The organism is Thauera carbonicopians (genome assembly GCF_025699485.1).
Lineage (GTDB): Bacteria > Pseudomonadota > Gammaproteobacteria > Burkholderiales > Rhodocyclaceae > Thauera.
The window spans coordinates 225,487-282,822 of sequence record NZ_JANUXN010000001.1; the positions used below are offsets into that span (position 1 = coordinate 225,487).

At 63.8% G+C, this 57,336-nt stretch carries 51 protein-coding genes (2 of these 51 cut by a window edge); 28 read left to right on the top strand and 23 right to left on the bottom strand.

Annotation, left to right across the window (positions count from 1 at the left end):
- The 3 genes in view from NX068_RS01080 to NX068_RS01090 are tightly spaced (at most 20 nt apart) and all read right to left on the bottom strand, a layout consistent with a single transcriptional unit that may run on beyond the window.
- Window positions 1–373, bottom strand: the 5' end (the start) of a protein-coding gene (locus NX068_RS01080; RefSeq protein WP_263459438.1) for an enoyl-CoA hydratase. Its footprint begins 416 nt before the window's first position; the window shows 373 of its 789 coding nt (coding positions 1–373); its start codon is at window positions 371–373; the stop codon falls past the left edge of the window.
- Window positions 370–1,530, bottom strand: coding sequence for an acyl-CoA dehydrogenase family protein (locus NX068_RS01085; protein WP_263459439.1), 1,161 nt, complete (start codon window positions 1,528–1,530; stop codon window positions 370–372). Before NX068_RS01085 ends, NX068_RS01080 begins: the two co-directional genes overlap by 4 nt.
- A gap of 20 nt (window positions 1,531–1,550) precedes the next feature.
- Entirely contained in the window at window positions 1,551–3,065 is a 1,515-nt protein-coding gene (locus tag NX068_RS01090) for a CoA-acylating methylmalonate-semialdehyde dehydrogenase (RefSeq protein WP_263459440.1), read from the bottom strand.
- 177 nt (window positions 3,066–3,242) lie between these two features.
- Here NX068_RS01090 and NX068_RS01095 point away from each other — a divergent pair, with 177 nt between their 5' ends.
- From NX068_RS01095 to NX068_RS01115, 5 genes are all read left to right on the top strand, one after another.
- A complete protein-coding gene (locus NX068_RS01095) occupies window positions 3,243–4,712 on the top strand; it encodes a short-chain fatty acyl-CoA regulator family protein (RefSeq protein WP_263459441.1) in 1,470 nt (489 codons plus the stop codon).
- A gap of 160 nt (window positions 4,713–4,872) precedes the next feature.
- A complete protein-coding gene (locus NX068_RS01100) occupies window positions 4,873–6,903 on the top strand; it encodes a ribonucleoside triphosphate reductase (RefSeq protein ID WP_263459442.1) in 2,031 nt (676 codons plus the stop codon).
- Window positions 6,904–6,932: 29 nt separating this feature from the next.
- Window positions 6,933–7,130 carry an anaerobic ribonucleoside-triphosphate reductase gene (gene nrdD / locus NX068_RS01105; protein ID WP_263459443.1) on the top strand — a complete coding sequence of 66 codons (198 nt, stop codon included), beginning with the start codon at window positions 6,933–6,935 and terminating at the stop codon, window positions 7,128–7,130.
- A 13-nt stretch (window positions 7,131–7,143) separates the two neighbouring features.
- A complete protein-coding gene (locus NX068_RS01110; RefSeq protein ID WP_263459444.1) occupies window positions 7,144–7,782 on the top strand; it encodes an anaerobic ribonucleoside-triphosphate reductase activating protein in 639 nt (212 codons plus the stop codon).
- Window positions 7,751–8,110, top strand: a complete 360-nt coding sequence (locus NX068_RS01115) for a dehydroquinate synthase/iron-containing alcohol dehydrogenase family protein (RefSeq protein ID WP_263459445.1) — start codon at window positions 7,751–7,753, stop codon at window positions 8,108–8,110. The genes NX068_RS01110 and NX068_RS01115 overlap by 32 nt, the downstream gene beginning before the upstream one ends.
- A gap of 73 nt (window positions 8,111–8,183) precedes the next feature.
- On the opposite strand, the gene NX068_RS01120 is transcribed toward NX068_RS01115, so the two are convergent.
- The 5 genes from NX068_RS01120 to prpC all read right to left on the bottom strand — a co-directional run bounded on the left by NX068_RS01120 (window position 8,184) and on the right by prpC (window position 14,994).
- Complete coding sequence (locus tag NX068_RS01120) at window positions 8,184–8,768, bottom strand: GntR family transcriptional regulator (protein WP_263459446.1); 585 nt, start codon at window positions 8,766–8,768, stop codon at window positions 8,184–8,186.
- A gap of 84 nt (window positions 8,769–8,852) precedes the next feature.
- Window positions 8,853–9,713, bottom strand: a complete 861-nt coding sequence (locus tag NX068_RS01125) for an isocitrate lyase/PEP mutase family protein (protein WP_263459447.1) — start codon at window positions 9,711–9,713, stop codon at window positions 8,853–8,855.
- A 25-nt stretch (window positions 9,714–9,738) separates the two neighbouring features.
- Window positions 9,739–10,947: a 2-methylaconitate cis-trans isomerase PrpF gene (gene prpF / locus NX068_RS01130; RefSeq protein ID WP_263459448.1), complete on the bottom strand. Its 1,209-nt coding sequence runs from the start codon at window positions 10,945–10,947 to the stop codon at window positions 9,739–9,741.
- Window positions 10,948–11,036: 89 nt separating this feature from the next.
- Window positions 11,037–13,670: a Fe/S-dependent 2-methylisocitrate dehydratase AcnD gene (gene acnD, locus NX068_RS01135; RefSeq protein ID WP_263459449.1), complete on the bottom strand. Its 2,634-nt coding sequence runs from the start codon at window positions 13,668–13,670 to the stop codon at window positions 11,037–11,039.
- A 166-nt stretch (window positions 13,671–13,836) separates the two neighbouring features.
- Window positions 13,837–14,994 (bottom strand): bifunctional 2-methylcitrate synthase/citrate synthase, encoded by a 1,158-nt coding sequence (gene prpC / locus NX068_RS01140; RefSeq protein WP_263459450.1) that lies wholly within the window; start codon window positions 14,992–14,994, stop codon window positions 13,837–13,839.
- Between the two features lie 327 nt (window positions 14,995–15,321).
- On the opposite strand from prpC, the gene NX068_RS01145 reads away from it, so the two are divergent.
- From NX068_RS01145 to NX068_RS01160, 4 genes are all read left to right on the top strand, one after another.
- Window positions 15,322–16,803: a short-chain fatty acyl-CoA regulator family protein gene (locus tag NX068_RS01145; RefSeq protein ID WP_263459451.1), complete on the top strand. Its 1,482-nt coding sequence runs from the start codon at window positions 15,322–15,324 to the stop codon at window positions 16,801–16,803.
- 168 nt (window positions 16,804–16,971) lie between these two features.
- Window positions 16,972–17,454, top strand: a complete 483-nt coding sequence (locus NX068_RS01150; protein ID WP_263459724.1) for a peroxiredoxin — start codon at window positions 16,972–16,974, stop codon at window positions 17,452–17,454.
- A complete protein-coding gene (locus tag NX068_RS01155; protein ID WP_263459452.1) occupies window positions 17,444–17,929 on the top strand; it encodes an FKBP-type peptidyl-prolyl cis-trans isomerase in 486 nt (161 codons plus the stop codon). Before NX068_RS01150 ends, NX068_RS01155 begins: the two co-directional genes overlap by 11 nt.
- Before the next feature lie 95 nt (window positions 17,930–18,024).
- On the top strand, window positions 18,025–20,085 hold the full coding sequence (locus NX068_RS01160; protein WP_263459453.1) for an ABC transporter ATP-binding protein: 2,061 nt from the start codon (window positions 18,025–18,027) through the stop codon (window positions 20,083–20,085).
- Window positions 20,086–20,216: 131 nt separating this feature from the next.
- Here the strand turns inward: NX068_RS01160 and NX068_RS01165 are convergent, their stop codons facing one another.
- Entirely contained in the window at window positions 20,217–21,686 is a 1,470-nt protein-coding gene (locus NX068_RS01165; protein ID WP_263459454.1) for a transglycosylase SLT domain-containing protein, read from the bottom strand.
- Between the two features lie 73 nt (window positions 21,687–21,759).
- On the bottom strand, window positions 21,760–22,533 hold the full coding sequence (gene gloB / locus NX068_RS01170; RefSeq protein WP_263459455.1) for a hydroxyacylglutathione hydrolase: 774 nt from the start codon (window positions 22,531–22,533) through the stop codon (window positions 21,760–21,762).
- A 27-nt stretch (window positions 22,534–22,560) separates the two neighbouring features.
- Between gloB and NX068_RS01175 the strand changes: the two genes are divergently transcribed.
- Genes NX068_RS01175 through dnaQ form a run of 3 tightly spaced genes read left to right on the top strand, consistent with a single transcriptional unit; the run spans window position 22,561 to window position 24,488 of the window.
- The gene (locus NX068_RS01175) at window positions 22,561–23,289 is read left to right on the top strand and encodes a class I SAM-dependent methyltransferase (RefSeq protein WP_263459456.1); all 729 of its coding nucleotides are present in this window, start codon (window positions 22,561–22,563) and stop codon (window positions 23,287–23,289) included.
- The gene (gene rnhA / locus NX068_RS01180) at window positions 23,290–23,748 is read left to right on the top strand and encodes a ribonuclease HI (RefSeq protein ID WP_263459457.1); all 459 of its coding nucleotides are present in this window, start codon (window positions 23,290–23,292) and stop codon (window positions 23,746–23,748) included. It abuts the gene before it with no gap.
- Between the two features lie 20 nt (window positions 23,749–23,768).
- Window positions 23,769–24,488, top strand: a complete 720-nt coding sequence (gene dnaQ / locus NX068_RS01185) for a DNA polymerase III subunit epsilon (RefSeq protein WP_263459458.1) — start codon at window positions 23,769–23,771, stop codon at window positions 24,486–24,488.
- A gap of 15 nt (window positions 24,489–24,503) precedes the next feature.
- Here dnaQ and NX068_RS01190 read toward each other — a convergent pair whose 3' ends face one another.
- The gene (locus NX068_RS01190) at window positions 24,504–25,274 is read right to left on the bottom strand and encodes a spermine/spermidine synthase domain-containing protein (protein ID WP_263459459.1); all 771 of its coding nucleotides are present in this window, start codon (window positions 25,272–25,274) and stop codon (window positions 24,504–24,506) included.
- A 7-nt stretch (window positions 25,275–25,281) separates the two neighbouring features.
- Window positions 25,282–27,861 (bottom strand): DNA mismatch repair protein MutS, encoded by a 2,580-nt coding sequence (gene mutS, locus NX068_RS01195; RefSeq protein ID WP_263459460.1) that lies wholly within the window; start codon window positions 27,859–27,861, stop codon window positions 25,282–25,284.
- Window positions 27,862–28,185: 324 nt separating this feature from the next.
- On the opposite strand from mutS, the gene NX068_RS01200 reads away from it, so the two are divergent.
- From NX068_RS01200 to NX068_RS01210, 3 genes are read left to right on the top strand one after another with little or no spacing between them, the layout of a single operon-like run.
- Window positions 28,186–30,102 carry a hypothetical protein gene (locus NX068_RS01200; RefSeq protein ID WP_263459461.1) on the top strand — a complete coding sequence of 639 codons (1,917 nt, stop codon included), beginning with the start codon at window positions 28,186–28,188 and terminating at the stop codon, window positions 30,100–30,102.
- Window positions 30,099–30,833 carry a helix-turn-helix transcriptional regulator gene (locus NX068_RS01205; protein WP_263459462.1) on the top strand — a complete coding sequence of 245 codons (735 nt, stop codon included), beginning with the start codon at window positions 30,099–30,101 and terminating at the stop codon, window positions 30,831–30,833. The genes NX068_RS01200 and NX068_RS01205 overlap by 4 nt, the downstream gene beginning before the upstream one ends.
- 14 nt (window positions 30,834–30,847) lie before the next feature.
- On the top strand, window positions 30,848–35,581 hold the full coding sequence (locus NX068_RS01210) for a DEAD/DEAH box helicase (RefSeq protein WP_263459463.1): 4,734 nt from the start codon (window positions 30,848–30,850) through the stop codon (window positions 35,579–35,581).
- A gap of 51 nt (window positions 35,582–35,632) precedes the next feature.
- Here NX068_RS01210 and NX068_RS01215 read toward each other — a convergent pair whose 3' ends face one another.
- The 3 genes from NX068_RS01215 to NX068_RS01225 form a co-directional block, all read right to left on the bottom strand.
- Complete coding sequence (locus NX068_RS01215) at window positions 35,633–37,372, bottom strand: hypothetical protein (protein WP_263459464.1); 1,740 nt, start codon at window positions 37,370–37,372, stop codon at window positions 35,633–35,635.
- A 70-nt stretch (window positions 37,373–37,442) separates the two neighbouring features.
- Window positions 37,443–38,816 (bottom strand): Y-family DNA polymerase, encoded by a 1,374-nt coding sequence (locus NX068_RS01220; protein ID WP_263459465.1) that lies wholly within the window; start codon window positions 38,814–38,816, stop codon window positions 37,443–37,445.
- On the bottom strand, window positions 38,813–39,268 hold the full coding sequence (locus NX068_RS01225; RefSeq protein WP_263459466.1) for a LexA family protein: 456 nt from the start codon (window positions 39,266–39,268) through the stop codon (window positions 38,813–38,815). Before NX068_RS01225 ends, NX068_RS01220 begins: the two co-directional genes overlap by 4 nt.
- Window positions 39,269–39,423: 155 nt before the next feature.
- On the opposite strand from NX068_RS01225, the gene NX068_RS01230 reads away from it, so the two are divergent.
- From NX068_RS01230 to NX068_RS01255, 6 genes are read left to right on the top strand one after another with little or no spacing between them, the layout of a single operon-like run.
- Entirely contained in the window at window positions 39,424–39,612 is a 189-nt protein-coding gene (locus NX068_RS01230) for a hypothetical protein (RefSeq protein WP_263459467.1), read from the top strand.
- Window positions 39,613–39,653: 41 nt separating this feature from the next.
- Window positions 39,654–39,983 carry a hypothetical protein gene (locus tag NX068_RS01235; RefSeq protein WP_263459468.1) on the top strand — a complete coding sequence of 110 codons (330 nt, stop codon included), beginning with the start codon at window positions 39,654–39,656 and terminating at the stop codon, window positions 39,981–39,983.
- A 5-nt stretch (window positions 39,984–39,988) separates the two neighbouring features.
- Entirely contained in the window at window positions 39,989–40,969 is a 981-nt protein-coding gene (locus tag NX068_RS01240) for an SOS response-associated peptidase family protein (protein ID WP_263459469.1), read from the top strand.
- Window positions 40,970–41,004: 35 nt separating this feature from the next.
- Complete coding sequence (locus NX068_RS01245; RefSeq protein ID WP_263459470.1) at window positions 41,005–43,227, top strand: AAA family ATPase; 2,223 nt, start codon at window positions 41,005–41,007, stop codon at window positions 43,225–43,227.
- Entirely contained in the window at window positions 43,220–43,444 is a 225-nt protein-coding gene (locus NX068_RS01250) for a hypothetical protein (protein WP_263459471.1), read from the top strand. Before NX068_RS01245 ends, NX068_RS01250 begins: the two co-directional genes overlap by 8 nt.
- A gap of 18 nt (window positions 43,445–43,462) precedes the next feature.
- Entirely contained in the window at window positions 43,463–44,275 is an 813-nt protein-coding gene (locus tag NX068_RS01255) for a DUF5677 domain-containing protein (protein ID WP_263459472.1), read from the top strand.
- Here the strand turns inward: NX068_RS01255 and NX068_RS01260 are convergent, their stop codons facing one another.
- The 3 genes from NX068_RS01260 to NX068_RS01270 form a co-directional block, all read right to left on the bottom strand.
- Window positions 44,276–44,926 (bottom strand): ankyrin repeat domain-containing protein, encoded by a 651-nt coding sequence (locus NX068_RS01260; RefSeq protein WP_263459473.1) that lies wholly within the window; start codon window positions 44,924–44,926, stop codon window positions 44,276–44,278. It abuts the gene before it with no gap.
- Complete coding sequence (locus NX068_RS01265) at window positions 44,926–45,870, bottom strand: ankyrin repeat domain-containing protein (protein ID WP_263459474.1); 945 nt, start codon at window positions 45,868–45,870, stop codon at window positions 44,926–44,928. Before NX068_RS01265 ends, NX068_RS01260 begins: the two co-directional genes overlap by 1 nt.
- Window positions 45,871–45,953: 83 nt before the next feature.
- Window positions 45,954–48,101: an ankyrin repeat domain-containing protein gene (locus tag NX068_RS01270; protein ID WP_263459475.1), complete on the bottom strand. Its 2,148-nt coding sequence runs from the start codon at window positions 48,099–48,101 to the stop codon at window positions 45,954–45,956.
- Window positions 48,102–48,482: 381 nt separating this feature from the next.
- Here NX068_RS01270 and NX068_RS01275 point away from each other — a divergent pair, with 381 nt between their 5' ends.
- The gene (locus NX068_RS01275; protein WP_263459476.1) at window positions 48,483–48,683 is read left to right on the top strand and encodes a hypothetical protein; all 201 of its coding nucleotides are present in this window, start codon (window positions 48,483–48,485) and stop codon (window positions 48,681–48,683) included.
- Window positions 48,684–48,713: 30 nt separating this feature from the next.
- Here the strand turns inward: NX068_RS01275 and NX068_RS01280 are convergent, their stop codons facing one another.
- The 5 genes from NX068_RS01280 to NX068_RS01300 all read right to left on the bottom strand — a co-directional run bounded on the left by NX068_RS01280 (window position 48,714) and on the right by NX068_RS01300 (window position 53,102).
- Window positions 48,714–49,076 carry a hypothetical protein gene (locus NX068_RS01280; RefSeq protein ID WP_263459477.1) on the bottom strand — a complete coding sequence of 121 codons (363 nt, stop codon included), beginning with the start codon at window positions 49,074–49,076 and terminating at the stop codon, window positions 48,714–48,716.
- Complete coding sequence (locus NX068_RS01285) at window positions 49,073–51,298, bottom strand: fimbria/pilus outer membrane usher protein (protein ID WP_263459478.1); 2,226 nt, start codon at window positions 51,296–51,298, stop codon at window positions 49,073–49,075. Before NX068_RS01285 ends, NX068_RS01280 begins: the two co-directional genes overlap by 4 nt.
- A gap of 3 nt (window positions 51,299–51,301) precedes the next feature.
- Complete coding sequence (locus NX068_RS01290) at window positions 51,302–51,946, bottom strand: fimbrial biogenesis chaperone (RefSeq protein ID WP_263459479.1); 645 nt, start codon at window positions 51,944–51,946, stop codon at window positions 51,302–51,304.
- A 148-nt stretch (window positions 51,947–52,094) separates the two neighbouring features.
- A complete protein-coding gene (locus NX068_RS01295) occupies window positions 52,095–52,583 on the bottom strand; it encodes a Csu type fimbrial protein (RefSeq protein ID WP_263459480.1) in 489 nt (162 codons plus the stop codon).
- A 33-nt stretch (window positions 52,584–52,616) separates the two neighbouring features.
- The gene (locus tag NX068_RS01300; protein WP_263459481.1) at window positions 52,617–53,102 is read right to left on the bottom strand and encodes a Csu type fimbrial protein; all 486 of its coding nucleotides are present in this window, start codon (window positions 53,100–53,102) and stop codon (window positions 52,617–52,619) included.
- A 192-nt stretch (window positions 53,103–53,294) separates the two neighbouring features.
- Between NX068_RS01300 and NX068_RS01305 the strand changes: the two genes are divergently transcribed.
- From NX068_RS01305 to NX068_RS01330, 6 genes are all read left to right on the top strand, one after another.
- The gene (locus tag NX068_RS01305; RefSeq protein WP_263459482.1) at window positions 53,295–53,759 is read left to right on the top strand and encodes a hypothetical protein; all 465 of its coding nucleotides are present in this window, start codon (window positions 53,295–53,297) and stop codon (window positions 53,757–53,759) included.
- On the top strand, window positions 53,756–54,460 hold the full coding sequence (locus NX068_RS01310) for an ankyrin repeat domain-containing protein (RefSeq protein WP_263459483.1): 705 nt from the start codon (window positions 53,756–53,758) through the stop codon (window positions 54,458–54,460). The genes NX068_RS01305 and NX068_RS01310 overlap by 4 nt, the downstream gene beginning before the upstream one ends.
- Window positions 54,457–55,485 (top strand): ankyrin repeat domain-containing protein, encoded by a 1,029-nt coding sequence (locus NX068_RS01315; protein WP_263459484.1) that lies wholly within the window; start codon window positions 54,457–54,459, stop codon window positions 55,483–55,485. Before NX068_RS01310 ends, NX068_RS01315 begins: the two co-directional genes overlap by 4 nt.
- Entirely contained in the window at window positions 55,482–56,267 is a 786-nt protein-coding gene (locus NX068_RS21160; protein ID WP_263459485.1) for an ankyrin repeat domain-containing protein, read from the top strand. The genes NX068_RS01315 and NX068_RS21160 overlap by 4 nt, the downstream gene beginning before the upstream one ends.
- A gap of 74 nt (window positions 56,268–56,341) precedes the next feature.
- A complete protein-coding gene (locus NX068_RS01325; RefSeq protein ID WP_263459486.1) occupies window positions 56,342–56,617 on the top strand; it encodes a superinfection immunity protein in 276 nt (91 codons plus the stop codon).
- Window positions 56,617–57,336 carry the 5' portion of a DUF4942 domain-containing protein gene (locus tag NX068_RS01330; RefSeq protein WP_263459487.1) on the top strand. It continues 15 nt past the right edge of the window, so the window shows 720 of its 735 coding nt (coding positions 1–720); it begins with the start codon at window positions 56,617–56,619; its stop codon lies off the right edge, out of view. Before NX068_RS01325 ends, NX068_RS01330 begins: the two co-directional genes overlap by 1 nt.

The window sequence follows — 57,336 nt, forward strand, 5'->3', positions numbered from 1 at the left end:
TGCGCAGGTCGCAGGCCAGCGCGCATTCCAGCCCGCCGCCCATGGCATAGCCGTTGATCGCGGCGATCGACACGCCGCGGAAGGCCGACAGCGTTTCGAAGGCGAGGCCGAAATAGTGCGCCATGCCAGCTGCCACCGCCTTGTCGCCGCTGGCGAAGAGCTTGAGATCCGCGCCGGCGGAGAAGAACTTCTCGCCCTGGCCGGTGACCACCAGACTGTATATCTCGCGATCGGCGTTCAGTAGGCCGACGACCTCGACCAGGGCCGCGAGGCTCTCCTGCGTCCAGGTGTTGGCCGGCGGGTTGTCCAGCGTCAGGATGGCGGTGTGGCCCTGTTTTTCCAGTACCAGGCCGGGATAGGTGTGGGTGCTCATCGTGTGGTCTCCGTTGTGTGTTCCGCGAGCATGCGGCGGGCGATGATGACGCGCATGATCTCGTTCGTTCCTTCCAGGATCTGGTGCACCCGTGAGTCGCGCAGGTAGCGTTCCAGCGGGTATTCGCGGATATAGCCGTAGCCGCCATGGATCTGCAGCGCCTCGTTGCACACCGAGAAACCCAAGTCGGTCGCCAGGCGCTTGGCCATCGCGCAGCACATCGTCGCGTCGGCGGCGCCGGCGTCGAGCTTGCTGGCGGCCAGCCGCACCATCTGGCGCGCAGCGACCAGTTCGGTGGCCATGTCGGCGATCTTGAACTGCAGCGCCTGGAAATCGGCCAGCGGGCGGCCGAACTGGCGGCGTTCATGCAGGTAGGCGAGTGCGGCGTCGAGCGCGCCCTGCGCGGCGCCGACCGAGCAGGTGGCGATGTTGATGCGGCCGCCGTCCAGGCCCTTCATGGCGATGGCGAAGCCTTCGCCTTCCTCGCCCAGCAAGTGGCTTGCCGGCACGCGCACGCCGTCGAAGGCGATGCTGCGCGTGGGCTGGCTGTTCCAGCCCATCTTGTGTTCCTTCTTGCCGTATTCGATGCCGGGGCTGTCGGCAGCGACGAGGAAGGCAGAGATGCCTTTCGGTCCGGCTTCGCCGGTGCGTGCCATCACCACCAGTGCGTCGGTGGCGCCGGCGCCGGAGATGAAGGCCTTGGCGCCGTCGAGCACGTAGTGCTCGCCTTCCTTCCGCGCGCGGGTGCTGAGCGCGCCGGCGTCGGAGCCGGCGCCGGGTTCGGTCAGGCAGTACGAACCCAACAGCTCGCCGCTGGCCAGGCGCGGTCCCCATTCGGCGGCCACTTCAGGCTTGGCGAAGCGCGTCACCATCCAGGCCGCCATGTTGTGGATGGTCAGGTAGGCGGTGGTCGAAGGGCAGGCCGCGGCCAGCTCCTCGAACACGATGCTGGCGTCCAGCCGGGGCAGGCCGAGGCCGCCGTATTTCTCCAGCGCGTACAGGCCGCAGAAACCCAGCTCGCCTGCGCGGCGAAGTGCCTCGACCGGAAAGATGCTTTCAGCGTCCCATTGCGCGGCGTGCGGCGCGAATTCACGCTGGGCGAATTCGCGCGCAGTGTCGCGGAAGGCACGCTGGTCTTCGGAGAGTTCGAAGTCCATGGGCGATGCTCCCGGCCGGCTTATTTGAGGCTGATGGTGGTGTTGACCGGGGCGACGACGCCGTCGTCGAACCAGCGCGCGGTGACGGTCTTGGTCTGGGTGTAGAACAGGATCACCTGCTGGCCGTAGGGGCCGAGGTCGCCCAGCTTGGAGGCGCGCGAGCCGGTGAAGGAGAACAGCGGCACCGGCACCGGGATGGGCACGTTGATGCCCACCTGGCCGACGTCGATGTCTTCCTGGAACTTGCGTGCGGCGGCGCCCGACTGGGTGAACACGCCGGTGCCGTTGCCGTTCGGGTTGGCGTTGATCAGAGAGATGGCTTCGTCCAGGGTATCGACTGCCATCGTGCACAGTACCGGGCCGAAGATCTCCTCGTCGTAGATGCGCATGCCGGGCTTGACGCCGGAGAACAGCGTGGGCGCGACGAAGTTGCCGTCGGCGTAGCCGGGCACGTCCGGGTTGCGGCCGTCCAGTTCCAGCGTGGCGCCTTCCTTCACGCCGGCTTCGATCAGCTCCAGGATACGGGCCTTGGCCGCGCGCGAGATCACCGGGCCGACGTCGGTGCCGGCTTCGTGGCCGGCATTGACCTTCAGCGCGCGGGCGCGCTCGGCCAGCTCCGGCAGCCAGTTCGCGGCTTCACCGACGAACACCACCACCGACGAGGCCATGCAGCGCTGGCCGGCGGCGCCGAAGCCGGCGCCGGCCAGCGCGTTGAGGGTCTGCTCCTTGTGCGCGTCGGGCAGCACGACGACGTGGTTCTTGGCCCCCATCATGCACTGCGCGCGCTTGCCGGCGAGGCTGGCGCGGTTGTAGACGTGGGTGCCGACACGGGTCGAACCGACGAAGGACACCGCCTTGATGTCCGGGTGGTCGCAGATGCCGTTGACCACATCGACCGCGCCATGCACGACGTTGAGCACGCCCGGCGGGATGCCGGCCTCGATCGCCAGCTCGACCAGGCGCATCGTGGACAGCGGATCCTGCTCCGAGGGCTTGAGCACGAAGGTGTTGCCGCAGGCGATCGCCATCGGGAACATCCACAGCGGGATCATCGCCGGGAAGTTGAACGGGGTGATGCCGGCGCAGACGCCGATCGGCTGCAGCAGGGTGTAGGTATCGACGCCGCTGGCGACGTTGTTGGCCAGTCCACCCAGTTGCAGCGTGCCGATGTTGGCGGCGTGCTCGACCACTTCCAGGCCGCGGAAGACGTCGCCCTCGGCGTCGGGCAGGGTCTTGCCCTGTTCGGCGGTCAGGATCGCCGCCACTTCCTTCATGTTTTCGCGGATCAGTTGCTGGTACTTCAGGAAGATGCGTGCGCGGGCGCCGATGGGGGTTTTCTTCCAGCTCGCGAAGGCCTTCTTCGCCGCGGCCACGGCGGCGTCCAGCTCTTCCGCGGTCGCCAGCGGCACGCGGGCCAGCACCTGCTGGGTGGCGGGGTTGACCACGTCACGCCATTCGGTGGTGCGCGATTCGACGAATTCGCCGTCGATCAGCAGTTTGACGGTGGGGATGGTGCTGCTTCGGCTCGTATTCATGGGTGTCTCCTTCCTGTTCTCGTAGCGGCTGCGCGAACATGCCTGCCGCGTTCGAATGCATCGTATTTACATGCCTTGAAATCATCAATAAGCTATTGATGTGAAAGAGAAATAATGTAAATAAATTCGCAATGGAAAGCGTGGAATTGCGAATCATGTGAACGAGGAGGCTAGGTCTTGAACCACAAGCTGTTCATCGGCGCCCGCCTGCGCCGCCTGCGTGAGCAGGCCGGCTTGAACCAGGCAGCGATGGCTGCCCGGCTGGGTATTTCGCTGAGCTATGTCTGCCAGCTGGAGAACAACCAGCGCCCGGTCAGTGCCACCGTGCTGCTGAAGCTGGTCGAGGCTTTCGGCTGCGAAGTGAGCGACTTTTCGGAAGAGCAGGACCGGCGCCTGCTTGGCGAGTTGAAGGATGTATTCCGCGATCGCCTGCTGGCCAGCGAGGGCGTGAGCCAGGCGCAACTGGTGCGCATGGTCGAGCAGGTGCCCGAGCTGGCCAGTGCCTTCGTCGGCCTGGCCCGGCGCCACCAGCGGCTACAGGACGAATATGCGCAGTTGGCCGACCGCTTGCACGGCGACCAGTTGCCGACGCTGCTCGCACCTTTGCCGCACGAAGAGGTGCGTGATTTCTTCAACCGGCGCGACAATCACATCGAGTCGCTGGACACCCTGGCCGAAGAGCAGGCGAGCAGGGGAGAGCTGGTGCCGGGCGAGCGTGCCGCGGCCCTGCGCAGGATGCTGCATGACGAGCATGGCATCGAGGTCGAAGGGCTCGGCAACACCGCTGCAGACGGCATGCTGCGGCGTTTCGATGCACGCCGCCGCCGCCTCGCGGTGGCGGCGCACCTGTCGGACGCCCAGCAGGCTTTCCAGATCGCCACCCAGCTGGCGCTGATCGCACACCGTGACGTCATCGAGGCGGAGATTGCCGCCGCCGGTTTTTCCGATGTGCAGACCAGCGCCCTGGCACGTCAGGGGCTGGCGCATTATTTTGCCGGCGCGCTGCTGCTGCCTTACGTTGATTTTCTTGCTGCGGCGCGCGGCACGCGCTACGACATCGAGGCACTGCAGCGGCGTTTCCACGTCGGCTTCGAAACGGTCTGCCATCGCCTGTCTACGCTTCAGCGAAGCGGTGCCCGCGGCGTGCCCTTCTACCTGGTGCGGGTGGACCAGGCCGGCAACATCTCCAAGCGCCAGAGCGCGACCGCTTTCCACTTCGCCCGTCACGGCGGTGCCTGCCCGCTGTGGCATGTGCACGATGCCTTCACTCAGCCGGGGCGCATCCTCACCCAGGTGGCAGAGATGCCCGACGGCACGCGCTTCTTCGGCATCGCCCGCAGCATCGGGCGCGGCGGCGGCGGCTGGCGGGTGCCGCGCAAGTCCTTCGCCATCGGCCTGGGCTGCGAACTGAGCCATGCCCGCGAACTGGTTTACGCCGACGGCGTCGAGCTTGCCGCAGCACACGAGGCAGTGCCGATCGGCCCGGGCTGCCGCGTCTGTCCGCGTGCCGACTGCGTGCAGCGCGCTTTCCCGCCGGCCGGCAAGCTGCTCGAAACCAGCGTCGACGCCGAGTTCCTGAGCTCCTACCGCTTCGAGGACGAGAGCAGAAAACACGGTGGCGACAGGATGGCAAGCGCGCGCGGATGAGTGTGCCGGTGCCGTATCCGGTCAGCCTGACGATCGTTTCTGCATAGGGTTAAACATTGGCAAAAGATCTGAATGAGCCCTCTTATTGATGCATGTCAAATCAACATATAGTTGTTTTAATAAAAAATTCAACTACATTTAGTGCATCAAGGAGACGGAAATGCAGAACCCGCCCGAACCCGCCAGCGCGATCGGCGCACGCAGGGTGATCAAGCGCGACGGCCGTCGCACCGCTTTCGATGCCGGCAAGATCCGTTCCGCGCTGTGCCGTGCGGGCCGGGCCAGTGGCGAATACGGCGACGACGAAGCGGCCCGTCTCACCGAACGGGTGCTGCGCGTGCTCGCCCACCGCTTCGGCAAGCAGGCGGTCGGCATCGAGCAAATCCAGGACGTGGTCGAGGAAACGCTGATCGCCGACGGCCTCGCCGCCACCGCGCGCGCCTACATCGTCTACCGCGAACGGCACGCGGCGCTGCGTGGTGAGCGCAAGGTGCAGGTCGATGTCGAAAGCTCGGTCAATGAATATCTCACCCGCGCCGACTGGCGAGTCAATGCCAACGCCAACCAGGGCTACTCGCTCGGCGGGCTGATCCTCAACGTTTCCGGCAAGGTCACCGCCAACTACTGGCTGTCGCACGTCTATTCGCCCGAGGCCGGCGCCGCGCACCGCGAGGGCGACATCCACATCCACGACCTCGACATGCTGTCCGGCTACTGCGCCGGCTGGTCGCTGCGCACACTGCTGCACGAAGGCCTGAACGGCGTGCCGGGCAAGGTCGAGGCGGGGCCGCCCAGGCACATGTCGAGCGCGGTGGGGCAGATCGTGAACTTCCTCGGCACCATGCAGAACGAATGGGCGGGGGCGCAGGCCTTCTCGTCCTTCGATACCTACATGGCGCCCTTCGTGCGCAAGGACGGCATGGACTACGAGGAAGTGCGCCAGCACATCCAGGAACTGATCTACAACCTCAACGTGCCCTCGCGCTGGGGCACGCAGACGCCCTTCACCAACCTCACCTTCGACTGGACCTGCCCGGACGACCTGAAGGAGCAGATTCCGATCATCGCCGGCGAGGAAATGCCTTTCGCCTACGGCGAGCTGCAGGCCGAGATGGACATGATCAACCGCGCCTACATCGAGGTCATGTCGGCCGGCGACGCCAAGGGCAGGGTGTTCACCTTCCCTATCCCGACCTACAACATCACCCCGGACTTCCCGTGGGAGTCGGACAACGCCGCGCTGCTGTTCGACATGACGGCCAAGTACGGATTGCCGTACTTCCAGAACTTCGTGAACTCGGAACTGCAGCCCAACATGGTGCGCTCGATGTGCTGCCGGCTGCAGCTCGACCTGCGCGAACTGCTCAAGCGCGGCAACGGCCTGTTCGGCAGCGCCGAGCAGACCGGCAGCCTGGGCGTGGTCACGGTGAATTGCGCGCGCCTGGGCTACCTGCATCGCGGCGACGAGGCCGGCCTGTTCGCCCGCCTGGACCGCCTGCTGGAAATCGGCCGCGACAGCCTGGAGGTCAAGCGCAAGCTGATCCAGCGCCTGATCGACCAGGGCCTGTTCCCCTACACCAAGCGCTACCTCGGCACGCTGCGCAACCACTTCTCCACGCTGGGCGTGAACGGCATCAACGAGATGATCCGCAACTTCAGCGCGGACACCGAGGACGTCACCACCGAATGGGGCCACGCCTTCGCCGTGCGCCTGCTCGACCATGTGCGTGCCCGCATGACCGCCTTCCAGGAAGAAACCGGGCATATGTACAACCTGGAAGCCACCCCGGCGGAAGGTACGACCTACCGCTTCGCCCGCGAGGACAAGAAACGCTGGCCGGACATCCTGCAGGCCGGCACCACCGAGCAGCCGTACTACACCAACTCCTCGCAACTGCCTGCCGGCTTCACCGACGACCCCTTCGAGGCCCTGGCCCGGCAGGAGGCGCTGCAGCGCAAATACACCGGCGGCACCGTGCTGCACCTCTACATGGGCGAGCGCCTGTCCAGCGGCGAAGCCTGCAAACGGCTGGTACGGCGCGCGCTGGAGAACTTCCGCCTGCCCTACATCACCGTGACGCCGACTTTCTCGATCTGCCCGGCGCACGGCTACCTGGCCGGCGAACACGTCTTCTGCCCGAAATGCGACGAAGAGCGCCTGGCCGCCAAGCGGGCGCGGCTCGCGGCCTGACATCCCATTTTTTCCACGAGGAGGACACCATGAACATGCACACCGCCACCGAAACCCGCCATCTCGCCGACACCATCACCCTCAGCGACGACGAGCGCCAACCTTGCGAAGTCTGGACCCGCGTCATGGGCTACCACCGCCCGGTCGCCAGCTTCAATACCGGCAAGAAAGGCGAGCACGCCGAACGCCGCTTCTTCGCCGAAAACCGCTGCAGCCTCGCCGGCTGAAGCGGGCATCCCCATGTCCAGTTTGCGCGTCGGCGGCTTCGTGCCGCTGACCACCATCGACTTTCCCGGCCGGCTGGCCGCCGTGGTGTTCTGCCAGGGTTGTCCGTGGCGTTGCAGCTACTGCCACAATCCGCAGTTGATCCCGGCGGATGCGGAAGCGGAGCGCCCCTGGCAGGCGGTGCTGGATTTCCTCGAACGCCGCCGCGGCCTGCTCGATGGCGTGGTGTTCTCCGGCGGCGAGCCGACCCTGCAGGCCGCACTGCCCCAGGCCCTGCGTGACGTGCGCGCGCTCGGTTTCGAGACCGCGCTGCACACCGCCGGCATGTACCCTGAACGCCTCGCCGCGGTGCTGCCGCTGCTCGACTGGGTGGGGCTGGACATCAAGGGCCCGGCCGAACACTACGACGCGATCACCGCCACGCCCGGCAGTGCAGGCGTGGTGCAGCGTTCGCTGGAGCTGCTGCTGGCCAGCGGCGTCGACCATGAATGCCGAACGACCTGGCATGCCGGCCTGTTCGGCAGGGACGAACTGGACCGCCTCGGCGCCGGACTCGTGCAGCGCGGAGTACGACGCTGGAAGGTGCAGCCCTGCCGCGTCGAAGGCCGGCAAGCAGTGACCGATGCATCGGCGTTCGAATGTGAGTCTGGATGAGTTCTGGGTACCGGAAAACCACCACGCATGGCACGGCGAGAAGGTTGCGATCGGCGTCCAGGCGATGATGTTCCTGGCCGACCAGAAGCTCGAACTGATCGATACCGTGTTCGACTTCAGTGGGGCTGTCGGCCTGCCGACGACGCTGGCGGACATCGGCCTGGGCGGCGTCAGCGACGAGCAGCGGTTGATCGCTGCGACTGCGGCGAGTGCACCGGGCGAGACGATCCACAACGAGCCGGCCGAGATTACGCCGCAGCGGGTGCTGGCGGCGCTGAAGGTGGCGGATGTCGAAGGGCGGCGGCGCAAGGCCTTGCGCGGTGCCTGACAAGGGGAGAGGGGCGCGGCCGGGCGCGGCTCGCCGTGTCCGGCCGGTTTTGCTCTGAGCCGCAGCCGGATGTTTAGGCCGCCAGCGGCACGGCCGCTACGGTGTGCGCTCCTTGCCGGCGCATGTCGGCATAGGTGCGCCATGCATGTCCGGCCTGTGCTTCGTCATGCCGCGAGAGGGCGGCATGCAGGGATGGTGCGATGCGGGTGAAGCATTCGGCGTCGCGATCGCCGAAAGCAGGTCCAAGCGCCAGCCTGAGCTTTTCGCGCAGGCGGGTGGCGGCGTCGGCGGCATAGCGGTTGCCGGCGCTTTCGAACAGGAGCGTATAGTCCATCGGGCCGTCGGCCGGGCCGCGGCGGGCGGCTTCGCGCACGGCCCAGGCTTCCAGCAGCTCGATTACGCCGAACAGCGCATGCACGTCGCTGTGGGAAAACTCGGCCACGCAGCAGCCCCGACGCGGCTCCATCGCCACCAGGCCCTCGTGGGCCAGCACTTTCAATGCTTCGCGTACCGGCGTGCGGCTGACGCCATAGCCGCGCGCCAGGGCGATTTCATCCAGCGCGGCACCGGGCGGCAGTTCGTGGGCGAAGATGCGTTCGCGCAGCGAGTCGCCGATGGCTTCGTAGAGCGCCCGGGGGCGCAGCAGATCGTCGTGCATGGGTGTGCTCCTCCGTATGCTGGCACGTTCCGTGCGACCGCATCAGATGCTGGCCCCATTCCCGGGGCGAAGAGGGGGCCTTGCTCAGGTGTAGCGCTTTTCCAGCGCGTCCCACTCGGCCTTGCCGACCAGGCGCTGGCGCTCGGCGAAAGGCGTGACCAGGCCGCTCGATTCCTTGACTTCCTTTTCGTCGCGCAGCACGGTCAGCGCCTTCTGCATGCCGGCCACCGCGCCCTGCAGCGCGGCGTTGGCGTACAGCACGAAGCCGTAGCCCAGCTCGCCGAGTTCGGTAGCGTTGAAGATCGGCGTCTTGCCGCCGATCACCATGTTCATCAGTTGCGGTCTGGCGAGGCGCTGCGGCAGCGCGCGCACTTCTTCTTCCCTGGTCACGGCTTCGACGAACAGGATGTCGGCGCCGGCTTCGGCGAACTTCTGCGCGCGCTCGACGGCGGCCTCGAAGCCATGCACGGCGGCAGCGTCGGTGCGGGCCATGATGAGGAAATCGGCATCGCGGCGGGCGTCGGCGGCGGCCTTGATCTTGCCGACGGCTTCCTCGGTGCCGATCACGTCCTTGCCGTTGAAGTGGCCGCAGCGCTTGGGCGCGACCTGGTCTTCGAGCTGGATGCAGTCGGCGCCGGCGCGTTCCAGCGTGCGCACGGTGTGATAGACGTTGACCGCGTTGCCGAAGCCGGTGTCGGCATCGACCAGCAGCGGCAGTTCGACCGCGTCGCGGATGCGGGCGGTGTGGTCGGCGATCTCGGCCAGGCCCATGAAGCCCTGGTCGGGCATGCCGAACCACATGTTGGTGACGCCGGCGCCGGTGATGTAGATGGCTTCGAAGCCGAGGTCGGCGATCACGCGGGCAGACAAGGCGTTGAATGCGCCCGGCACGATCACACCGCGCTTGGCTTCGGCGAGGGCTCTCAGTTTCTTTCGGGTGGACATGAAGTCTCCTTGATTGTCGGGGGAATCAGAATGCGTCGTCGGGTACGCGCACCCAGCCTTCCATCAGCACGCGCGCGCTGCGGCTCATGATGGCCTTGGTGACCGTCCATTGACCGTCGACCAGCCTGGCTTCGGCGCCGACGCGCAAGGTGCCGGACGGGTGGCCGAAACGGACCGCCGCGCGCTCGCCGCCGCCGGCGGCGAGATTGACCAGCGTGCCGGGGACGGCGGCAGCGGTGCCGATGGCGACCGCTGCGGTGCCCATCATGGCGTGGTGCAGCTTGCCCATCGACAGCGCCCGCACCAGCAGGTCGACCTCGCCGGCCGCGATGGTCTTGCCGCTGGAGGTGATGTAGTCCTTGGGCGGGCAGACGAAGGCGATCTTGGGTGTGTGCTGGCGGGTGGTCGCTTCTTCCGGGGTCTTGATCAAGCCCATGCGCAGCGCGCCGGCGACCCGGATCTGCTCGAAGCGGGCGAGGGCTTCGGGGCTGCCGTTGATGTCCTCGCGCAGCTCGGTGCCCTCGTAGCCGATGTCCTCTGCATTGACGAAAATGGTCGGGATGCCGGCGCTGATCATCGTTGCCTTGAGGGTGCCCGCTTTTGCCACACTCTCCGGGACTTCGAGGTCGTCGATCAGCTTGCCGGTGGGGAACATCGAACCGCCCCCGTCACCCTCGGCGCCGTCGTCCGACGGGTCGAGGAATTCGAGCACGATCTCGGCGGCCGGGAACGTCACGCCGTCCAGCTCGAAGTCGCCGGTTTCCTGCACCTGGCCGTTGGTGATCGGCACATGGGCGATGATGGTCTTGCCGATGTTGGCCTGCCAGATGCGCACCGTGCAGATGCCGTTGTCGGGAATGAGCGCCGGGTCGACAAACCCCGCGTGGATGGCGAAGGCGCCTGCAGCAGTGGACAGGTTGCCGCAGTTGCCGGACCAATCCACGAAGGGCTTGTCGATCGAGACCTGGCCGTACAGGTAATCCACGTCGTGCTCCGGCCGGCTGCTCTTGGACAGGATCACGCACTTGCTGGTGCTGGAGGTGGCGCCGCCCATGCCGTCGATGTGCGCGGCGTAGGGGTCGGGGCTGCCGATCACGCGCATGAACAGCTTGTCGCGGGCCTCGCCCGGCGTCCGGCAGCGTTCGGGCAGGTCCTGCAGGCGGAAGAACACGCCCTTGCTGGTGCCGCCGCGCATGTAGGTGGCGGGAATCTTGACTTGCGCTGCGTGGGCCATGGTCGGGACTCCTGTCTGGCCGCATGGTGTTGCGGCAGAGTGGTTATGGATGCGGGGGAAGCGTGCAGCTTTTCCCGCTTATTGCTTGCTCAGACCGTTCCTGCGAGGAAGTCCTTGGCGAAGCGCTGCAGCACGCCGCCGGCTTCGTAGACCGAAACTTCCTCGTCCGAATCCAGCCGGCACGTGACGGGCACACGCTGAGTTTCGCCGTTGCGGCGGTGGATCACCAGCGTCAGCTCGGCACGCGGCTGCAGTTCGCCTTCGACGTCATAGGTTTCGGTGCCGTCGAGTTGCAGCGTCAGGCGGTTGGCGCCCGGCTTGAACTCCAGCGGCAGCACGCCCATGCCGATCAGGTTGGTGCGATGGATGCGTTCGAAGCCTTCGGCCACCACCGTCTCCACGCCGGCGAGGCGCACGCCCTTGGCGGCCCAGTCGCGGCTGGAGCCCTGGCCGTAGTCGGCGCCGGCGATGATGATCAGCGGCTGGCGGCGGTTCAGGTAGGTCTCGATCGCTTCCCACATGCGCATGACCTGGCCTTCCGGTTCGACGCGAGCCAGCGAGCCTTTCTTGACCTGGCCATCGACCACGGCCATTTCATTGACCAGTTGCGGGTTGGCAAAAGTCGCGCGCATCGCGGTCAGGTGGTCGCCGCGGTGGGTGGCGTAGGAGTTGAAGTCCTCTTCCGGCAGGCCCATCTTCGCCAGGTATTCGCCTGCGGCCGAATCCGCCAGGATGGCGTTGGATGGCGATAGGTGGTCGGTGGTGATGTTGTCCGGCAGGATCGCCAGCGGGCGCATGCCTTTCAGCGTGCGCGGATTGGCGGCCAGCGCGCCGACGCCTTCGGTGTCCCAATAGGGCGGGCGGCGGACGTAGGTCGACATCGGGCGCCAGTCGTACTGCGGAGTTGCTTTCTCGCCGTCGTCGCGGCGGATGGCGAACATCGGCTCATACACGGCGCGGAACTGCTCGGGCTTGACCGCCTTGGTCACGATCTCGTCGATTTCCTCGTCGCTCGGCCAGATGTCCTTCAGCCGGATCGGATTGCCATCGACGACGGCAAGCACGTCCTGCTCGATGTCGAAGCGCACCGTGCCGGCGATCGCATAGGCCACCACCAGCGGCGGCGAGGCCAGGAAAGCCTGCTTGGCGTAGGGGTGGATGCGGCCGTCGAAGTTGCGGTTGCCCGACAGCACGGCGGTGGCGTAGAGGTCACGGTCGATGATCTCCTGCTGGATCTTGGGATCGAGCGCGCCGCTCATGCCGTTGCAGGTGGTGCAGGCGAAGGCGACGATGCCGAAGCCGAGCTTTTCCAGGTCGCCGAGCAGGCCGGCTTCCTTCAGGTACAGCTCCACGGCCTTGGAGCCGGGCGCCAGCGAGCTTTTCACCCAAGGCTTGCGCGTCAGGCCGAGCTTGTTGGCGTTGCGCGCCAGCAGCGCGGCGGCGATGACGTTGCGCGGGTTGCTGGTGTTGGTGCAGGAAGTGATCGCGGCGATGATCACCGCGCCGTCGGGCATCAGGCCCCTGGCTTCTTCTTCCTTGCCGGCGGCCAGCTTGGCGGCGTCGGCAATGCCGCGCTCCTGCAGCGCCGACACCGGCAGGCGGCGATGCGGGTTCGACGGACCGGCCATGTTGCGCACCACGGTGGACAGATCGAACGTCAGCACGCGCTCGTACTCGGCGGTTTGCAGCGCGCTGCTCCAGATGCCGGCCTGCTTGGCGTAGGTCTCCACCAGCCTGACCTGTTCCGGGCTGCGGTCGGTCAGCTTGAGGTAGGCGATGGTCTGCTGGTCGATGAAGAACAGCGCGGCGGTGGCGCCGTACTCCGGGCACATGTTGGAGATCGTCGAGCGGTCGCCGATCGACAGGCTGTCCGCGCCTTCGCCGAAGAATTCGACGTAGGCGCCCACCACTTTCTCCTTGCGCAGGAATTCGGTCAGCGCCAGCGCGATGTCGGTGGCGGTGATGCCGGGCTGGCGCCTGCCGGTCAGCTTGACGCCGACGATGTCGGGCAGGCGCATCCACGACGCGCGGCCAAGCATCACGTTCTCGGCTTCCAGGCCGCCGACGCCGACGGCGATCACGCCCAGCGCATCGATGTGCGGGGTGTGGCTGTCGGTGCCCACACAGGTGTCGGGGAAGGCCACGCTCGTGTCGCCATCCTTCTGCACGTAGACCACCGGCGACATCTTCTCCAGATTGATCTGGTGCATGATGCCGTTGCCCGCGGGGATCACATCCACATTGGCGAAGGCCTTCTTCGTCCACTCGATGAAGTGGAAGCGGTCCTCGTTGCGGCGATCCTCGATCTCGCGGTTCTTGCGGAAGGCGTCGGGGTCGTAGCCGCCGCATTCCACCGCCAGCGAGTGGTCGACGATCAACTGCACCGGCACCACCGGGTTCACCGCCGCCGGGTCGCCGCCTTCCTTGGCGATGGCGTCGCGCAGGCCGGCGAGGTCGACCAGCGCGGTTTGGCCAAGGATGTCGTGGCAGACCACGCGCACCGGGAACCAGGGGAAGTCGATCTCGCGCTTGCGCTCGATCAACTGCGAAAGACAGGTGTCGATGATGGCCGGATCGGCCTTGCGCACGATGTTCTCGGCATGGATGCGGGCGGTGTACGGCAACTTGTCCCAGGCACCGGGCTGGATGGCATCGACCGCTGCGCGGGCGTCGAAATAGTCCAGCGAAGTGCCGGGCAGGGGTTTGCGATGGGCTGTATTCATGAGTGCGGGGCGGCCGGAGCCGGCTCGAAAGAAGTTGCGAGCGTCGATGCGGACGAAAAGGGCGCGGCGGGCAGTCCGCCGCACGCGCCGGGGCGCCGTATGTGGCGGCCGTGTTGCCTTGACAGGAGGGAGACCACGGCCGCCACGGCGCTCGGTGGTGCACTCCTCAGTGGCGTGACTCGAGGGGCACGAAGGGCTGGTCGTCGGGGCCGACGTAGTTGGCGCTCGGACGGATGATCTTGTTGTCGATGCGCTGCTCGATGATGTGCGCCGCCCAGCCGCTGGTGCGGGCGATGACGAACAGCGGGGTGAACATCGCCGTCGGCACGCCCATCATGTGGTAGCTGACCGCGCTGAACCAGTCGAGGTTGGGGAACATCTGCTTCACTTCCCACATCACCTGTTCCAGGCGCTCGGCGATGTCGTACATCTTGGTCGAGCCGGCTTCATCCGACAGACGCTTGGCGACACCCTTGATGACCACGTTGCGTGGATCGCTGACGGTGTAGACCGGGTGGCCGAAGCCGATCACGACTTCCTTGTCGTCGACGCGGCGGCGGATGTCGGCCGCGGCCTCGTCCGGATTGTCGTAGCGCTTCTGGATCTCGAACGCCACCTCGTTGGCGCCGCCGTGCTTGGGACCGCGCAGCGCACCGATGGCGCCGGCGATCGCCGAATACATGTCGCTGCCGGTGCCGGCGATGACGCGGGCGGTGAAGGTCGAGGCGTTGAACTCGTGCTCGGCGTACAGGTTCAGCGAGGTGTGCATCGCGCGCACCCAGCTTGCCGGCGGCGTCTCGCCGTGCAGCAGGTGCAGGAAGTGAGCACCGATCGAGTCGTCGTCGGTCTCGACTTCGATGCGCTGGCCCTTGGTCGACCAGTGATACCAGTACAGCAGCATCGAGCCGAGCGAAGCCAGCAGGCGGTCGGCGATGTCGCGTGCACCCGGGGTGTTGTGATCGTCCTTCTCCGGCAGCACACAGCCGAGCGCCGACACACCGGTACGCATCACGTCCATCGGATGGGCCGAGGCGGGCAGGCGCTCGAGCGCTTCCTTGACACTGGCGGGCAGGCCGCGCATCGCCTTCAGTTTCGCCTTGTAGGCGCGCAGCTCGGCCTTGGTCGGCAGCTTGCCATGCACCAGCAGGTGGGCGACTTCCTCGAATTCGCATTGTTCAGCGAGGTCGAGGATGTCGTAGCCGCGGTAGTGCAGGTCGTTGCCGCTTCTGCCGACGGTGCATAAGGCGGTGTTGCCGGCAGTGACGCCGGACAGGGCGACCGACTTCTTCGCCTTCGGCGCGGTCTCGGTGGTAGCGGTGCTCATGCAGGTCTCCTTCGATGGAAAGGCACGGGCGGGAGGGCCGCCGGTGTCGATGGAGCGCACTATACGCAGCGAGAAAATTACGTAAATGACTGAAAAGGCGAGGTTTTGCGAAGCGATACGAGTGAATTTGCAAAACCTGCGAAGGTCTTGGCCGGTCACTGCCGTGACTGGAGGCGTTCACGAGGCGAAGGGTGTGGTTCGACGATGATTTGCAAAAATACGCAGTAAAAAAGTAATATAAGCTATTGATTTTGTGTATTTTTGTGAATTTATCAGGCCTGGTTTGCGAATTTTGCGAATCAATGGAGCCTTGTTATCGGAGCCAGCATGAAAAAGACCTTCATGGGCGCGCGTCTGCGCCGGCTGCGCGAAGAGCGCGGACTGACCCAGGTGGCGCTGGCGCGGGCGCTGGAGATTTCGCCCAGCTACTTGAATCAGATCGAACAGAACCAGCGCCCGCTCACGGTGCAGGTGCTGCTGAAGATCAGCGCTGCACTGGACGTGGATGTGCAGCGCTTTTCCGATGACGACGAGGCTCGGCTGATCACCGATCTGCGCGAAGTGCTCGGCAGCGGCGCGCTCGGCGCGATGCTGGACGAACCGGTGTCGCTGGCCGACATCCGCGAGCTGGCCGCCGGCATGCCTGCCATAGGCCGCGCCCTGATCGCACTCGACCGGCGCTGCCGGGAGGCCGAGGAGCGTGTCGATGCGCTTGCCACCCGCCTGGGTGAGGATCGCGGCGCGGTCGCCGGTGCGCCGCCGATGCCGTACGAGGAAGTGCGCGATTTCTTCTACGCCCGGCACAACCACGTTGCCGAACTGGATGATTTCGCCGAGCGCTTGTTCGATGCCTGGTCGCTGCAGCCGGGCGACGTCGCAGCCGGGCTGGCGGCACGGCTGGCGAATGTGCATGGCGTGCGCGTGGTGCGCGACGACGCCGGCTTTGGCGAAGAGGACCACGAGGACGGCCCGTTGCGTGCGTTCGATCCGGTGGCGCGCGTGCTGAGCCTGTCGCCGCTGCTCGAACCCGGCCAGCAGGCTTTCCAGATGGCGACCCAGCTCGCTTTTCTGGAGGCGGGGGAGGACATCGACCGCATCGCCGCCGAGGCGCCGTTCCGCAGCGACGAGGCCAGGGTGCTGGCGCGCATCGGCCTGGCCAACTACTTCGCCGGCGCACTGGTGCTGCCCTACGGCCGCTTCCTGGCCGCGGCGGAGAAGCTGCGCTACGACATCGACCGCCTCGGCCGGCGCTTCGGCGTCGGCTTCGAGACCGTCTGCCACCGCCTGTCAACGCTGCAGCGGCCGGATGCGCGCGGCGTGCCTTTCTTCTTCGTGCGGGTGGATCGCGCCGGCAACATCTCCAAGCGCCAGTCGGCGACCGATTTCCACTTCTCCCGCGTCGGCGGCACCTGTCCGCTTTGGAACGTCTACGAAGCCTTCGCGCGGCCGGGCCACATCCTGACCCAGCTCGCCGCGATGCCCGATGGCCGCACTTATTTGTGGATCGCGCGCTGCGTATCGCACAGCCGCGGCGGCTACGGCGTGCCGGAAAAGAGCTTCGCCATCGGCCTGGGCTGCGATCTGCGCCACGCCTCGCGCCTGGTCTACGCCAAGGGGCTCAAGCTCGACGACCCCGAGGCGCCGACGCCGATCGGCGCCGGCTGCAAGGTGTGCGAACGCCCCTCCTGTCCGCAGCGGGCCTTTCCGCCGGTGGGCGGCGGCCTGGCGATCGACGAGAACCGAAGCCGCTTCGAGCCTTATGCCGCGGTGGCACGCAGCGGCGTGCGCAGGGCACAGCTGCGCGGATAGTGGAACTTGTTTGTGGCCGGACGCCGCGTGCGCATCTATTATTCCGCTTACAGAAAAACAGAAAGGGAGTGAGCCATGTTGGTCCAGCCCCACCCGGAATCCCAGCCCGGCCCCGGTAGAGTTCGCCGGGGGTCTCGGCTAGAATCCGCCTCACGTCAGGGAGAGCCCATGCTGCAAAGCGGAGACACAGCCCCCCCGTTTTCCTTGCCCGATGCGGACATGGAAGCCTTCGATCTCGCATCCTTGCAGGGCAAGCATCATGTGGTCCTTTATTTCTATCCTCGCGACCGGACGCCGGGCTGCACGCTGCAGGCGGCCGATTTCAGCGATCACGAGGACGATTTTGCCCGCCACGGCTGCGTCGTGGTCGGCGTGAGTCCCGACGATTGCCTGACGCACGCCGACTTCCGCGACGAGGAGGGCCTGTCGATCCGGCTGCTGTCGGATGCCGACAAGGAGGTCTGTCGCCTGTACGGTGTGTGGCAGCAGAAGGAAGTCGATGGCGTCAAGAAGATGGGCGTGCGGCGCTCGACCTTCATCATCGACAAACGGGGCGTGATCCGCCATGCGCTCTATGATGTAGCACCCCGTGGCCATGCGGCCGCGGTTTTTGAACTGGTCAAGAAACTGGAAGCCGACAATGCAGAATGAAATCGTGAAAAATAGCGTCGTGACGCTCAACTACACCGTCCGCGACACGGACGGCGCCGTCATCGACGATGGCCAGCACCCGCTGGTGTATCTGCACGGCGGATACGACGGCATCTTCCCGGTGCTGGAAGAAACCCTGCACGGCAAGAAGGTCGGTGAAAGCTTCCAGGTCAAGCTGCAACCGGAAGACGCCTTCGGCGACTACGACGAGGAACTGATCCTGGTCGAGGACGCCAAGCTGTTCCCGGACAACATCGAAGTCGGCATGAGCTTCGAGCGCACCTCCGACGACGGCGAGGACGACGTCATCTACCGCATCACCGACGTCGCCGACGGCAAGGTCGTGGTCGACGGCAACCATCCGCTGGCCGGTGTCGCGCTGGTGTTCGAGGTCACCGTCGCCGAAGTGCGCGCCGCCACTGCCGAGGAAATCTCCCACGGCCACGTCCATGGCGCGGGCGGACATCACCACTGATCGTGCCCAGGCCGCGCAAGCGGCCTTTTTTCAGCCTCTTTTCTGTTGCGCTCCGGGGCTGCCGCAGCTCCGGACATAGCCGGACCACGCCAGCAATGAACCTTTCCGCGCCAGCCGCGGCTTCTTCCGGCGGTGCCGTTCCGCTCCTGTCCGTCTCCGGGCTCGCCGTCGCCATCGATCGCGGTGGCGCCGTCGCGGCGCGGCCGGTCGACGGCGTGGATCTGGCGATCGCCGCAGGCGAGACCTTCGCGCTGCTCGGCGAGTCGGGCTGCGGCAAATCGATGACCGCGCTCGCGCTGACGCGGCTGCTGCCCGACGGCGGCCGCATCGAGCGCGGCGAGATCCGCCTGGGCGGCGAAGACCTGCTGCGTCTGCCGGAGTCGGCGATGCGCAGTGTGCGCGGCGGGCGCATCGGCATGATCTTCCAGGAGCCCTCGACCAGCCTGAATCCGGTGATGACGGTCGGCGCCCAGATCGCCGAGGCGCTGGCGCAGCATGGGGTGAACGGCGCGCGGGCCGAAGCGGAAGCCTGTCGCCTGCTCGAGGCGGTCGGCATCCCCGATCCGGCACGGCGGCTGCGCGACTTTCCATTCCAGTTCTCGGGCGGCATGAAGCAGCGCGTGATGATCGCGATGGCGCTCGCCGGGCAGCCGCAACTGCTGATCGCCGACGAGCCGACGACGGCGCTCGACGTCACGATCCAGGCCCAGGTGCTGGACCTGCTGGTGAAGATCCAGGCCGAGCGCGGCATGGGCATGCTGCTGATCACGCACGATCTCGGCGTGGTGGCGCGCATGGCCCATCGGGTTGGCGTGATGTACGCGGGCGAACTGATCGAGACCGGGCCGCGTGAAGCCTTCTTCCACGCACCGCTGCATCCGTACTCGCGCAAGCTGTTCGCCGCATTGCCGGGCGCGGCGAAGCGGGGCGCGCCACTGGATGCGCCCAGCGGTGCCGTACCGACGCTGGACCGGGATTTTCCGGGCTGCCGCTTTGCCGAACGCTGCGCGCTGGCCTTCGATCGCTGCGACGACGAGTCGCCGGCCTGGCACCGCATCGGCGAGCAGGCGGTGCGCTGCCATCTGTACGAAGGCGTGGCCGTGCCGCATCACCGGCGTGGCGGCGCGCAGCCGGAGGCCGCGCCATGGCGGGCGCGCCCGGCTGCGCCGGTGCTGGAAGTGCATGATCTCAGCGTCCATTTCCCGGTGCGCAAAGGCCTGCTGCGGCGTACGGTCGGGCATGTCCGCGCGGTCGATGGCGTCAGCCTGAGCCTCGCGCCCGGACGCACGCTGGCGCTGGTCGGCGAATCGGGCTGCGGCAAGACCACGGTCGGCAAGGCGGCGCTGAAGCTGATCGAGCCGACCGCCGGCGAGCTTTTCCTCGGCGGCGAGAACATCACCGCGCACCGCGGCGAAGCGCTGAGGGCCATGCGCCGGGTGGTGCAGATGGTGTTCCAGGATCCGTTCGCCTCGCTCAATCCGCGCATGCGCGTCGGCGACATCATCGAGGAAGGCATGGTCAGCCTCGGCGTCGAAGCCGACCCGAACGCCCGCCGCGCACGCGTCGATGAACTGCTCGAACGCGTCGGCCTGTCGGCCGACATGCGCTGGCGCTATCCCCACGAGTTTTCCGGCGGCCAGCGCCAGCGCATCGCGGTGGCCCGCGCGCTCGCGGTATCCCCTGAGGTGATCATCTGCGACGAGCCGACCAGCGCGCTCGACGTCTCGGTGCAGGCGCAACTGCTGAACCTGATGCGCGAGCTGCAGGCCGAGCGCGGCCTGGCCTACCTGTTCATCACCCACAACCTCGCGGTGGTCGAATACCTGGCCGACGACGTGGCGGTGATGTACCTGGGCCGCATCGTCGAGCAGGGGCCGGCCGACAAGGTGCTGCGCGCGCCGGCCCATCCCTATACGCGGGCCTTGCTCGCCGCGGTGCCGAGGATCGGCGAGGAATACAGGGAAATGAGCGGCAAGGGTGGCGATGCTGCGCCGCTTGCGAGCGACCTGCCTTCGCCGCTGAACCCGCCGGCGGGCTGCCACTTCCATCCGCGCTGCCCGCACGCGACCGAGGTCTGCCGCATCAGCTACCCGCCGGAGACCGAGTTCGGCCAGGGCCACCGTTTCCGCTGCCACTGGCCGCGCCTGGGGGATTGAGCGGGGCAGGCTGGCGGCGAGATGGGGCGGGCCGCGTAGCTAGCGCAGCAAAACCCAACATCGCTGCGCTCCTTCTCGAGGTGGCGGATTTCGCCTTCGGCATCTACCGATGCGGTCCGCCCCATCCACGCCTAGTTCCTGGCGGGCGTTTGGGCTTTGGCGGCGGGTTTGCTTGCCTGCTTCGACGCTGCCGGCTTGGCGGTGGTCTTCCCGGTGCTCTTCGCCTTGCTGGTTTGGGGCGCCTTTTTCGCAGCAGGCTTCGAGGCTTTCTTGGGGGCCGCTTTCGGTGCGGCCTTCTTTGCGCCCGGCTTCGCCGGGGCCGCGGCCTTTTTCGAGCCGCCTGTCGTCGTTCGCACGGCGGCAGGCGCCTTGAGCCCGCCTCCCGAACCGCCGATCTTCAAGCCCTGCTGGCGTGCCGCTGCAGCGGCGAAGGGCAGCATGCTGCTGACCTGCAAGGCACCGTCCGGGTCGATGCCGCTGGGCACCAGCAGGGTGTGTCCTGCACTCACGGCATTGCCGGAGAGACCGTTGATCTGGCGCAGCTCGGTCACGCTCAGATCGTGCCGGGCGGCGATCTGCTCCAGCCGTTCGCCCTTTTCGACGGTGTGCAGACTCCAGCCCTTGCCGCTGCGCTTCAATTCGTCCAGCCCTTCGCGCAATTGGCGCGCACGGTCGGTGGGGACGATGAAGGCCTGGCCCGGCATCGTCGTCACCGGGCGGTTGAAACCGGGATTCAGCGCGAGGAATTCGTCGAGCGGCATGCCCGACAGCGTCGCCGCGGTGGCGAGGTCGACGCCGATCGGCGCATCGACCGAAACGAAGTGCATCTCGTTGGCGACGTAGGGCAGTTCGAAATGGAACAGCTCCGGCTCGGAAACGATGTTCTTGATCGCCTGCAGCTTGGGCACGTAGTTGCGCGTTTCGTCCGGCATGCGCAGATGGCTGTATTCCAGCGGCAGGCCTTCCTCGGCATTGCGCTTCAGCGCGCGCTGCACCGAGCCTTCGCCCCAGTTGTAGGAGGCCAGCGCCAGATGCCAGTCGCCGTGCATCTCGTAGATGTACTGCAGGTAGTCGAGCGCGGCATTGGTCGAGGCGATGACGTCGCGCCGCTCGTCTACCCAGTTGTCCTGGGTCAGGTTGTACTGCTTGCCGGTGGACGGGATGAACTGCCACAGGCCGGACGCGTGGGCACGGGAATAGGCGAGCGGGTTGTAGCTGCTCTCGACCATCGGCAGCAACGCCAGTTCGGTGGGCATGCCGCGGCGTTCGAGTTCGTCGACGATGTAGTACAGGTAGCGGCCGCCGCGCGAGAACACCTGCTTCAGGAAGCCCGGCCGGTTCAGGTAGAAGGCCTGCTGGTCGCCGACGCGCTCGCTGTCGAGGTCGGGCATGCCGAAGCCACGGCGGATGCGGTCCCAGATATCGTTGGCGTCGCGGGTCAGGTCGAGCGTGAGCACGCGCTCGGGCACGGCGATTTCGTCGATTTCGAGCGGAGCGGGCGCCGCCTGCTGGGCAAGCGCAGGCCTGCCGATGGCGAGCAGCCCGATGCAGGCAAGACTGGCAAGGAAAATGGAGAAGCGGGCGGCGAACTGTCTGGGCATGATCGTGCGACTGCCTTGTGCCGCGGACGATGGAGCCCGCAAGTCTATCGACCGGCGGGACGGGGCGTCAATTTCAGAACGTATCCTTCCAGGCGCGCAGTGTGGCCAGGCATTCGATGGCGTCGGCAGGCCGCACGCCGGAATGGCCGGCAAGCACGTCGCGGATCTGCGCCTGGTCGCTGCGCAGGAAGGGGTTGATCGCCTTTTCCAGCCCGATGGTGCTCGGCAGTGTGGGCCGGTTCGCAGCCCGTAGCGCCTGGCAGCGCTCGGCGTAGGCGTCGCGTTCGGGGTTGTGCGGTTCGGCTGCACGTGCGAAAGCGAGGTTGGACAAGGTGTATTCGTGCGTGCAGTACACCAGGGTATCGTCGGGCAGGGCGGCGAACTTGGCCAGTGCGTCCGCCAGTTGCCGTGCATTGCCTTCGAACAGGCGGCCGCAGCCGGCCGAAAACAGCGTGTCGCCACAGAACAGCGCGCGGGGCGGCGTGCCCCGGCTGACGTAGGCGATGTGGCCGGCAGTGTGGGCAGGGACGTCGAGCACGTCGAAGTCGAGATCCAGCGCATCGATGCGCACCGTGTCGCCTTCGGCCACGGCATGATCGACGCCGTCGATGCGTTCGTTGAATGGGCCATGCACCGGCACCGGTGCGTGGGACAGCAGCGCGCCCAGGCCGCCGACGTGGTCGGCGTGGTGGTGGGTGACGAGGATGGCGGCGAGCTGCAGCCCTTCGCGCGACAGGTAGTCCAGCACCGGTGCGGCATCGCCGGGATCGACCACGACTGCGTGGCGGCCGTCGCGGATCAGCCAGATGTAGTTATCGCGGAAGGCGGGAAGAGGGATAATGTCCATCCGCGAATTGTGGAAGCCTGATCGCCGATGTCAATGCCCGATCTCTCCGCGTGGCTGGAAACGCCGCCGGGGCAGTACCTGCTCGAATGGGAGCGAGCCGTGCTGGAGCGCATGGTGGCGGACATCTTCGGCTACAGGGCGGTGCAGATCGGCCTGCCCGGCCTGGATCTGCTGTCGGCCAATCGCATGCCTTTCCGCTTCGCCTGCGCCCGTACGGGGCCGGCGGCGGTGCTGGCGAACGAGTTCGAGCTGCCTTTCGCCAGCGCGAGCATCGATCTGGTGCTGATGCCGCACGTGCTGGAGTTTTCCGCCGATCCACACCAGGTGCTGCGCGAGGTGGAGCGTGTGCTGGTGCCGGAAGGCAGCGTGGTGCTGAGCGGGCTGAATCCGTTCAGCCTGTGGGGTCTGCGCCGGCTGGCGGCGCGTAGGGACGGCGTGTTGCCGTGGCGGGGCCAGTACCGGTCGGTGATGCGCATCAAGGACTGGCTGAAGCTGCTCGGCTTCGAGGTGCTGGCGGTCGAATCCGGCTGCCATGTGCCGGCGCTGAGCAGTGCGCCATGGTTCGAACGCCTGCGCTGGATGGATCGCGCCGGCGCGCGCTGGTGGCCGTTGCTGGGCGGGGTTTATCTGATGCATGGGGTGAAGCGGGTGCAGGGCATGCGCCTGATCATGCCGAAGTGGCGCGAACGCAAGGCCGCCGCGAAACGAATTCCCGCCGTTGCCCAGCGCAACGGCGGCACGAGGAAAACGACATAGATGGAAGAAGTGGATATCTACACCGACGGCGCCTGCAGCGGCAATCCGGGGCCCGGCGGCTGGGGTGCGATCCTGAGATCGGGCGCGCACGAGAAGGAAATCTGGGGCGGCGAGCCGGTGACGACCAACAACCGCATGGAACTGCTCGCCGTGATCCGTGCGCTCGAAACGCTGAAGCGGCCGGTGAGTGCCCGGGTGCATACCGACAGCCAGTACGTGCAGAAAGGCATTTCCGAGTGGATCCACGGCTGGAAGGCGCGCGGCTGGAAGACGGCCTCGAAGGAACCGGTCAAGAACGCCGACCTGTGGCGCGCGCTGGACGACGCGCAGGCAAAGCATCAGGTGAAATGGCTGTGGGTGAAGGGCCATGCCGGCCATGTGGAGAACGAGCGCGCGGATGCGCTGGCCCGCCGCGGCGTGGATGAGGTGCGCAAGACCGGCGCCACGGTCGAACCCTGAGACGAAGGAAAGGAAAGAACATGCGACAGATCGTGCTCGATACCGAAACCACCGGCCTGGACTGGCGCAACGGTGATCGTGTGATCGAAATCGGCTGCGTCGAGCTGCTGAACCGCAGCCTCACCGGCCGCCATTTCCACGTCTACCTGAACCCGGAGCGCGGCATCGACGCCGAAGCGGTGGCGGTGCACGGCATCACCGAGGAGTTCCTCGCCGACAAGCCGAAATTCGCCGACGTTGCCGCCGATTTCGAGGATTTCGTCCGCGATGCCGAGCTGGTCATCCACAACGCCAGCTTCGACGTCGGTTTCCTCGACAACGAATTGAGCCTGCTCGGGCGCGACAAGCTCAAGCGCTTGTGCGCCGGCGTCATCGACACACTGAAGCTCGCCAAGGAACAGAATCCGGGCAAGAAGGCTTCGCTCGACGCCTTGTGCGATCGCTACGAGATCGACAACGGCCACCGTGAGCTGCACGGCGCGCTGCTGGACGCGGAATTGCTGGCCGAAGTCTACCTGGCGATGACCCGCGGCCAGGAAAGCCTGATCATGGCGCTCGACGACGAGCCCGCGATGCACGCGGCCGATGCCGGCGGCGTGCCGAGGGCGCGCGTGGCGGTGAAGGTGCTGCGGGCTTCCGGCGAGGAACTGCAGGCGCACGACAGCGTGCTGGCCGACATCGCCAAGGCCAACAAGGGCTTGTGCCTGTGGCTGCCGCCCGAGGAGCCGGCGGCAGCCTGAGGCAGGGCGCCGGGCTTACAGCCGCAGGCTGCCGCCCGGTACGCTGCCCGACTGTTCCAGGCGGGTGATCGTCGACCCGAGGTCGAGGCCGGTGGCAGTCTTCAGCAGGCGGGCGCGCTCGCGCAGTTCGGCCAGCGGGCGTTCGATCGCTTCGCCGTCGGCGGCGAAGGCGACGACGTTGCCGCTGTCGCAGGAAGGAAAGGCGACGACGCGGTCGTCGAAGGCTTTTTGCAGGCGCTCGAGACTGGCCTTGTAACCGCGCGAGCGGCCGAACAGGTTGACCGCCATCAGGCCCCGGCCGGACAGGCGCGAGCGCACTGCCTGGTAGAAGGGCAGGGTGTCCAGCGGACCGGCGCGGGCGTTGCGGTCGAAGCCGTCGACCAGGATGTAGTCCCAGCTCTCGTCCTTTTCCAGCACGTATTGCGCGCCGCAGCCGAGGTGGATCGAGAAGCGCGCATCCTCGGCCGGCAGCTTGAAGAACTGGCGCGCGGCGGCAACCACCGCAGGGGCGATCTCGACCACCCTGATCCGCGCCTGCGGACAGTGGTGATGGACGAACTTCGCCAGCGAGGCCGCGCCGAGACCGATGATCAGCACCTTCTTCGGCCACTGGCCGGCGTCTTCTGCAAGGCCGTCGCGTAGCAGCAGGCCGGCCATCATCTCGCGGGTGTAGGCCAGCTCCAGTGCATTGGGCTTGCGGATTCGCATCGCGCCCTGCACCCAGTCCGAGCCGAAGTGCAGGTAGCGCACGCCGGCTTGTTCGGAAATGTCGATCGGTGTGTTCATGGTCCGCTCAGGAAGCCAGGCGCTTCAGCGCGTACAGGCGCTCGAGCGCTTCGCGCGGCGTCAGCGCATCGGGGTCGAGCGCAGCGAGTTCGGTCAGCACCGGGTGCGACAGCGGTTCGGCTTCCGGCTCGGGCAGCGAGGCGAAGAGATCGGCCTGCGGTCCGGCGTGGATCTCGCGGTTCTCCAGCGTACGCAGGCGGCGGCGGGCGTCGCGGATCACCGGCGCCGGGATGCCGGCCAGCGCGGCGACCTCGATCCCGTAGCTCTGGCTCGCCGGGCCTTCCTCCAGTGCGTGCAGGAAGACGATGCGGTGGCCGTGCTCGACGGCGTCGAGGTGTACGTTGGCACACTCGGGGTAGTCGGTATTGAGCCGGGTCAGCTCGAAGTAGTGGGTGGCGAACAGCGTCAGGCTGCGGTTCTTTTCCAGCAACTGGCGGGCGATCGCGGCGGCCAGCGCGAGGCCGTCGAAAGTCGAGGTGCCGCGGCCGATCTCGTCCATCAGCACCAGGCTGTGTTCGGTGGCGCCATGCAGGATGGCGGCGGCTTCGGTCATCTCGACCATGAAGGTCGAACGCCCCGAGGCGAGGTCGTCCGAGGCGCCGATGCGGGTGAAGATCGCATCCAGCGGGCCGAGTTCGGCGACGTCCGCCGGCACGAAGCTGCCGATGTGGGCGAGCAGACAGATCAGCGCCACCTGGCGCATGAAGGTCGATTTACCGCCCATGTTGGGGCCGGTGATCATCAGCATGCGGCGGGTGGCCGCCAGGCGCGCGTCGTTGCGGATGAAGTTCTCGACCTGGCGCTCGACCACCGGATGGCGGCCGCCGGCGATGTCCACGCCGGGCGTGTCGCGGAAACGCGGACGGACGTAGCCGTAGCGCAGCGCGGCTTCGGCGAAGGCAGCGAGGCCGTCCAGCAGTGCCAGCGCGCGGGCGATGCGCTGCAGGACCGGGATGTGGCCGGCCAGGGTGTCGAGGATCGCCTCGTACAGCAGCTTCTCGCGCGCCAGGGCGCGCTCCTGCGCCGACAAGGCCTTGTCCTCGAAAGCCTTCAGCTCGGGCGTGATGTAGCGCTCGGCGTTCTTCAGCGTCTGGCGGCGGCGGTAGTCGTCCGGCACCTTTTCGCTGTTGGCGCGGCTGACTTCGATGTAGAAGCCATGCACGCGGTTGAACTCCACCTTCAGGTTGGGGATGCCGCTGCGTTCGCGCTCGCGCGCTTCGAGCGCCAGCAGGAATTCGCCGCAGTTGCTCTGGATGTCGCGCAGTTCGTCCAGCTCGGCATCGTAGCCGGCGGCGATCACGCCGCCGTCGCGCACCATCGCGGCAGGTTCGGCGGCGATCGCGCGTTGCAGCAGCTCGAGCGCGTCGGGGGCGATTTCCAGCGCATCGCGGATCTCGCACAGCAGCGGCGTGCCGCAGCCGTGCAGCGCGGCGCCCAGCTCCGGCAGCCGGGCCAGGCTTTCGCGCAGTGCCGACAGGTCGCGCGGCCTGGCGCTGCGCAGCGCGATGCGGGCGGTGATGCGATCGACGTCGGCCACGCCGCGCAGCGCGGCGCGCACGGCGGCGGTGTTGCGTCCGCTGCGATCGTCATCGCGGCTGGAGGGCTCGTCGCCGAGGCCGGTGGAAAACCCTTCCACCAGCTCCGCCACCGCGGCCTGGCGTGTGGCCGGCACGGTACGGTCGCGCAGCGGGTGGTGCAGGGCGTGGCGCAGCCAGCGCGAGCCCATGCTGGTGACGCAGGTGTCGAGCAGCGACAGCAGCGTCGGTGAGGCTTCGCCGCGCAAGGTCTCGGTCAGTTCCAGGTTGCGCCGGGTGGCGGCGTCCAGCCGCAGGTATTCGGATTCGCGCTCGACGGTGAGGCCGGTGACGTGGGCAAGCGTCTGGCGTTGGGTGGCCTGGGCGTAGTCGTACAGCGCCGCCGCCGCGCCGAGCGCCACCGGCAGCTCTTCGACGCCGAAGCCGACCAGGTCGCGGGTGCCGAAATGCGTGGTCAGCAGCCGGGTGCCGGTCTCGGCGTCGAACTGCCAGTCGGCCAGCCGCCGCAGCGCCGGCGCCAGGGTGTCGAGCAGGGGCAGCGACAGGCCGTCCGGAATCAGCACTTCGGCCGGGCGCAGGCGCTCGAACTGCGCCTGCAGGGTCTCGGACGGGCACTGCATCAGGCGGAAGTCGCCGTTGGCGAGGTTCAGCCAGGCCAGGCCGAGCACGCCCCGGTGCAGGTTGGCCGCCAGCAGCAATGCATCACGGCGGTCGTCGAGCAGCGCGGCGTCGGTCAGCGTGCCGGGGGTGACGATGCGGCTGACGGCGCGCTCCATCGGCCCCTTGGTGGCACCGGGTTCGCCGACCTGCTCGGCAATGACCACCGCCTCGCCGAGCTTGACCAGCCGCGCCAGGTATTGCTCGACGGCGTGGAAGGGTACGCCCGCCATCTTGATCGGTTGGCCATTGGACTGTCCTCGCGTGGTCAGCGTGATGTCGAGCAGGCGCGCCGCCTTTTCCGCATCGTCGAAGAACAGCTCGTAGAAATCGCCCATGCGGTAGAACAGCAAGGTGTCGGGGTGTTGCTGCTTTATGCGGATGTACTGCTGCATAAGTGGCGTATGGTCTTGCCCTTCCTTGTCAGGCTTGGTTATACCCTTGTTATTCAATGACATAGAAGGTTGATCGGTCATGATTGAGCGGTTGTGTTGTGTCTCGGTGTCGCAGGTTGTGTCGTTTTCTTTTGCCATTCTTTTGCCACGAAACCGCAAGTCCCTGAAATGGGCTGGATTTGGCAAAAGTCCAAGAAATCGGCCTTTGAGGGTTCCTGTGTCATGGCAAATGAAAAGCGGGTTTATTATGCGGGTGTCGTGGAGTTAGAAGGGGAGTGTGGCGTGGGGAAGCCAGACGGCCAGCAGCGGGGTCAACGCTATCACTTGACCCAGAACCAGTTGCGGAAACTGACTCCCTTCGAGAAGCCGGCCATTGACGTGGCGACGGGGCGAACCCGGTTAGTCGAACATGACGGCACGCCCTATCGGTTTCTCCTGGCGATCGCCGGGGACGCAACACCAGGGCAGAGGGGCCTGTCTGGCTTTGGGGTGCGGGTCGGCAAGACCAAGAACACCTATGAAGTCCAGACCGGGACGGGCGTGGGTACCCAGACCAAGCGCGAGACCTTGGGGACTGTCCTTGAACTGACGATGGAAGAAGCGCTGGCCAAGGCCCTGGCCAGCCGCAAGTCGGTGCGGGTCGATGGAGAGACCCCTAAAAAGAAGGAGCGCCGACATAAGGAAGCCCAGGCAAGACGATCGATCACGGTCCGGGCCTGCTTGGCACGCTATATCGCGCACCTGCATTCCAACATGACCAATGGAACGATCAAGCCCAGTAGCGTCGAGGCGGTGCGGGCCAGCCTGCGCCGGATCGAACGGAAGGAGGTGGGCTTGGCCGACAAGGAAGTGCGGAAACTGGTGGATAATCTGAAAGAGGGCACGATCCAGACCCACCCCATGATCGAGGCGTGGAACGCCTGCCGGGTGGCTTGTATGGATCGCTCCAACCTGTTCAATGACGACCAGAAGAAGGTCTTGAAGGCGGCTGGGGAGTGGTGGAAGTTGTCGGCCTCGCAGATAGAAGCCTTGGGGTTCAAGGGGCGCCATATTCAGCGCGCCTTGTCGGCTGGACTGGCCGCGACCGAACACACCTTCGGCGATATCCACCGGGCAATCCGGATGGTCATCGAGGAAGAGGCAGATACCGCGGCGCTTGAGCGGCGCGAGCCCGAGTTGAAAGTCGATCCGACCAAGATCCTGTTCAAGGAAGGGTATTTCCGCGACCACACCCAGTTGCGCGCCCACTACCGTAAGGCCAGGGTGCGCAATCCGTTGGGCGAGGCCGAGGACGACCAGTCCTTGCAGCGCACCATGAAGGCGCTGATCCAACGCCGGGAGGCGTTCACCGATCCCAGCCAGCGCGTGGGCGTGGACTATCTGTTCATCGTCATGTTGTGGGGCCTGCGCCGCAATGAAGGTGCGGTGCTGCGCTGGTACCAGGACTGCACGGAAACGCAGTTGGTGCATGAGGAAGTGTCCTGGGTCTGGTTGGCACCGACGCCAGAGGACAAGAACCCCACCACCGGACGGCGCGGCTCCCAAGCCTTCCTCCACGACACCAAGACCGGTGTCGTCCAATACATTCCGATTGCCTACTTTGCCGAGCGGATTTTGCGGTGGCGCTGGGACGATCGCCTGGACACGCTGGAGAACTATGACGAGCGCTTGGCCAAGGCCAAGGCGCAACTGGCGGACGCCAAGAAGCGCACGATCGACGAAGTGAAGTTGGCCCTGTACCGCAAAGCCATCGAGCGCGAGGAAGCCCGTCGACGCAACGCCATCTGGGTCTTTCCCGCCCGATCGACCAAGGCGAAGGACGGGCATTACAAGGACAGCAAATCGCTGTTGAAGAACCTGCGGATCGAGACCGGGCGGCTGGACCTGGCCAACGATATCGACGTGAACCTGACGGCCCACGACTTCCGGCGCACCATGGGCCGGTTCGCGTCCAAGCACCTGTCGGGGCGTATGTCGTCCGAACTGATCCGGCACTTCCGCGCCAAGGGCAAGGATGGCGACGACCAGATGGAAGACAACACGGCCCGGTATTACAGCGACCAGGAATGGTCCGACGTGCGAGCCGCCATGGCGACGGTGGAGGACGCTATGATCCGGACAAGTCCCCGGGTCTGGAACCGCTTGCGCGGGCCTGACCGCCCGGAGAAGGACGAGGCGAACGATCCGCCTGTTGTTCTGGCGTGGACCCATCGATCGCAGGGGGAGAGCGAAGAAGAATGACCACCATTCCGGTTGCTCGGAGTGTCGAGGCGCTTGACGCGGATATTGCGTCGCGCAACGCCAAACTCGATGACGAAATCCAACGCGCCAAGGCGGGAACCTTGGCGCAGTTGTCCCAGCCCGCGGCACTGCGGTTCCTGGGGATTTCTCGCAGCACCCTGTACCGCATGATCCAGGCCGGCGACGGGCCGCCCCACGTCAAACGCCCAGGATCCAGCCGATCGCAGAACGAACGTCTCTACTTTCCGTTCAACGACCTGAAAACCTGGCAGGACGCGCGAACGCACTTCGATAGTCCGGAAGTACGTGAGCAACACCGGGAAGAAGCCAAGCGCAATGCACTACGCGCTGAACTTGCCGAAATGGAAGCCCGTGCTGCCTCACTGCGCAAGGCGCTCCGCGAGAGTGGCGATCGCCGGATCATGGCCTTCGATAGCCTGGCGTCCGCCGCTGAACCCCATCCCTGGATCTTCGATGGCGAGCGCCTGTTGGGCCACGCCCTTGTTGTATCCGACGACGACTTGGAAGACGGCGAACTGGTCTGGTTGGCGCTGGACGAGGCTCTGCTGGAGGACTGGGTCGACCTGGAACGCCATGAGCATTTCACCGCCGCCTATGTGGCCGCATTGAACCAGTCGATCCAGCGCGCCGAAAGCCACCACAAACGCCTACGGCTGATGGCCGAGGTGGGTAAACACACTAACGATCGCGCTGTTCGGCGCGACCTCTGATCTACGAGACCACCATGGCGGAAACCACCATTCACCACATCCTCGACGAACTCGCCGAGGCCGCAACGGACCACCGGGACAAGGGCGGCAAGTTCGAGCGCCTGATCAAGGCGTACCTGACCACCGATCCCCTGTACGTCTCGCGCTTCTCCGACGTGTGGCTGTGGACCGAATGGCCAGACCGCGGTGGCAAGGGTGATACCGGTATTGACCTGGTGGCCAAGGAACGCGACACCGGGGCGCTGGTGGCGATCCAGTGCAAGTTCTATACGCCGACCTACTACCTGCAGAAGGGCGATATCGACTCGTTCTTTACCGCGTCGGGCAAGGCACCGTTCGCCTCGCGCCTGATCGTCTCCACGACCGACAAGTGGAGCAAGCACGCCGAAGACGCGCTGGAAGCCCAGCAGATCCCCTGTGCGCGCTTGCGCGTCCAGGATCTGGAAGACAGCGCGGTCGACTGGTCGAAGTTCTCGCTGGCCAAGCCCGACCATGTCGTGCTGCGCAACAAGAAGAAGCCGTTCAAGCACCAGCAGGCCGCGCTCAAGGCCGTGGCCAAGGGCTTTGCCGAGCATGAGCGCGGCAAGTTGATCATGGCCTGCGGGACGGGCAAGACCTTTACCAGCCTGAAAATCGTGGAGCAGGAAACGCCCAGCAATGGCCTGGTGCTGTTCCTGGTGCCCTCTATTTCCTTGCTGTCCCAGACGCTCAAAGAGTGGACGGCCCAGGCCACGGACGAGATCCGCGCGTTCGCCGTGTGTTCCGACACCAAGGTGGGCAAGCACTCCGAAGATATCGCCGTCCACGACCTGGCGTTCCCGGCCACCACCGACGCCAAGCGCCTGGGGTTGGCGATGGCCGCACGCCCCAAAGGTGATACGCGCCGCACCGTCATCTTCTCCACCTACCAGTCGATCGACGTCATCTCACAGGCCCAGAAGAAGCATGGGGTAGGGGAGTTCGACCTGATCGTCTGCGACGAAGCGCACCGCACCACGGGCGTGACCTTGGCGGACGACGACGAAAGCGCGTTCGTCCGGGTCCACAAGCCCGAGTTCCTGGCAGCCAAGCACCGGCTGTACATGACGGCCACACCCAAGATCTACGCCGACGAGTCCAAGACCAAGGCCGACGAGGCCGGCGCCGAAATCGCCTCGATGGATAACGAGGCCTTGTTCGGTCCCGAGTTCCACCGGTTGGGGTTCGGCGAGGCCGTTTCCCAGGGCTTGCTGGCCGACTACAAGGTGATGGTGCTCGCGGTGGACGAGAAGTCCGTGTCCAAGACCTTCCAGTCCCAGTTGGCCGACGAGAACAAGGAACTGAACCTTGACGACGTGGTCAAGATCGTTGGGTGCTGGAACGGCTTGTCCAAGCGGCTTCAAGCCACCGAGGGCGACAACACCGCAACGCTGGATCCCCATCCCATGCGACGGGCCGTGGCCTTTGCGAGGGATATCAAGTCATCCAAGCACCTGGCCAAGTTGTTCCCCGAAGTGGTCGACCAGTACATCGACGGCCAGGAAGAAGACCTGTTGCGGTGCGAAGTCGAACATGTCGACGGCACCTACAACGTCCTGCTGCGCAACCAGAAACTGGACTGGTTGAAAGAGGACGCCGAAGGCAACACCTGCCGGATCCTGTCCAACGCTCGCTGCCTGTCCGAAGGTGTGGACGTGCCGGCGCTCGACGCCGTGCTGTTCCTCAATCCGCGCGACAGTGTCGTGGACGTGGTCCAGTCGGTGGGCCGCGTCATGCGCCGCGCCGAAGGCAAGAAGTACGGCTACATCATCCTGCCCATCGGCGTGCCCGCGGACCTCACGCCCGAAGAGGCGTTGAAGGACAACAAGAAGTACAAGGTGGTCTGGCAGGTGCTGCAAGCCCTGCGTGCCCACGACGATCGGTTCAACGCCCTGATTAACAAGATCGACCTGAACAAGGATCCGGGCGCGGGCAAGATCAATGTCATTGGCGTGGGCGGGAAGAAGCCTGGCACCGAAGGCAAGGACGGCAAGGAAGGGCAAGCCGGCCAGCAGATCGGGTTCGCCTTCCCGCACTTGGACGAGTGGCGCAACGCCATCTTTGCCAAGATCGTCCAGAAGGTCGGCACCAGGAAGTACCTGGAACAGTGGGCGGGCAAGGTCGCCGATATCGCCCAGCGCCATATCGACCGGATCACGCTCTTGTTGGCCGACCCCGAGAGCAAGGCCAGCAAGGCGTTTGCCCGGTTCCTCAAAGGTCTGCACAAGAACATCAATCCGTCGATCACCAAGGACGACGCGATTGAAATGCTGGCCCAACACCTGATCACCAAGCCCGTATTCGAGGCGTTGTTCGAGAACTACAAGTTCTCCCAGAACAACCCCGTGTCCATTTCCATGGACAAGGTCTTGAAGGTGCTGGAAGACCAGGCGCTCGACAAGGAAACCGAGAGCCTGGACAAGTTCTACAACGACGTGAGGCTGCGTGTGGAAGGCGTGGACAACGCCGAGGGCAAGCAGAAGGTCATTACAGAACTGTATGACAAGTTCTTTGCCATCGCCTTCAAGAAAATGGCCGATCGATTGGGGATCGTCTACACCCCCGTGCCCGTGGTGGACTTCATCATCAAGTCCGCCGACGAAGCCTTGCGCGCAGAGTTCGGCCAGGGGCTGGCCGACGAGGGTGTGCATATCCTCGACCCGTTCACCGGTACCGGCACCTTCCTGGTGCGCCTGCTGCAGTCGGGCCTGATCCCGCCCGAGGACGCCAAGCGCAAGTTCCAGCGGGAGTTGCACGCCAACGAAATCGTGCTGCTCGCGTACTACATCGCCGCGATCAATATCGAAGAGGCTTACCATGGCTTGACGGGCGGCGATTACACCCCGTTCGACGGCATTGTGCTGACCGACACCTTCCAGTTGGGCGAAGAGGAAGGGCAGTTCGAGGAAGTCTTTCCCGAGAACGACAAGCGCGCCAAGCGCCAGAAGAAGACCGAGATCCGTGTGATCATCGGCAACCCGCCGTATGCCGGCGCCCAGGACTCGGCCAACGACAGCAACGCCAACTTGAAGTACGACAAGTTGGACGGCGATATCCGCTCGACCTACGCCGAGCATTCCACGGCCACCAACAAGTCCAGCCTGTACAACTCCTATATCCGGGCCTTCCGCTGGGCGTCGAACCGGATCAAGGACAACGGGATCGTCTGCTTCGTCTCCAACGGCTTCTACATCGACGGCAAAGCGGCCGACGGTATGCGCAAGAGCCTGACCGACGAGTTCCAGTCGATCTACGTGTTCAACCTGCGGGGCGATCAGATCAATACGTCGGGTGAAGTGTCCAGGGCCGAAGGCGGCAAGATCTTTGGAGGTGGCTCGCGGTCATCGATCGCCATCACCCTGCTGGTAAAGAACAGCAAGAATGCCAAGCAACCCTGCCAGATCCACTACCACGATATTGGTTCCTACCTGTCGCGCGAACAGAAACTCGACATCATCCAGCAGTTCGGTGGGATCGGTTCAATCCCCTGGCAGTCGATTACGCCGAACCCCGAGCATGACTGGATCAACCAGCGGGATCCGGCCTATGACCACTTCATTCCGATGGGCGAGAAGGGCGCTGGATCCAAGTCAGTCTTTTCGTCCTACTCGCGCGGCCTAGAAACCAGTCGCGACGCCTGGGCTTACAACTTCTCCCGAGCAAAGCTGGAGAAGAACGTGAAGGCCATGATCAAGTTCTACAACGAACAGATGGACGCATTCTGGGCGACTAATCCTGCCAAGCCGAAAGAACAGATTGAAGCTTTTGTCGCGAAGGACCCGCAAAAAATCAGTTGGTCGCGCGGGCTCAAAGCGGACGTGGTACGCAAGAAGAAAATCAAGTTCGACCCCGCTTGCGTGCGGGTGGCCATGTATCGCCCCTTCGTGAAGACCTGGGCTTACGTCAACAAGGATTTCTGCGAATACACCAACAAGTTGCCGCGGTACTTCCCGACGGACGCCGCCAAGAACCTGGTGATTTCGACTACGGAGATTGGATCGACCAAGGCGTTCACGCCGTTGATGGCGGCGGTGGTTCCGGATCTCCACCTTCAACACGCGTCGCCCTGGTTCCCCCTGCATGACTATGGCGACTGCACCGATGGCATGTTCGCCGGCCACTCGTCTGGGTTGGATAGTCGTGTCGTCGCAGAGTTCAAGAAGGTCTACGGGGATATCTCTGACGAGGATCTGTTCTTCTATATCTACGGCGTCCTGCATAGCCCCGAATACACCACTCGCTTTGCGTCCGACCTGAAGAAAATGCTGCCCCGCATTCCGCTGGCCCAGGACTTCCAAGCATTCGCCAAGGCAGGCCGTTCGCTCGCAGACCTGCATGTCGGCTACGAGCAAGCCAATCCCTATCCGCTGGGCCAGACCACCGGACAGTTGGGCCTGGACCCGAAAGCCGATCACCGCGTGGCGAAAATGCGGTTCGGCAAGAAGGGGAAGGAGGCCGATCGCTCCGCGATCATCGTCAACAACCAGATCACGTTGACCGGTATTCCAGAAGAGGCCTACGGCTACCAGGTTAATGGCAAGTCGGCGATCGAGTGGCTGTTGGAGTGCTACCAGATGGACACCGACAAGGCGTCCGGGATCGTCAACGACCCCAACGATTGGTCAACCGATCCGTCCTACATCGTCGACCTGATCAAGCGGATCGTCACCGTGTCGGTGGAAACCCGGAAGATCGTTGAGGCGTTGCCGGCGCTGAACGAGCGGAAGTAGGGCTGGGAAAGCGGAGCGGGCTACGTCGCAGTAGCCCGCCCATTCCTTGTATCAGACACCGATTTCCAGGCGTTCAAGATCCGCGATTACTTCTTCCAGCGGCTTGTCGGACTTGCTCAAAATGACAATACGTTTGGCGATTTCTGTGCGGTCCTGGTTGAGCAGGGTGGACATGGTTTTGGCCAAGTTGAACAAGTTCTGTCGAACTTCCAATGGCTGGTCCGAGTCGTCTCCTTCCGTGTGTAGAAGATACCCAATGACCGCTGCGGCGTAGGGATCTGCTTCAATGGAGGTGTCGAGTTCAGCGTCATCGAAATCGTCTTCGTCCTCCTGGTCATGTTCATCGCATTCATCGAGACCATTTGCAGGATAGTCTTGCCATTCTTCCATCACATAGAGCTGCAGGGCGTGCTGGGCTGCGTCAGCGAATGTATCGGCTTCGCTACTCAAGTACCCCTGGCATGTATCCAGTGAAGTGTTTCGTTCCTCGCCAAGTTTCTTGGCGAGCCTTCCAATATCGCGATCCCACACCCTGCGGGCATAGCGTTTCATCATGCCGTTGAGCATTTGGGCCGTGGCCACAGCGCGTTCGTCGCCGTTCTCGTACATCGACCAATACAGCGCTGTCCAGCGGTCAGCAACACCAGAAGCGGCAATATGTCCGAAGAAGCCCATGTAGCCTGCGGCTGTCTCGTAGTGCTGGTCCAGGATAGCCGTGATCAAGCCTGCGGCGGGTTGTGTGGGCGGGCTTTGGGGATTGAGCGCCATGACCAGGGTGGCGAACCTCGCAAAGGAGTCCGACTCCACCGCCATCTTCCACATGGGTTCGGACCAATCCAGCAGGTCCAATCCCAGAACGCTTTTGGCGTAAGGCACCAACTCCCGGTTGTCCCGCATGAAGAACGCCAAGATCCGCGCGGGATCGTTGTGCCAACACCCTTGCAATGCTTGAACAAGGGGAAGCAGAGGTGCGCGATCTTGGTGCTGGTCGTACACGAACTTCAACAGTTGCGTTTCGGGGTGAGGTTCGGCACCTTCCAGCGCCGCCATGTTCACGGCGTCCAACATTGATCCTGTCTGGCCGGCCTGGTGGCTTTGCTCGCTGGGATACGCGCCCCATTTGCTCTTGATGATCATGTCGATCGGGAGGTTGGGCTGACTGGCCATCTGCTGGCCTTGGCCGTGGAAATACCCGATGGAGTCTGGCCTTCCTTTTTCCTTCGCCAGGGCCTCAAGTCCTTTTTGCCAGAGCGAGGGGGCGAACGTGCACACCACGCCATTCAACTTCTGGGCGGCGAAGTAAGGAATACCATCGCCCCCTTGGGCCAGCGTCAGGTAGTCCTTGTGCCAGTCCTTCGTCAGGCCTTCGGCGACTTCCTCGCCGTGGACCTGCAAAGCCCACAAGGCCATGCTGTACTGCTTGTTCTTGATTGCCTGCCTATACGCGGCCAACGGGTCCTCCGAAACCGGGTGACCAACCAAGGAGAGCACCATCATCTTCGCGAAGGAGTCTTCCTCGATGGCGTGTTGCTTCATGCCAGGGGGCCAGCCGTCGAGCAGATCCAGGGCAAGCAACTCTTCGGCTTGGTCGACGAGGGCAGGATTGTCCCGGTAGAAGAACGCAAGGATCCGTTCGGGTCCCGCCGACCAGGCCGTCAGCAACTTGAGGATGAGGGGGTATAACTCGGCCCTGGGAGTGTCCCTCAAGACGGCGGCTACCATGGCCATCTGGGGTGTGATTTCCAGCCCTTCCAGGGCTGCCATATTGATCGCAATCCGCTCTTCTGCCACGCGGTTCCCCTGTCCACGATGGGCCTGATGGCCCGGTTCCTGCCTTATAACCCGACTCCAGCGATCCGGTCTACCTCACCCGCAACAAGTCGTCCCACCTCGTCGTATACGCAGGCGACAATGCCTTCAAGGTCGGGCGCCATTGCGCGTACCGACCACCCACCCGGCGCTCCCCGGGTCGGGCACCGCCCACGCGCCAGCCCGTAGTGCCCATCCCAACGGTGCCGCGCCCCCACTTGGCGTTGATCTTGTCCAGGACTTCCATCCCTCGTTCGCGCCGCTCATCGGGGCCGAAGAACAGGTCGGCGTGACGCTGATCCTGCCTCACCAGGTCGGTCAGGCCCACGCCGCCGCGCTTGTACAGCGTCATGCCTTTTTCTGAAGGACGCCTCCCACGGTCGGCGTGGTCCATCATGGACTTCATGAGGAACCGCACCGCCTGCAGCACTTCCCCGGTGTCGATCGTGGGGAAGGGGAAGGGCACCGCCCTGGAGACATGAAAGCCATTGCCCCGGTGCGGGTTGCCATCCAGCCACACCCAGAGCGCCCCAGCCGCCAAGCCACGCTTGCGCATTTTCTCGCAGGCCACCGTGGCAAAGACCGATAGCGCGTCCCAGGGGTCGGCCACGTCGCGACCAAACATGCGGCTGACCACCTGTTGCTGGCGATCGGGCTCTTCCAGTTCCAGGTCTGAACAGGCCACCCCACGCAACTCCTGCTGGGTGCGCGCCAGCACCACGCCATAGCGGGCGCGCACATGCTCGGCAGGCAACGCCGCCAACTGTGCAGCCGTCGTCACGCCTTCGGCATTCAATCGGGCCGCAAAGCGTGGCCCGACACCCCACACATCCTCGACTGCAAGGGCGTCGATATTCTGTGGGGTGGCATGGAACACGGCCAGACGCCCGGCGTTCACCGCGCGCTTGGACGCGGTCTTGGCCAGTTTGTTGCCGGCCTTTGCCAGCGTGCGTGTTGAGCCGAGGCCGGCGCAGCAGGGGATCCCGACCCACCGCAAGATCCGTTCGCGGGCCTCCAGGCACAGCGCTTCCGGGTCCTTCATCCCCTCCACGTCGACGAAGTTTTCGTCGATCGAGTAGACCTCGACACGGGGGAACATGTCGCGCAACACTTCCACGATCCGGGCACTGATATCGCCGTACAACTCAAACTGCGCCGACTTCACCTGGACCTGGTCGAGGATTTCTTTCGGCACCTGGAAGATGGGTGTGCCGATCTTCAATCCCAGCGCTTTGGCTTCCGGAGACAGGGCAATACAGCACCCGTCCCCATTTCCCAGCACTACCGTCGGTTGTCCGCGCAAGCGAGGATCGAACACGCGCTCGCACGACACATAGAACGTGTTGCCGTCGATCAAGCCGAACCGCGGCGCTTGCGCGGGCGTGTCGTCCGCGCCCTTCAGTGTTGTGGGTGCGGGAGTGGTCATAGGTGGAAATGCACGTTGCTTCGCACGACGCCCCACACGTCCAACTCCACGTCCTCGGGCACTACGATCGGGGCATAGCCAGGACTGCTGGCCAGCACATAGCGCCCAGCCTGCAACAGCAGTTTCTTGCACACGAACCCGCCTTCCCAGTTCACGACCACCGTGTGGCCAGGCCTCGGATTGATCGACCGATCGACGATCAGCAGATCGCCGTCCTGGATCCCGTAAGCCCGCATGGAACCGCCGCAGTCCGCGCGCATGAGGAAGGTCGCCGGAGGATTGGCGATCAACTTTTCGTTCAAGTCCAGCCGATCGTCTTCCCGGAAGAAGTCTTCGGCAGGGCTGGGAAAGCCACAGGCGGCTGTCGTGCCCAGGAGCGGCAGGGTGCGCGCCGAGAACACCCCGACGGGGCCGATCAGCGTGGGAGGGTGGGGTGTGAACTTGGCGAGCATGGCGGGCGATCCTGACTGACCGTCGGCTCAAACAGTGAGACGCCGGGGAGACAGGCTACGCCCGGACCATTCGACCCGCCATTAGTATTAGCCTGAACAGGGGCGTGAAACGCCGTGAAACATCACCACTTCCTGACTGCGCTACGCTGGACGCCATGACGACCTATCGCGTATACGACATTCAGTGGGAGACCGACGGCAAGTCGGTTCCAGGCCTGCCCGTGGAAGTCGTGGTCGACCTGGACGAGGACCCTTCCGAGGACGCCGAGAACGACGCCGTCAATCGCGTCTCCAATGATCATGGTTGGCTGATCGCCGACTGCAAGATCGAGCAGGTAACCTGACCCGCTACTCCCACTCACAACCATCTTCACTAGGACGAAATATGCCGCATTACTCTTTCTCGGTGCTTGAACGGATCTACCACGTAACGGGTGGAGTCGGGATCGAGGCGGACTCCCTCGAAGAAGCCATGGCAATCCTGGCCGATAACTTCCATAAGGGAGACTCCCGATGGGACATGTGCCTGCAAGAAATGGCGATCCTGTCCATCACAAAGGATGGTGATGAAATCCTTGAAGACCCTGGTAATCAAAGTTTGTGGCCAGACGAAGTAGTAGCCGAAGGGCGGGTGTGGGATAAACAAGAAGATGGGCCATACCCACTCGACGAACTGCCTCCTGCTATCCAGACCTTGATCGACGAGGAAGCGTAGTTGCCATGTGCTACTCCGCTGAATGCCACGCCCTCTATGACACCTACGTCAAGGATTTCGGCGCGGATATCGATATCGAAGAGTTCTGGAAGTTGTACCTCCACCGGGACGAGAAGTACCGGATCCGCCGCAAGCAGAGCGACGGCCACAAGATCCCCAAGGGCATGGACCTGAACTTCCTGCGCCCACGAACAGAACTGGAACGAAAGATCCAGGACCTGGTGGGGGTGTGGAACGGATACAAACTCGACGAGAGCGAGAAAGAACTGGAGAAGCAGCGCGAACGCCTGGCACTCAACGAAGCCAAGTTGGCCAAGAAGATCACCAAGACCGCCCAGGAAGAGGTGCGCAAGGCCACCAACAAGATCAAGCAGATGGAACGCTGGATCGCGGACGCCAAGCGCACCAGCCACCAGCCCGAGAAGGACGACCGGATCTTCCCGCTCTGGTACGCCCCGGTTCTCCTGATCGAGGACGGCAAGCCGATCGTGCGACCCATGCGCTACCTGTGCCGCCCCCAGGGAATGGATCCGTCGACCGATTTCACCAAGGACGGCAAAGTCTCGGGCAAGTACAACGCCAGGCGCGACAACCTGACCAAGTTCTGGCGTCCGCAGTTCGGTTCAACGCATTGCCTCATGCTGGCCGAAACGTTCTACGAGAGCGTCGAGGACGGGAAGGGTGGGAGCAAGGAAATCCACTTCCAGCCCAGGACCGGCGAGACCATGTTCATAGCCTGCCTGTATTCGCACTGGACGGATCCGGAAGGCAGGGAGCCCGACCTGTGGTCCTTTGCCGCCATCACCGACGAGCCCGAACCGGAAGTGGCTGCAGCGGGCCACGATCGCACCATCATCAATATCAAGCCCGAACACGCCCAAGCCTGGCTCACGCCACAAGGCAGATCCGACGACGAATTGTTCGCAATATTCGACGACAAGCGTCATCCGTACTACGAACTACTGGAAGCCAGGGACGCTGCGTAGCGGAGGCTTCCATACAAAACCCGCAGGGGGCGGGCATGATCCGGACTATTTCGATCCATCGACACAAGAGCTTTCATCCGACAACGGCGCATTCGATCCAGATCCCGAACAAGACCGCGACGTATATCTATGGTCTCAATGGCGCAGGCAAGTCCGCGATCGGCGAAGTGGTCGATGGCTTGGCTCGCAATGATCCGGCGTTCGCCCACTGCCGGATCGACACCACCGACAATGCACGGTATCGGTATGTGGTCTACAACCACCACTACGTCGAGCGCCTGATCGGCCAGCCCATCCAGGGCATTTTTACCGTGGGCGAGGTGGACACCGCCAGACAACAGCGGATCCAGGAAATCGAGGCTAGGACGGGGGAACTGGACGCCCTCATCACCACTGCGGGAACCAGCGTCAGCACCGCGGAAGGAAACATCACCAAAGAGTTCATCCGAGCCAAGGACGATATCTGGAAGGCGTTTGACTGGGGCAGGAAGACCACCCTGGGCCCACTGCTGGAGGGCTATGGCAAGAATAAGGAAAAGTTCTTCCAGGACTTGCGCACCCATATGCTGCCCGATGACGGGCAACTGGACACGATCGAGCGGCTGGAAAAGCGCTGGGCCGATGTATCTGGGGCCGAGAGCGAACGCGCCCCTGTCTCGTTGGATACCAGCGCACTGGAGCGCATAGAGCGCGACCCAATTTGGGCGGAGGTCGTGGAGGTATCCACCACCAGCCGATTGGCGCCACTGGTGGCAGAACTGGGTAATGCAGACTGGGTGGCCCGTGGACAAGCCTTCCTGCAAACGGACCAGTGTCCGTTCTGCCAACAAGGCTTGCCGCACGACTTCCGCGACGAGTTGGCGCAGTTACTGGAAGGTGAGCGCAAGGCCAAGGTCGAGAAGATTGCCGCCCTGGTCGAGGCCTACGCCGCCCAACTCGAAGCGATTGAGGTGCGCGCCAAGACCATCCTGGCTGACCCAGACGCGAAGGAAGCCGGGCTGGAACTGGCATGGTCCCAAATGCGAACGGCGCTGCATGCCGCGTTGGCCACATTGCGGCAGAAGGAAGCCCAGCCAAGCACGGTGGTAGATGTTCGATCTGTCAACGGCGAAGCGTTGGCCGGTGCGCTGGCCAAACTCAATATGCTGATCGCTGATTTCAACACCCGTATCCGGGATCGCAAGGGAGAGCGCGATCGGATCAAGGCCATGTTCTTTCAGGTCATGAATGCTGACCGTGCCGAGGCATACGCGCACCATGACGCGTTGCTGGGGCCTCTGCGGGAGACCGAAGCGGCGGCGAAGTACGATTTGAAGGCGTGGCGGGACGAACGGGACACGCTCAATAGCCAGTTACGGGAACTGCGCCGGCAGCAGAAGGGCGTGGACGCGTCGATCGACGCGATCAATGATCGCTTGCGCAGTATCGGGATTACGGCGTTCAGTATCGAGCGCAAGGCCGGCGAGGATCGTGTGTACTGCCTGGCTCGGCCGGGAGTAGCGGACTGCGAACCCAGGTCATTGAGTGAGGGCGAGAAGACGCTGATTGCGTTCCTCTACTTCATGGAGTCGTTGAAAGGCTCACACGACGAAGACGAAACAGTGGATCCTCGCCGGACCATCGCCGTCATTGACGATCCCATCTCAAGCCTGTCGCAAAACTACGTGTATGACATTGCCACGATGATCCATCGCGAGTTGGCCAAGCCCGAGAACCGACCTCAACTCGTCAAGCAGGTGATCGTTCTGACCCACAACCTGTTCTTCTTTCACGAACTCGTTCACCAGCACACCCAAAATCGGGCAAATGCGCACAACCGGTGCGGCTTGTTGCGGGTGGTCAAGAATGCGCATTCGGAAGTTGAGACGCTGGACCCCACCAAGCTCCTGAATGACTACGACGTGTGGTGGCATATCCTGAAAGACGCTCAGGCTAGGAGGGTTCCGACCCAGGTGGTGCCCAATGCCATGCGTAACATCCTGGAACAGTTCTTCACCTTTACTACGGGGTCTCCTGACTTCCCGGAGGAAGTCCAGCAACTAACCAACGTCGACACATCCAGCAAGTACGCTGCGCTGAATCGCTTCGTGAATCGAGGTTCGCATAGGGACGCGATCAACGGTCCACCTATCGACTGGACCGAATACGACGTGCCGTACCTGCTGGGCAAGTTCCGTGCGATGTTTCATGCCATAGGTCAGGAACAGCATTACCTCATGAAGATGGGCGAAGAAACCTTGGAGGCAGAAAATGCCTGATCCGCGACTAGCAGAGTTGGTGGCCTACCTGGCCAAGGCAGATCACACCACCACCCACGCTGACTTCTGGGCGGGATGGGACGCCATTGCCGGAGACCTGGCGGATCAAGCCTGGGACGAGAATGCCGATCCCGAACTACGCGAGGCGTTCACGGATCTGCTTGCAGCGGCGGACGACGCCGGTTGGGCGGTGCCTGACGAGCAGGTACAACACTAGGCCATGCCAGAGAACGGAGTGTCGACGCGCGAGGAATACCAGGAAGCCGTTCATGCCATGGACGTGGCTGTTTGCGAGGCGTTAGCCGTCTCTCAAGCCCAAGTCGGACGGCTGCCAGCGCCCTGCATTGGTTATGCCTCATACGTCTATGCCCGACTCTGTGCGCATGGGGTAGCCGCCATGCGTGCTGTTCCCTTATCGCGCTGGGTCAACTGTGATAGCGAAGAGTGGGGGTTCAGTGTCCTGGCCGGGCACGCCCGCGCCATCCTGGAAGGCTACCTGTACTTCGTTTACCTCACCCAGCCAACTGACGAGACGATGGAAGAGGGGCGGGCAAAGATCACGCTGTTGCAACTGAACGACTGCTGTTCACGCCTGAAACTGTTCGAGACCAGTCCCGAGCAAGTCGCACACTTTGAACAGCAAGCCGAGGAACTACGCGACCGACTGCGCACCATTCCTTACTTCCAGAACCTCCCGGCTGCCGTGCAAAACACTTGCCTGGCAGGAAAGAAGGCGTGGTTCATGGATCGTGCCCAACTGGTGGCCTTGGTTGGAATGGAGAAGCCGGCCTTCGATATTCTGTGGGACCTGTGGTCGCAGCACACCCATATTCATCCCATGTCGTTCTACCGCATGGAGCCCAATGGGCGTGGCTCGGGGCTCGAATGCGACCCTGATCGCTTGTACCTGTGGCAGGCCTTGATGATCTGCGCTGGTTTCCTTGAAGACGCGACCGACACAATGGTGGAACACAATCCCGACGTAGCCCAGGTTCGGCAGGGGATCGACTCGAAGTTCAGTCCAGGGCCGGCGCGCAATCTGCCCTGATCACATCGCCCGCCGCGCTAGTTCGGGCTCACGCGCGGTCGGCCTCGCCATCGACGCCAACTGATCGCGTCTTGCCGCCGCCAGCATTCGCTGTTGCGCTACTTCAATCTCCACCAGGCATTCCGGGTTCGTCCCGATATAGCCCACGCGCGGCCACGCGCTCAACATGAAGGGGTCTGCACCCAGGTCCAGTGCGGCGACAAGCGCCTCACGCGATTTCATGCGGGCGATCGGGACATTGCCTTGCCGGTCGCGCACGTTGAGTTCCGCCCCACCTTCCACCAATGCTTGAACCACGTCCGCCGTTAGCGCTTCGGCTAGGGGCGTTTCGCAGGTGTCGGTTTCCTGGTTGGGGTTAGCCCCATGAGCCAGCAGCAAGCGCACCAAGTCCGCGCGGCCTTGCGCGGCGGCTTCGTGAAGCGGAGCCGTGCCCCACATTTCAGGATCGGCGGTGTTCGCTTGTCCACCGTGCGCCAGTAGTGCTTCCAGGATCCCAGCCGAAACCGAATGACGGCAGGCCATAAGGACCATGTCATCGAGGTGGTTGCACGTCCCCAGCGCCAGCAACCGGCGAACCTGGGTCTCATCGTTCTCGCGCACGGCGAGCGTGAGGGACAGGTCGAGGTTGGTGATGGTGGGGAGGGATGACATTACATGGCCCTCCGTCGGCGGTCTGCCAGCTCTTCGGGATCGGCAAGATCGAGACCATTCTGGGGTCGCGAAGTGGTGGCTAACTGGCCTAGTGCTTGGCGTTCTCGAACAGAGCGAATGTACTGGGAAACTGATAGTTCACCTTCCACCTCAAGGTACTGTTCAGCCGTTTGGCCATCATTGTTCTGGAGGTTTGGATCCGCGCCACGCTCCAGCAGAAGCGCAGTAAATTCAATGTCAGTTGAGTAGTGAAGGGGCGTGTTGCCATCCTGGTCGCGGGCATTTGGGTCCGCGCCACGATCGAGCAAGTGCGACGCGAACGACACGCTGGATGGGTCATGGAGAACTGTCTGGCCCAGGTCATCGATCTGATTGATTGACACGCCCCGCGCCAGAAGCGAGTCCAGGACTCGGGGCGTCGAAGCCAGATGGATGGCGTGTCGACCTCGGTCAGCGCTGGGGATAGATACGTCTGCGCCTTGTTCAATCAAATACAAGGAGATCTGTTCGGCAGCCTCCGGCCTGCCGCCCCATTTCACCTCTTCAAGGTGCTTGTAAAGCGCGGGCTCTCCGACCGAGTTGCATTGATCAAGGTCGCCACCGCATTCAAGTAGCAACCGCGCGTCTTCCACGGATTGGCAACTGTGAAATAACGAGTGTTGCTGGGTTCTTTTGCTATTCATATCCACGGCGGAAAGCAGCTTCTCGTCCTGGACACCACTGATCGCCTGTGGCTCGCCATCAAAGGTGAACTGCAGGTAATAGGGTGCACTGGTGTTGTCTATTCCCAACGCGCGCAACTCGGCTACCAGATCAGAGTTATCTGCCCGGGATAAATGTATATGCCGGCTAACGTAAGTGCTGCCGCAACTGTTCGCTTCGGCAACGAGTGCTTCGGCAGCCTTCGTGCGCAGAAACTGATCCAGAGTAGTTGGGGTAGTCATGACTGGCTTATGAACTGTATTGAACCATCCTCGCACCGTTGTTCATTTTGGCAAGTCTGGCCAGTGTGTACCTCACCGCAACTTCAATAGCCCGCGCCCCGCCGCTGTTGTCGGGCGTCCTGCAAGCCCACTCCTGACGGCTGGCGATCGGCCTTCATCTGCGCCGGGTGCTTGAACTGCGCCAGGACCATCGCCCGTTGTTGCTCGGCGATTTCCAGGGTCATCGCCGTGCGATCGGCGCCCAGCCGTAGGTTCGGGCTGGACACCTGCCGGGAATAGCCCTGGGCCAGGTCGACCGCCTTTTCGCCTTGCTTGTTGCGCAGCGATGGATCCGCCCCATGGCGTAGCAGTTCACCCACGGTGCGATCCAATCCCTTGGCGGCTGACAGGTGGAGCGCGGTATGGCCTTCGTGGTCCTGGGCGTCGACCTGCGAGGTGGGCGCCAAGAGCGCTACCACCTGGGCCTGATCGGCTTGCGCCTTCGCTGTGCGGGCAGGTGTAGCCGCTGCAATATGGAGCGCCGACTGGCCATCCTGGTTGACCAGCGTGGCGTCCGCCTTGCGCGAGAGCAGTTTCTGGATCAGTTGCAGATCGCGTTCGCCTGCGGCCAGGTGGAGCGCGCTATTGCCTTCCTCATCCACGGCATTGATGTTCTTGTGAAGCGCCTGGTGGACTACGCCGCGGTCGCTGTCATGCCCCTGCTTCTGCGCCATGTGGAAGCGCAGTTGCCCGATATGGTCATCGGTCAACGCGCGGGGTGGAGCCAGCGTCTGGCCCTTGTCGTGCTTCAAGCCCAGGGCGGTGGTGCGCAGATCGCGTTCCAATCCGGTGCCGGCGATCCCATCGGCCGAGGCAAGGCGATTGAGGTGGGGCGCGGCCTTTTTCAACTCGGGTAGGGCTTCGGGGTAGTGCTTGGCCAGCCCGTCCAGCGCCGCCTGCGCCAAGGGAATGATCGTCTCGCGGCCCGACTTCTCGCCCGCAGACTTGAACGTGCGTTGCCAATCGACGTTGGCTAGTGTGTTGAGGGCGTCCACTGCATTCCGAGCGTGTGCTTTCGGATCCAGGTCGCGCGGCGCATTCGGTGCCATGGCGACGTGGCCAGTGGTTTTCCCTGAACCGATTGCGTAGTGCGCGGTTGCAAGGACGGCGTCGCCCACGCCTTGTGTCGAGCGAATGTAGGGGTCATCGAGTTGTGCGTAAAGCGCCAGGCGATTGATGGCTTCCTGTTGCTTCGGGGTCAGATCCATAGCCTTGGCCCGGGACTCGGAAGCAATCGCCGGGGCGTAGTAAGACACCGACGCCAGGTGGTGGCCTTCGCCCTCAAAGGGTGGGGCACCAATCCGCATACCATTTAAGACACCGCCCACATGGCGCGTCATCTGGTCGCCTTGCTTACGGCTGTCTTCGCCCGTCGAGGCAAACGCCAGGTGCCAGGCGGTGGGGTTGTTGGCGTCCCGTAGAAAGCCGTCGATCCGACCGCCGCCTTCCGTGGCGCCCTTGCCATCCATCGTGAACGTCGAGACCCCAGACTCGTAAGCCAGGACCAGCGGATCGTCCTGATCGTGGACGTGAACCTTGTCCACGCGCACGGGTACGAACAACTCCTGCCACCGGCCATCGAGCGCCGACTTGATCGCGTGCGGCTCCACCGTGTCGCCTGCCCGCAACTGCTGGATCACGTTTTTGAGCGTGCTAGCGTTGCGGGTTTCGCTGTCAGAGCCAGGCCCCAAGTCGCGCTCGGCCCACCCAGACTTGATATACAGATCCATGCGGGCGATCGCTTCACCCTTCACGGTCTTGGTCAGCCCGTTTTCGGCGCCGTGGATCCAGTCGAGCAGCGGGGCCATCTTGTCGCCTTCCCAGCCCTTGTTCCCAGCAGGGGAGCGGGACAAGGCGGTACGTGTGGCAGGATCGGCCAGGTGCGCTTCATGCGCCCGTTGCAGGTTCGCCGTCGTGGCCTGGGCTTCGGGAACCGCGGCCACCGCCACGGCGCTTTCGCGCAGGAAGTCGTCTCTGTCGGCAAAGACTTCGGCCACCATGGCCGCGCCGGCATACGACATGCCGAACGACCGCAGTTGATCCTGAAACTGGCCTTGGGGCAGTTCATCCCGCAACTCATCCAAGGCACGGCACGCGGCCCAGGCGGTGCTGTCGGCGCGCTCACTGTCGGCGTCGACCCGCGCCAACTGCAGCGCGGCTTGCTGGACCAGGTTCTTGGGCGTGCGTTTCATGGGAGCCAGGTTGGGAAGCCTGATCCATCATGAATGCATTGTCGTTGCTGGCAAGCGGCAACTATGGTTGGCCGTGGCCAACCATCCTTCAGCGATCAAGTTCCGGCCCGTGGTCGCCCATCCTTTAGGATCCTAGAAAATAAAAGACCCGGGAGTTCCAAGGCTCCCGGGTCCACCACTAACTACCTTGAGACCCCTGACTTACCAGGTCAGGGACTATGAAGGTATTGCGCTTGTCAAAAAGCGCAAGGCTAAACGGCGCCGGCGAGGCCTTCGCGCGAACCTGAACGCCTGCCAACAGTATCGGTTCGCAGGCTTCGCCGAACACTAAATACCTATGGCTAGGCACTTCCGCCATGCCGCAACCATAGGAGCAAGACCATGTACATCACAATCTACAAGCACCCAACCAAGACCGCCTTCATCGGCGTGCCACACGGCGCAGCCGTACCCGACGACTACCAGGACTGGCGATACTTCAAGTCCATCCACCTACTGCCAGGTCAGCCAAGGATTGGCATGTTGGAACCCGCCGACACCATCCTGGGCAGGATCGAAGAAGTAGGCTGGTCGGTGATGTGATGGACGAGGGGGCGCCTAGAGCGCCCCTTTTCATTGCTGGGCGGCCCGTTCCAGTTGCTCTTCCGTCAACGGTGAAGGACGCGCCACCGCAGGCTGGATCTGCTGTTTCCATCCCGCCTTGTGGGCGATCTTCGAGACGCCTTCGGCGATCTTCTTGTTGAGCCAGGGAACGACGCCACCCGATAGGGCGAACTGTTCGGGCGAGGTCTCGCGCCAATGCTGGTCGAACCGCGTGGGTTGGTAGTCGATGGGATTGTGGAAGGCGAACGGGTCGGCCTTGAACAGATCGTGCCTGGGCGCACGGACCACGACGGGTTCAAGCGTGGTCGGTTCCGAGTCCTGGGCCTGGACCACCAAGGGCAAGAGCAAGAACAGGGCGAGCAGGGCTTTCATTCGCACACCAACGTCGGCACGTCCTCGAACGCCGGCAGCGGATCCGGAATGGTGGCCTTGCACACGCCCTTTTCGTGCGTGACGGTCAAGACCTGTCCGGCCTTCGGCTGTTCCAGGTAGATCCCGCCGTCATAGCCCACCATCGTCTCTTCCGTGTCGGATTTGAGCGGTGCGCCCATGTTCGGCACGGTGCCGTCCTTCAACTTCACGTTGAAGGCGCGTGCGGCCATCGACTTCAAGCCGAAGTCGACCAGTGCTACGGAGTTGCGGTTGGGCACGGCCTGGATCGTGGTGGTGGCCACTTCCATGCCGAGGGGCAGGGCGCGTTCATCGATCCGGATGGAGTTCGGCACCAGTTGGTTGACTGGGCCGACGACCAGCGTTCCGTTCTTATTGGTCTTGCCGACCAGCTGGTTTTCCAGGTAGACGGGCACGCCTTCGACGTTGGCGACCTTCACCACTGCGAGTGTGGCGCCCACCGACTTGCTCTGCTGGGTGGTGCCTTCGCCCCACCAGAGGGACGAGCGATAGCCTGCCGACACCGTCACGTCCTTCCCGTACACGTCCACACGCGCATTGGCGTCGAACTTGGGGTTGTCCCAGCGGGCTGCAGCCGAACCGTAATACTGGCCATTGGACTGGCCCAGGCGACCGTTCCAGTTCATGGCACCCAACGAGGTATCGCGATCGCCGGCCAGGCGCAGTTCCGTCCTGGATCCGCGGCCACGGCGGGAATAGTCGATCGACCCCGTCATGTCGCCCAAGGGGCGGGTGTAGGTCAGTTGGACCTGGTTGTCCTTGCCCTCTCGGGCTACGCCCACCGAGAGATAGGAGCGATCCTGCTGCCAGTTGAGGCGCAGTTCCGCCCGGTTACGTTCGTCCGGACCTTGCTGGACCCGGGCGATCGAGCCGGCCATGGACCAGTGGTCATTGAAGCGATACGACCCCCACACCGAGGTGGCGTTCAAGGGGTAGGCATTGCCTAGTTCGTGCGACAACTGCCACCAGTTGTCGGACTGGCGAATGTGCGAGAACCCCACCGTCCAATCCGCCGAGTTGTAGGCGTAGTCCACGGCCAGCGCCGTGCCCGACCCCTTGTCGGAACTGGACTTGCCCACCGACACGCCCAACTGGCCGTAGCGGCCCAGCACGACAGTCGAACCCAGCGACGCGTTGCGCGCGTTCTTGGTGGCCTCGACATTGGCCTCCATCGTCCACTTGTCGGACATGCCCCTGGCATACGACGCTGACAAGGCGGGCGTGGTGTAGTTGTTGGTCATGCCCTCGCGCAGCAGGCCTGCGTTGATTTCCCACTTCGACAAACCCTTTCGTAGCAAGTCAGTGGAGAAGTAGAAGCGGCTGTCCACGACCGTTTGCCGACCGAACTGATCGGTCAGGATCACCGAGCCCGCATTGGCGCCCGACGAGAACCCGATATTGTTGAACTGGAAGCCGCCCGCTTCCACGTCGTAGGGTTGAAGTGGATTGCCATTGAGATAGGCCTGGGCTTGCGAGGGTGCGACGGCCACGCCACCCAACACCGGCACCGGGAAAGACGGCTGGGTGGGATCCAGCGCCGGATCCGACGCGATACGCACGCCCGCCATGGCCACACCCTGGGTGGTGCCATTCGGGCTGGTCTGGATATCGCCCACCTGCAGCGACAGGCGCTTATCGGGCATGTCCTTGGTCCAGGTGGTATAGCCGCGCACGTACTCCGCGCCCTGCTTGCTTGCATTCAACTGGCCCGTGGTCGACAGCACACCGCCTGCGACCGACGCGTGGACTTCATGACCCACGGACGCGGCCACGCCGCTCTTGGGGTTGTAGGCCAAGGCCACGTCATAGTTGACCAACACGCCCTTGGCCGAGGGCGACACCGGCACCTTGGGAGGGGCTTCCTGCCACCCCAACTGCTGGTACGGCAATCGCCCTGGGGGTGCCCAGAAGTCCACCGTCATGGTGGGGTTGTCGATCGTGGGCTGTAGGCCCAGTTCTGCCGTGGTGAGAATGGCTTTCCCTGCTTCCTCTTCCGACAACACGACACCCAGTTCCTTCCACACGGCAGGGGTCGCCGACAGAACCGTTGGGGAAGGCTGATCGAACTCCACCGATTGCGCGGTCAAGGCCTTCCGGCCATTGAATCGCACGTCGAGGTAGGTCACTTCCGCGTGAGCAGGAAGCGCCAGGACCAGGCCAAGGAACAGGGTGGCGCGGCGCATGGCTTACGGGACGTTCCAGGTCTTGGCCTCGCCATTGACCTTGATGGAGACGTTCTTGCCGGAGGTGGTCGGGATCTTCACCGTCGAACCCGGCAGCACATAGCCCACCAGGCCCGTATTGACGGGCTTGCCGTCCACCGACATGACCGACAACTGGGCGGTGGCCGAACCCGAGTTGGACACGGCCAACGCCTGGCCTTCGCGGGTGAAGGACAGCGTGGGCGTGGCTCCTGCCGGGCGATAGAACAAGGGCAGGTTGTAGTTGAGCAGGAAGACCGCCCCGGATTGCTCGGGGGCAATGGCCTCGCTCGGCAACTCTGAAATCACGACCCGGTAGGTTTGTTCGGTGGGCTTGTCCGGGCTGGTGCGGATGACGCGCACGATCTGGGTGGCGCCTGCGGGGATCTCGAACTGACCTGGACCAAAGCGCACATCGTTGGTGGGGGTCTCCACCGTTTCGCCCGCCACTTGCGTCCAGGAGAACGCACGCATTTGGATCCGGATGGGTGCCGTGCCCGCGTTCTTGATCCGCAGGCTTTCCACCTTCTGTTGCGGTGTGAGTGTCATGCCCAGTGGGCTGATCTGGAGGTTGGCAGCGGTCGCGGGAAGGGCAACTGCAAGAGCGAGCGCAAGGAGCAAGCGTTTCATGGTGTCCTGGTGGTAGTAGGGTATGGAACAAGGTAGAGGCGTTGTCCTTTTTGGCAAGGGGTAGAAACTTGTTGATCAGTAGGTTTTGCGACGCCAAACGAAAAGCCGCCCGAAGGCGGCTTTCGTGTGCAGCGGTCAACGTGGAGGATCAGAAGGTCAGAACGAGGGGCAATACGGCCGTGTATACGCCAGCCGGTTGGCTGTTCTGGGTGTAGATCCGACCGTAAACAGGGATTTGCTGTACACCGCCTGTGGATGTACCACTAATCAGAGCGGTATCGGCAAACTCGGTAGTCCGGGAGGCGTCGGAGTACAGCGAGAAACCCACGGCGAATCCGGGCTTGGTCAGTGCGAAAGCCTTGCCAGTGGGGGAGCCGAGCGGAACGCCGGTCGTGTAGTTGCCGTTGTTCTTCAAGGTGTAGGGAACGGCGCCCGTGCATTCGATCTGAATGTTGGCGGTGGCGTCGATATTGGTGGTGAGCAGGCCGGAGTTGGGGAACACCAGGTTGCCACCATCGACGGCGCATTCCTTGATTACGTCCGCCTGGACGGTGAAGGTGGTGGAGTTCGAGCCGGCGAAGGCCGAACCGGAAGCCGCAAGTGCCAGCACTGCGACAAGGAGAGATTTGATATTCATGTGTCAGTTCTCGTAAGGAAGTGAGTGGGCAGATCAGAAATCGATCTGGACGCGCATGTTGGCGGCGTAGTGCCCTTCGGGCGCTGCGGCCTGCGGAGGAATGCGGCCGTACAACACCAGATTGAAGGCTGCACCAGTTCCAGACGCGGTACCGGAACTGGCATTCGTGCTATCCCAAGCCACGGTGCGGGAGGCGTCCGAGAACAACTTGAACTCGATATCGTTGGAACCCGCGTCCTTCATCAAGAACGAAGTGGCCGCAGCGTCAGCAGCGTCGAAGATCTTGATGGTGTAGGGCAGGGCCGAGGTGCACTGGACGGAGACGTTGGTCTGGGCGTCCTTGTTGGCGCGCAGCAGGCCGATATTGCCGAAGTTCAGGGTGGAGGCTGTGGCCAGGCAGTCGTCACCAATGGTCACGCTGGCATTGAGGTTGCCCGTAGAGGTGGCGGCAGACGCCGACCCCGCCAGAGCGGTTAGCGCGACGGCCGAGGCCAGCGCGAGGGAACGGATGGATTTCATGTGGACTCCAGGTAAGGGATTGGAAAGCCGCGAACTCCGCGGACAGGACCAGCCTAAACCCGTTGTCGTTTCTGGCAAGCGCATGAACGTGTCATTGTCCAGGTGGTGGCAATCCTGTGATTTGCTGCGCAAACGCCAGACTTGCCAAAAAGAACAACGGCGCGAGAATGGTTCACCCGTCCAGGAAGCCCCATGACCATCTCGATTGAAACCTTGCGCAAGTTGTCGGCGGTGAACCCCTTCGTTTCTGGTTCAACGCCCATTTCTCCTGGCCGCGCCTATTTGGGGCGTTTGGACGAGGCGGGGTTGCTCCCCTATCTGGCGCGACCCAATCTCGACATGGGCTATCAAGAAGCCCCGGATTTTGAGCAGTGGTATTTCCGCAGCCGCGACGGCAAGGGCTATTTGCTGGCCGATATGATCGGGCGGGCCGACGGCTCCAAGATCACCCAAGCCGTCATTCAGCGGGTCGCCCACGACGATCCCGAACTGGCCCGGTCCTACAAGGAACTCCAGGACGCCCAAGGCGGCGAGAGGGTCTTCCAGCAGATGGACAGCGCCGTGCGCAAGTATGATCTGGAGCAGGTGGCCAGGCCGAAGGGTCTGGACCTGGAAGAACCCGAAGATCTGGCGGCACGGCGAGGGAGGGCAATGTGAGCGATCGTCAGCAGAAGGAACGGAACCGAGACCTGATCAATGCGATCACAGGCGGATCCGTCGACGATATCCAGCACGCCATCGACCGGGGCGCCGAACTGTCAGCGACCGATCGCCTGGGACGTTCCGTGTTGGCTATTGCCACCACGCAAGGCGAGCCGGGAAGCGTCGATCTTTTCATCAGGCTGGGCGCTGACGTAAATGCCCATCACGGGAAGCACGGATATACGCCGCTGCATTCGGCCGTCGGGTGTGGAAATCTGGAAGCCTGTCGTTCGCTGCTAGCGGCAGGTGCCAATGTCGGCGCCTTGGAAGTGGATGGACTAACGCCGCTTCACAAGGTAGCCCACGCACCAAGAAATCGACATGACCTGGTGGACCTGCTGGTTGCCAACGGGGCGGATATTCACGCGAATGACGAACATGGCAATACGCCACTCCATTACGCGGCCCGGCATAGCAACGGCGAAGTTGCGCAGGCCTTGCTGGCGCACGGTGCTGACATGGAGGCCAGGAACCACAAAGGCAAAGCGCCACGCGACGTGTTCGCCAAGTTCCTGCCCGCCCAAGGCACCCTGGACGCCGCCAGCGTGTTCCAGGCCTACGACAGGCAACAAGCACTCCAACGGATTGCCAAGCCGCGGGGCTTGGATCTCGCCGATCCCGAGGAACTGGCAGAGCGGCGAGGGAGGTTCATGTGACCCCCTCCGTCTGGAACGTTTCGACCTACTACGTCGACGCTTACACTTTCGGTAAGGATGATGATGGCGAGCGTATTCGCCGCGAACTCAAACCCGTCAAGGCCATGCGCGAGGCGCTGGCCCAGGGCGCAGACCCGAACGAGCGAGACGCACTGTTCACAGCCATCGACAAGGGATCGATCGGCCATGTTCAAGCCTTGCTGAAAGCCGGCGCAGACCACGAACGCGTCGATAGCGATGGGAAGTCACCCCTGTATCGCAGTGTCGAGAACCGGGAACTGGACAAGGTGAATGCCTTGCTCAAAGCCGGCGCCGACGTGAATGCCGCCATCCCCTCGCAAGTCCAGCAGATCCACGACGACGTACCATATACCGAAATTCCCGACGAACCCGGCCAGACCGCCATCATGCTGGCGGCGCGACTGGGCCACCGCCCGATCTTCGATCGCCTGAAAGAAGCTGGCGCTTCAATGGACGGCGTACTGCACGCCGCCGTTATCGGCGAGAAGGAGGCCGCTTGGAGACAGGACGCTCGGCAGGGGTCGTTCTCGCGGTCGCCCATGGTCGAGCCCTTGCTGGCCGAGGGCCTGGATCCGAATGCGGCGTGCGACGCCAAGTTCTATCTGTACGAACGGTACGGAAATTCTGGCGTCGGCCAGGGTGGCGAAGGCTACACGCCGCTCCACCTGTGCGTGGACAGCAAACTGGCATATGGCGTCTATGGCCTGGATTGTGCTGCCGCATTGTTGAAGGCGGGCGCCAACCCCAACGCCCAGGACGGGGCAGGCGAAACGCCGCTTCACATGGGCGAGAACGCTCAATTGGCCGAACTGCTGATGACCCATGGGGCCGACCACACGCTGAAGAACCACGATGGGCAGACGCCGCAGGATCTGGTCTACGACCCGGCCGTCCAAACGCTGTTCCGTCAACACGACCTGGCCAAGGTGGCCACCAAGGCCAGGAAGGAACTTGACCTCGCCGACCCGGAAGAACTGGCCGAGCGGCGGGGGAGGTTCATGTGAGTAATCCCCTGTTCTACCGGCATGGAAAACTCATTCCAGCCGCAGAGATCAAGAAAGCCATTGCAGCGGGCGCGGATCCCGACATGAATAACCGCCAGGCCTTGATGAATGCGATCGACCACGGAACGCCTGCGCAAGTCCGAACCCTCCTGCTATGCGGCGCAACGCTCCCGAAAGACAATAAGCAGGACTGGTTTGTGCGCCACGCCATTCGGGCGGGATCCCCAGCAAAAATCGACCATCTCGCAAGCGCGGGGTTGACGATGGGAATGAAGTTTCTGGATGGCACGAATGGGTTTCATGAACTGTCGCTCATGCCTCTTGGGGTTGACCCCACACCGATCGCCCAAAGATTGTTGAACGCAGGGGCTAGTATTCATGCGCGAGCGTACAAAGAGAGTCCAAACCTTCACGGGCGAGAACAAGGTTCCAAGCAACCACTACATCACATGGCGGAACAAGGAGTTGACGCAGGCGTAATCGAACAAGCATTACGCCTGGGAGCGGACGTGAATGCCCAGAGTTTCCATGGCTATACACCACTATCCTTGGCACGGAATAAAGAAATCGCCCAGGTGTTGTTGGAGGGTGGTGCAGATCTGGATATTGAATTGCATTCTGGGAAAACCGTTGCGCAACACTGCTATTTTCCTGGCGCAAAGGATTTTATAGCCGGCTGGCAACGCCAGCACAGTCTCCAGCAGGTGGCCACGGCAACCCGGAAGGAACTCGACCTGGCCGACCCCGAAGAACTGGCCGAACGGCGCGGACGGTTCATGTAATCCATCGCATGAAGGGACTTGACGAAAACGACAAGCCATCAATAGTGGTCTAGTCGTTTTCCCAAGGTCTCGCCATGAAGCACGTCCTGTTTTCTCTGTACTACCTGTTTATCGTTGGCGTCTGGCTGATCGGTGGCTTGGCCACGGGTGCTTCGGGCTATCTGCCCAACGGGCAGGCCGGGCTGTTCATCGCCTGGATGATCTGTCTGTACTGGCTCCCCTTCATGATTGCGTGCCACCGCGACACGCGGAACGCCATGGGCGTGGCGCTGATCAATATGTTGACCGGCTGGACCGGGATCGGCTGGTTCGTGGCGCTGGCCATGGCCGTGTTGGGTCGCCGCCACTGATGAACGACCTCATTCCGTCGATTTCTGTGCCCGGACTCCTGGCCGAACGGATCAGCCGCATTGACGCCGCCCAGGCCTTGCTGGCCGCACCCGAACAGCGGGCATTCGTCGAATACCTCCTGAAGGGCCGCATTTTCTGCAAGGACGATCACGAACTGATGGCCAACTACACCCAGCACGTCGATCGCGACTGCTGGAAAACCTTCATTCAGGCGTCGGGTCTGTGGGATCTGTTTGCGCGCGACACGCGCGATGAATGGATGAGGGCGTTGGGCATGGGTGACTACCAATACCGCGAGCTGCAGGAATGCCCGCCATTCACGGCCGAGTCCGCATTGGCCACCTTCCAGGCGTATGCGGAGCAGAAGGGCGAGTTGCGCAAGCAAGCCTTGCTCTCGCTCTACCGCCGACTGTCCTGGGACCACAAGACCAACCAGCCTGCGCTGTTCGGCAAGAAACTGATCTACACCCATTTCACTGATCGCCGTGGCTTCATGTACTCCGACGCCAGCCACTTGATGGACGACCTGCTGCGCGAGTTGTACCGACTGGACGGCAAGCCCGAGCCCGTCGGCGCCTGGGACCAGCGCGACAACGCCACCGGCTACTTCCGCGTCCAGAAGCACAAGAACGGCAACGGCCATGTCCACCTGGAACGGCTCGACCTGGTCGACCGCCTCAATGCCGAGTTGGCGTCCTATTGTCCGGGCGCATTGCCT

Bases quoted from the DNA above. Each gene is read 5' to 3' on its own strand.
- NX068_RS01085 (WP_263459439.1), bottom strand. From the start codon at position 1,530: ATGGACTTCGAACTCTCCGAAGACCAGCGTGCCTTCCGCGACACTGCG.
- NX068_RS01090 (WP_263459440.1), bottom strand. From the start codon at position 3,065: ATGAATACGAGCCGAAGCAGCACCATCCCCACCGTCAAACTGCTGATC.
- NX068_RS01100 (WP_263459442.1), top strand. From the start codon at position 4,873: ATGCAGAACCCGCCCGAACCCGCCAGCGCGATCGGCGCACGCAGGGTG.
- nrdD (WP_263459443.1), top strand. From the start codon at position 6,933: ATGAACATGCACACCGCCACCGAAACCCGCCATCTCGCCGACACCATC.
- NX068_RS01110 (WP_263459444.1), top strand. From the start codon at position 7,144: ATGTCCAGTTTGCGCGTCGGCGGCTTCGTGCCGCTGACCACCATCGAC.
- NX068_RS01115 (WP_263459445.1), top strand. From the start codon at position 7,751: ATGCATCGGCGTTCGAATGTGAGTCTGGATGAGTTCTGGGTACCGGAA.
- NX068_RS01120 (WP_263459446.1), bottom strand. From the start codon at position 8,768: ATGCACGACGATCTGCTGCGCCCCCGGGCGCTCTACGAAGCCATCGGC.
- NX068_RS01125 (WP_263459447.1), bottom strand. From the start codon at position 9,713: ATGTCCACCCGAAAGAAACTGAGAGCCCTCGCCGAAGCCAAGCGCGGT.
- prpF (WP_263459448.1), bottom strand. From the start codon at position 10,947: ATGGCCCACGCAGCGCAAGTCAAGATTCCCGCCACCTACATGCGCGGC.
- acnD (WP_263459449.1), bottom strand. From the start codon at position 13,670: ATGAATACAGCCCATCGCAAACCCCTGCCCGGCACTTCGCTGGACTAT.
- prpC (WP_263459450.1), bottom strand. From the start codon at position 14,994: ATGAGCACCGCTACCACCGAGACCGCGCCGAAGGCGAAGAAGTCGGTC.
- NX068_RS01145 (WP_263459451.1), top strand. From the start codon at position 15,322: ATGAAAAAGACCTTCATGGGCGCGCGTCTGCGCCGGCTGCGCGAAGAG.
- NX068_RS01150 (WP_263459724.1), top strand. From the start codon at position 16,972: ATGCTGCAAAGCGGAGACACAGCCCCCCCGTTTTCCTTGCCCGATGCG.
- NX068_RS01155 (WP_263459452.1), top strand. From the start codon at position 17,444: ATGCAGAATGAAATCGTGAAAAATAGCGTCGTGACGCTCAACTACACC.
- NX068_RS01160 (WP_263459453.1), top strand. From the start codon at position 18,025: ATGAACCTTTCCGCGCCAGCCGCGGCTTCTTCCGGCGGTGCCGTTCCG.
- NX068_RS01165 (WP_263459454.1), bottom strand. From the start codon at position 21,686: ATGCCCAGACAGTTCGCCGCCCGCTTCTCCATTTTCCTTGCCAGTCTT.
- gloB (WP_263459455.1), bottom strand. From the start codon at position 22,533: ATGGACATTATCCCTCTTCCCGCCTTCCGCGATAACTACATCTGGCTG.
- NX068_RS01175 (WP_263459456.1), top strand. From the start codon at position 22,561: ATGTCAATGCCCGATCTCTCCGCGTGGCTGGAAACGCCGCCGGGGCAG.
- rnhA (WP_263459457.1), top strand. From the start codon at position 23,290: ATGGAAGAAGTGGATATCTACACCGACGGCGCCTGCAGCGGCAATCCG.
- dnaQ (WP_263459458.1), top strand. From the start codon at position 23,769: ATGCGACAGATCGTGCTCGATACCGAAACCACCGGCCTGGACTGGCGC.
- NX068_RS01190 (WP_263459459.1), bottom strand. From the start codon at position 25,274: ATGAACACACCGATCGACATTTCCGAACAAGCCGGCGTGCGCTACCTG.
- mutS (WP_263459460.1), bottom strand. From the start codon at position 27,861: ATGCAGCAGTACATCCGCATAAAGCAGCAACACCCCGACACCTTGCTG.
- NX068_RS01205 (WP_263459462.1), top strand. From the start codon at position 30,099: ATGACCACCATTCCGGTTGCTCGGAGTGTCGAGGCGCTTGACGCGGAT.
- NX068_RS01210 (WP_263459463.1), top strand. From the start codon at position 30,848: ATGGCGGAAACCACCATTCACCACATCCTCGACGAACTCGCCGAGGCC.
- NX068_RS01220 (WP_263459465.1), bottom strand. From the start codon at position 38,816: ATGACCACTCCCGCACCCACAACACTGAAGGGCGCGGACGACACGCCC.
- NX068_RS01225 (WP_263459466.1), bottom strand. From the start codon at position 39,268: ATGCTCGCCAAGTTCACACCCCACCCTCCCACGCTGATCGGCCCCGTC.
- NX068_RS01230 (WP_263459467.1), top strand. From the start codon at position 39,424: ATGACGACCTATCGCGTATACGACATTCAGTGGGAGACCGACGGCAAG.
- NX068_RS01235 (WP_263459468.1), top strand. From the start codon at position 39,654: ATGCCGCATTACTCTTTCTCGGTGCTTGAACGGATCTACCACGTAACG.
- NX068_RS01240 (WP_263459469.1), top strand. From the start codon at position 39,989: ATGTGCTACTCCGCTGAATGCCACGCCCTCTATGACACCTACGTCAAG.
- NX068_RS01245 (WP_263459470.1), top strand. From the start codon at position 41,005: ATGATCCGGACTATTTCGATCCATCGACACAAGAGCTTTCATCCGACA.
- NX068_RS01250 (WP_263459471.1), top strand. From the start codon at position 43,220: ATGCCTGATCCGCGACTAGCAGAGTTGGTGGCCTACCTGGCCAAGGCA.
- NX068_RS01260 (WP_263459473.1), bottom strand. From the start codon at position 44,926: ATGTCATCCCTCCCCACCATCACCAACCTCGACCTGTCCCTCACGCTC.
- NX068_RS01265 (WP_263459474.1), bottom strand. From the start codon at position 45,870: ATGACTACCCCAACTACTCTGGATCAGTTTCTGCGCACGAAGGCTGCC.
- NX068_RS01270 (WP_263459475.1), bottom strand. From the start codon at position 48,101: ATGAAACGCACGCCCAAGAACCTGGTCCAGCAAGCCGCGCTGCAGTTG.
- NX068_RS01275 (WP_263459476.1), top strand. From the start codon at position 48,483: ATGTACATCACAATCTACAAGCACCCAACCAAGACCGCCTTCATCGGC.
- NX068_RS01280 (WP_263459477.1), bottom strand. From the start codon at position 49,076: ATGAAAGCCCTGCTCGCCCTGTTCTTGCTCTTGCCCTTGGTGGTCCAG.
- NX068_RS01285 (WP_263459478.1), bottom strand. From the start codon at position 51,298: ATGCGCCGCGCCACCCTGTTCCTTGGCCTGGTCCTGGCGCTTCCTGCT.
- NX068_RS01290 (WP_263459479.1), bottom strand. From the start codon at position 51,946: ATGAAACGCTTGCTCCTTGCGCTCGCTCTTGCAGTTGCCCTTCCCGCG.
- NX068_RS01295 (WP_263459480.1), bottom strand. From the start codon at position 52,583: ATGAATATCAAATCTCTCCTTGTCGCAGTGCTGGCACTTGCGGCTTCC.
- NX068_RS01300 (WP_263459481.1), bottom strand. From the start codon at position 53,102: ATGAAATCCATCCGTTCCCTCGCGCTGGCCTCGGCCGTCGCGCTAACC.
- NX068_RS01305 (WP_263459482.1), top strand. From the start codon at position 53,295: ATGACCATCTCGATTGAAACCTTGCGCAAGTTGTCGGCGGTGAACCCC.
- NX068_RS01325 (WP_263459486.1), top strand. From the start codon at position 56,342: ATGAAGCACGTCCTGTTTTCTCTGTACTACCTGTTTATCGTTGGCGTC.